The sequence below is a fragment of the Demequina sp. NBRC 110056 genome (assembly GCF_002090155.1).
Lineage (GTDB): Bacteria > Actinomycetota > Actinomycetes > Actinomycetales > Demequinaceae > Demequina.
The window spans coordinates 57672-114004 of the sequence record NZ_BBRM01000003.1 but is presented as its reverse complement, the minus strand read 5'-3'; the positions used below and the strand labels follow the sequence as shown (position 1 = coordinate 114004).

Sequence of the window (56333 nt, the reverse complement as noted above, 5' to 3'; positions counted from 1 at the left end):
TTCGGGTCCGCGTCCTACTCCCCCTGGCCGGTGGCCGCCGCCGCCCTCGTGGCGACCCAGGCCTTGTGCGCAGCCGGGTGGACGGCGACGCGGCGGCTCACGGCCGACGAGGACGCCACGGCGAGTGCGCTGGGTCTCGATGCGCAGCGCCTGGGCCTGTCCGACGCTGTGCGGTACGGGGCGCCGCAGGTCCTCGGCACGGCGCTCGGCGCGCTCGCCGGCGTGATCATCATGGTTCCCGCCGCGACCGCGATGGCGATGGGCTGGTCTCCCATCTACGGCGGCGCCACGCCAGCGTTCCCCAGCCCCCTGTGGGCGCTGGTGAGCAACCTCACGGCGATCACCGCGGTGGCGAACGTCGCGTTCATCGCCGTGTGCGCGGCGGGCGCCGGGTTGACGCGGCGGGCACGGAGCTCCCGAGCTCAGGCGCTCTCGCGACCCTGACGCGGCGCCATCTGACCGCGGACCGGCCTGGTCAGCCGTTCATCTGCGCGAGCTGGATGAGGTTGCCGCACGTGTCGTCCAGGACGGCGGTCGTGACGGGCCCCATCGCGGTGGGCGGCTGCACGAACGTCACGCCCAGCTCGACGAGCCGCGCGTGCTCGGCCTCCACGTCGTCGACGCTGAACGACGTCGCCGGGATGCCGTCAGTCACCAGCGCCTCCTGGTACGGCGCCACGGCGGGGTGACCTGCGGGCTCGAGCAGCAGCTCGACCGCCGGCACGCCCGCGCTCGCCTCCTGCCCGGGGTTGCCCACGGTGAGCCACCGGCCGCCTGGGCCGAGGTCGACGTCGTTGCGGAGCTCGAACCCGAGCACGCGAGTGTAGAAGTCCTTGGCTCGCTCCTGGTCGGTGACGAACACGGAGGCGAGGTGGATGCCGATCATGACTGCTCCTGGGGGTCGGTGAGCCAGCGCCGCGCGATCTCGCGCAGCGGCTCGGGGGTGAGGGTGTGCAGGACGTACCGCCCCTGGCGGCGACGCTCGACGAGACCCGCGTCCTCGAGCACCTGGAGGTGCTGGGAGACCGCCTGCCGGGTGAGAGCCGTCGCCGGGTCGCTGCCCAGGCGGTTGACGAGCTCGAACAGCGTCTGGTCGGCGCGCTCGGCGAGCGCGTCGAGGATGGCGCGGCGCGCCGGGGCGGCGAGGGCGTCGTAGACATCGGGCACGCGACCAGAATAGGCAAGTCGCAGCTTGCATGCAAGTGGGGGCTTGCCTCACGCGGCGGACCCGCATCGACACGCAGGAGGCACGGAGGCGCGGAATCGGGGCGACGTCTACACGAACCCGGTGGTGGGGCGGCACGGGTGACCAGCGCGCCGATGTCTAGACTGCCGGTCATGAGCAACTACGCCGGAGACATCACGCCGCAGGAGGCGTGGGACATCCTCACGTCGAACCCGGACGCCCGCCTCGTGGACGTGCGCACCGAGGCCGAGTGGCGGTTCGTGGGCGTGCCGGACACCTCCTCGACGCCGCACGAGACCCTGTTCATCGAGTGGGTGTCGTACCCCGACGGCGCCCGCAACTTCCAGTTCGTCCAGCAGCTCAACGAGGGCGGCATCGAGGCCGACGGCGAGACGCCGATCATCTTCCTGTGCCGCTCGGGCCAGCGCTCGATCGGCGCGGCGGTCGCCGCCACCGACGCCGGCATCGGCCCGTCGTACAACGTCCTCGAGGGGTTCGAGGGCGCCGTCAACGAGGACGGCCACCGCGGCTGGCAGGGCTGGCGCGCCGCCGGTCTCCCCTGGCGCCAGGGATAGCGCCGACAAACGTCACCTCGCCGTCACCCTGAGTTCAGGGCCCGTTCGCGTGCGCGACCTACCGTCGAGTCGTAGGAGAAGTCCCGTACCGACGAGAGGGTAAGCGCATGTCCGCCGAGTTGAGCTCGATCGCACTCGATGCCGTCGCCGCAGTCGGCGGCGCCTGGGAGGCCACGCTCATCACGTGGAGCACGCTGGGCATCATGGTCGGCGGCGCCGCGCTGTACGTGGCTCGCCGCCGCCTGGGCTGAGCCTCAACGCTCCGCCCCACACCGCTCCGCCCCACACCGCTCCGCCCCACACCGGTTGGCGCGCTGCGGACTCGTCCGCGCCGACCGCCGCCGACGTGGCCGCTCAGGCGCCGCGGCAGGAGTTGGGCGGCCCGCGCGCACGGCCTCCACGGCCGTCCCGCACGCGGGCACCCGCCCCGCTCCGCCCTCCACAGGCGCCTCCGCGACGAGCCGCCATCCAACCGTCACCTGGCATTCAGGGTCCGTTCGGGTTGGCCCCCTAGGTTTCCCTCGTCCCTGCTACTTCGCTCCCAACGAGGGGAAGAACCCATGCGATACCCCCGGAGGTCGGCCGCGCTCGCGGCCGCCACCACGCTCACCGCCGCGCCGTTCGCGGTCACGGCCCCGGCGCTCGCCGTCAACCCGGCGACGCCCGAGGAGTTCCTGGTCGTCAACGAGGTCACCTCGCAGGACACCGGCCACTTCGACGGCGAGGACTGGGTCGAGCTCACGAACATCGGCACCGAGCCGCTGGACCTCTCCGGCGTGATCGTCACGGACGACAAGGACGAGGACGCGTACGCGATCCCCGCGGGCACGATGCTCGGCGCCGGGGCCTACCTGGTGCTCGCTGGCGACAAGGCCACGGGCCCTGAGGGAGTCCTGGCGTTCGGGCTCGGCAAGGGTGACGAGGTGCGCCTGTACTCGGCCGGCACCGCGGTGGTGGACGGCGTCGTCGACGACGCCGCCGAGCCCTTCACCGTCGGCGGATGGCCCGACGACACCCACACCGACGACGACGGCGCCTCGTGGGGCCGCCTTCCCGACGGCACCGGCGACTTCGCCTTCACCGGCGAGGCCACGCCCGGCGCCGCGAACGTCGCCCCCGCCGCCCCCGTGCTCGAGGACCTCGTGGTGATCAACGAGGTCGCCTCGCAGGACACCGGCCACTTCGGCGGCGTCGACTGGATCGAGCTTGCCAACACCGGCGACGTCGCGTTCGACCTGGGCGGCGTGGTCGTCTCGGACGCTGACGCCGACCACCACTACGTCATCCCTGCCGACACCGAGATCGCCGCGGGCGGTCACCTCGTGCTCGACGCGTACGACGACTCGGACAACCCCGGCGGCACGTTCGACTTCGGGCTGGGCAAGGGCGACTCCGTGCGCCTGTTCTCGGCGGGCACCGCGATCGTCGACGGCGACATCGACGCCGCGGCCATGCCGTTCGATGCGACGACCTGGCCCGCGGGACAGCACACGGACCCCTCGTGGGGCCGCTGCGCCGATGCGACCGGCGACTTCCGCATGACCGGCTCGGCGACGCCGGGCGCGGCGAACGACTGCTCAGGCGAGGTCGAGGTCCCGGTCGAGGAGCCCGCCGAGCTCTCGGGCGACCTGGCGATCAACGAGGTGGAGTCCAACGGCGACGACACCGACTGGGTCGAGGTTGCGAACCTCACCGACGCCGACATCGACATCTCCGGCTGGGCCATCAAGGACGACGACGACTCGCGCACGGACGTCGTGCCGGACGGCTCCGTGGTCCCGGCAGGCGGCCTGCTCGTGATCGACCAGGAGTCGGCGACCTACCCCGAGGGCTTCACCTTCGGACTCGGCAACGGCGACATGTTCCGTCTCTACGACGAGGAGGGTGAGCTGGCGGCGAAGTACGCGTGGCCCGAGCACGCGCTCGTGTCGTGGGCGCGCTGCCCCGACGGCACCGGCGACTGGCGCGACGCCACCGCCTCGACCAAGGGTGCGCCCAACGAGTGCTCGACGCCGCTGCGCGTCAACGAGGTCAACTCCTCGGGCACGGACTGGGTCGAGATCATCAACATCGGCGCGACCAGCGTCGACGCCTCCGGCCTCATCGTGAAGGACTCCGACGACGACCACGTCTACACCGTGGCCGCCGACACCACGATCGCGCCCGGAGCGCTGCTCGTGCTGCAGGACCTGGGCTACGGCCTGGGCGGCGAGGACGAGGTGCGCCTGTTCGAGGCGGACGGCGAGACCCTCATCGACTCCTACGCGTGGACGTCGCACGGCGCGCCCAGCTGGGGCCGCTGCCCCGACGGGTCGGGAGAGTTCGTCTCGACCGCATCGGCGACCCCGGGCGAGCTCAACGACTGCGAGGGCTTCGTGCGGGCGACCGCCTGGCCCGGCGGCGCGGACGTCGAGGTGATCGACGACGAGGCGTGGTTCTCGGGAGACATGTCGGGCATCGACTACGACGCCGCGACCGGTGACCTCTGGGCGGTGCAGAACGGCGATGGCCTGCTGTACCGGCTGACGGCCGATGCGCTCGGCACCTGGTCGCTCGCGCCCGGCTACGAGGCGGGTCGAGCCCTCGCCTACCCGGCGGGCGAGTCCGGGGTGGTCGACGCCGAGGGCGTCACGGTGCGCGAGGGCGAGCCCGGCGTGGTCTACGTCTCCACCGAGCGCAACAACGACGCGGGCTCCGTGAGCCGTCCGTCGATCCTGCGCTACGAGATCGGCGGCACCGGCACGCTGCAGGCCACCGACGAGTGGAACCTGTCGCAGCTCGCGCCGCTGTCCTCGCTGCCCGCCAACGGCGGCCTCGAGGGCATCACGTGGATCCCGGCGCTCGATGCGTTCGCCGTGGGCGTCGAGGGCACCGCAGCGGTCTACATCGTGCAGCTCGGCTCGAACGGCGAGGCCACGCTGCTGGACACGCTGTCGACCGAGGCGGCGTCGTTCCCGCTCGTCGCCGACGTGCAGTGGGACGGCGAGCGCGACGTCCTGTGGGTCGTGTGCGACGAGGCCTGCGACGGCCGCATCGCGACCTTCGCCCACGACGCCGGGACGTGGGAGATGACCGCGCTCTACGAGCGCCCGGCCGGGATGCCCAACGTCGCGAACGAGGGCTTCGCCGTGGCGGCGTCCTCCGCCGCGGTCGACGGCGCGGTCGCGACGTTCTACGTCGACGACGCGGACACCGACGGGTTCTCGCTCCGGTCCGGCACCCTGCCCGCCGTCGCGGGTGCGCCGGGCGGCGGCTCGGGAGATGGCGGGTCCGGCTCGGACGGTGGCGCCGGTGACGGCGGGTCCGGCGACGGCACGGATGCTGGTTCCGGTTCCGAGGGGCCTGCAGACCTGGGCTGCGCCCTCGAGGCCCCGGCCTCGGCGGCCGCCGGAGCGACGGTCACGGTCGTGCTGGACCTCGACTGCGCCGGTCCCGTCACGACCGTCGAGGGATTCCTGTACTCGGAGCCCACCTACCTCGGCACCCTCGCGGTCGCCGCGGACGGCTCGGTCGACATCGTGATCCCCGCGTCGATCCCTGCGGGCACGCACACCATCGAGCTGCAGCTCGAGGACGGCACCGTGCTCGGATCGACGTCGATCGAGGTCGCCGCCGACGGCACGGCGACGCTGTCGAGCACCGGCGCCGAGGGCGTCGCGCAGCTCACGTGGTTCGCACTGGGACTCGCGCTCGTCGGCGCGACCCTCGTGGCGCTGCGACGACGCACGGTCTAGCTCTACCCACGCGCTCGGGGCGGGGATCCTTCGGGGTCGCCGCCCCGAGCGCGTCGCGGCACGATCGCGTCGATGATCACGAAACGGTAAACCCGGTTGCTAAGTTGCCGAACGCAACTTATGGTCGTCAACACAGGCGCTTCGAAGCGCTTCGAACAACCGAGACGAAGAGGTCGACGATGGCAACCATCGATGATGTAGCCCGAGCTGCGGGCGTCAGCATCTCGACGGTGTCGTACGCCCTGAGCGGGAAGCGCTCCATCAAGGAGAGCACCCGCAATCGCGTCCTCGACGCGGCGGCGCACCTGGGCTACCTGCCCAACGCCTCGGCCCGCACCCTCGCGGCCAACCGGTCACAGATCTTCGCCGTGACCGCACCCTTGCACCCCGACACTGACCACAGCGCCCACATGGTGTTCGCCATGGAGGTGACCAAGGCGGCGCGCGATCTGGACTACGACACGCTCTTGCTGGTCCACAATGACGCGCTCGACGGCATGAAGCGCTCGGCTGCCACCAGCCTCGCGGACGGCATCATCGTCCTCGACGTCGATGCCCACGACCCTCGGGCTGACCTGGCTCGTCAGCTCGCCTGCCCCGTCGTCTTCATCGGAGTTCCCGAGGACACCACCGGCCTGGTGTGCGTCGACCTCGACTTCGAGGCCGCGGCGGCACTGGCCGTCGACCGCCTCGTCGCGGCGGGGCGCAAGCGCATCGGTCTCATCTCCCACCCTGAGGAGACCCTGAGCCGCGAGTCCAACTTCCCGCTGCGCTTCCTGCACGGCTTCGAGCGCCACGTCGCAGAGCTCGGCATCGAGCACGTCGAGATCACGCCACGCACCCACCGCGGCCTTGAGGCCGTCGAGGACGTCCTCGACGCCATGCCGGACGTCGATGGGCTGGTGCTCAACACCAACGTCGACGTCGCCTCGAGCGTGGGCGCCGCGCTCGCGCTCCACGGCAAGTCGGTCCCGACGGACGTCTCGGTCATTGCCGCCGGCGTCACGTTCTCCACTGCCCGTTTCCCTGTGCCGTTCGACACCATCCCGCTCGACGCGCACGCCTCCTGCTCCGCCGCGGTCGAGATGCTCGCCCGCATCGTGGAGACGAGCGCCTCGCTACCCGAGACCACGCTCATCCCGCCCACCTACATCGACCAGGGCTCGGTCGCACCAGCGTTTGGCCACGCCCCGACACCTGCGCGGTAGACCCCATGTCTCCCACGCACCATCACGCCCATCGTCGAAGCGCTTCGAAAATAGCCCTCGAAGTCGTCGACGTGGCACCCCCAACCCCGGCCCGAGGGCCGCTACAAGGAGGTAGAACACCATGAAGAACCGCACACGAATGATCGGCGCTGCTGCCGCAGCCGGCGCCCTGACCCTGGGCCTGTCCGCGTGCTCGTCGGACGGCGACAGCGGTGGCTCGGAGGCTCCCGCCGACGGCGACTGGAGCGGCGAAACCCTCACCGTCATGCACTATGAGGGCGAAGACTCGGCCATGGGCATCGCGTGGAACCGCGCGATCGAGATCTTCGAGGAGGAGACCGGCGCCGAGGTCAACCTCCAGACGACCGCGTTCGAGGACCTCCGCACCTCGGCCGAGCAGTTGTTCGACTCCTCGGACGCTCCCGATGTCTCCGAGTACAACAAGGGCAACGCGACCGCCGGTCAGCTCGCCGCCATCGGCGTGATCCAGAGCCTCGACGAGGCATACGAGGAGTACGGCTGGGGAGACCAGCTTGCCGACTCGATCGCGACCACAGCGCAGTACAACGAGAACGGCGTGATGGGATCGGGCAGTTACTACGGCGTGCCCAACTACGGCGAGTTCGTCTTCCTCTACTACAACGCGGACATGTTCGCGGAGCAGGGCCTCGAGGCACCTCAGTCGATCGAGGACGTCGAGGCTGCCGCAGCGGCATTCTCTGATGCGGGGGTCACTCCGTTCGCCGAGTCCGCGCAGGAGTACCCGCTCGGACAGCTCTGGTACCAGCTCGCGCTGAGCCAGGCCGATCGCGCCTGGGTCGATGCGTACCAGCTCTACACCGAGCCCGTCGACTGGAGCGGACCTGAGGTGACCTACGCCACCGAGACGCTCGCCGAGTGGATCGACTCGGGCTACATTGCGTCGGCCTCCACCGGCATGACGGCCGAGGATGCGGGCCTGCAGTTCATCAACGGCGAGGTCCCGATGTTCTACTCCGGCTCGTGGTGGTACGGACGCTTCCTGTCCGAGATCTCTGGCTTTGAGCTGGGCGTCACCAATTGGCCTTCCACCGACCTGACCCCTGGGTCGGGCGGCAACATGTGGGTGGTTCCGGTCGAGTCCAAGCAGCCAGAGCTCGCAGAGATCTTCATCGACATCACGATGCGCCCTGAGATCCAGGCGCTGCTCGGCGAGTCCGGCGGCCTGCCGGTGGCTGCCAATACCGAGGACATCACGGACGAGGACGCCCAGGCGCTCATCGGGCTCTTCAACGAGGTCAACGAGCGCGACGGCCTCTCCTTCTACCCCGACTGGCCCACTCCTGACTTCTACGGCGACCTGAACGCCGTGCTGCAGGGCCTCGTGAACGGCGACTACACGCCCGCCGAGGCGCAGGCCCAGCTCGAGGAGTACTACGAGAGCTACGTCGCGGACGTCCGCGAGTAGTCACACCCGTCATCGGGAGCCCGGGCCTCGCGGCCCGGGCTCCCCCGGACAAGGACGCGATATGTCTTCCACCAAGGTTCCGTGGGTGCGGTCGACCCGACCGGCAGAGCCCGCGCGCATCCCGCAGCGCGGTGCCGGCAAGCTCGGATATTGGCTGTACTTCATCCCCGGCATCATCCTGGTCGGGATCATCATCTTCTGGCCGATCGTCCGCAACTTCCGCCTGAGCTTCTACCACTGGCGTGGCGGACGCGCGGAGGAGCAGTGGGCCGGCCTGGAGAACTGGGCCGCGCTGTTCCAGGACGAGGAGTACATCCAGTCCTTCCAGAACATCATCCTGGTCATCATCGCGATGGTGATCATCCCCACCGTGCTCGGTCTCATCATCGCCGCGTTGCTGTTCGACGTGGTCGGCCGCAGGTTCGGCAACAAGCTGTCGAGCTTCCTTCGCGCGACGTACTACCTGCCGCAGATCCTCCCCATCGCCGTCGCTGGCGTGCTCTTCGGATGGCTGCTCAAGCCCGACAGCTCCGGCGTCTTCAACCAGTTCCTCAGCACCATCACGGGTGACGCCGTCGAGGTGAACTGGCTGGGAGGCAGCTACGGAACCGCCATGGCCTCCGTGATGATCCTCATGATCTGGATCCAGATCGGCTACCCCGTCGTCATCTTCATGGCCGCTCTCCAGCGCGTCGACCCGGAGCTGTACGAGGCTGCCGAGCTCGACAACGCCAACTGGTTCCAGCGTTTTCGGGCCATCACCCTGCCGATGATCCGCCCCGAAGTCTTCGTGGTCTCGCTGACCACGACCATCGCCGCGCTCAAGGTGTTCGCACCGGTGTTCATCCTGACGCAGGGCGGCCCCAACAAGTCCACCTACGTGCCGTCGTTCTACGCCTACAACGAGTTCATCAACGGCACAGACAAGGGCTACGCGGCCGCGATCGCGTCCTCGATCACGATCGTGGTCTTCGTCGTCGCCGTCATCTTCATCCGTGTGCAGAACCGCGCCGAGCGAAAGGACGCGTGACATGACCACTGTGCCCGCCGCATCGGCGACAGACCAGACACCGGCAACCGGCGCATCGGCCGGAAGCGCCCCGCCGCGCACACCCGAGAAGTCCAGGCGAAACAAGTCTCGGCCCCGCACCCCCACCGAGTGGATCCTCATGGTGCTCGCGGTGCTGGGCGCGTTGGTGATCTTCTTCCCGATCCTGTTGCTGCTTCTCAACGCGTTCAAGTCGCCGGCCGACTATGCGACCTCGACCCCACTGGAGCTTCCGGAGGCTCTCGACTTCACGGGAATCCAGACATTCTGGGAGCAGAACAACTTCCTCCGGGCGCTGTGGAACTCCGTCTTCATCTCGACCATGGTCGCGGTCATCGCGGTCGTGATCTCCGTGCTGAACTCGTTTGCGATCGGGATCGGCCGCGTCCGTGGCCGCACGTGGATCGTGCTCGTGTTCCTGATGGCAAACCTGGTGCCACAGGAGATGCTCTTCGACCCCCTGTTCCAGCTCTACGACGATCTTGGGCTGCTGTCGAACTCGTGGTCCGTGATCATCACGTTCGTCGTAATCCAGTCCGCGTTCGGCACGTACCTGCTGTCGAGCCTGCTCGGCACCTTCCCCAAGGAGATCCTCGAGGCGGCGGCGGTCGACGGCGCATCGCGCTGGCGTTCGCTGCGCTCGATCATCGTGCCGGTCATCCGGCCCACGTTGTCGGTCCTCATGGTGTTCTTCTTCATCTGGACCTGGAACGAGTTCCTTCTCCCGCTGGCGTTCCTCAACACCGAGGACTCGCTGACCGTGCCGCTCGTTCTCGAGCAGCTCAACGGCGAGCGTCAGACGGACACCACCACGCTGATCGCGGGAACGCTGATCAGCATCATCCCCACGATCATCTTCTTCCTCATCTTCCAGCGCACGCTGACCCGAGGAATCACGGCAGGAGCAGTGAAGTGAAGTTCACCGACGGATTCTGGCAGCGCCGCCCCGGCGTCGACGCCGCCTACGCCCGCGAGGCCTACCGGATCGTGGAGCGCGACGGCGCGCTGGAGGTCACCGCCCCCACCCGCGAGATCACGGCCCGCGGCAACGTCCTCAACCTCACCGCGCTCACCGTGACGGTCGCGCCCGTCGCCGAGGGCGTGATCCGGGTGCGCATCGACAACCACCAGGGCACCCGGCGCTCGCCGGGCTTCCCGTGGAGCGCCGATGCGGGTGCCGGCTCGGTCTCCGTGTCGGAGTCCGAGGGGGTCGTCACGGCCGGGCGCCTGCACGCCGTCGTGCGCCAGGGCGCCCCGTGGGACCTGTCCTTCTACGACGGCGACCGCCGCCTCACCGGCTCCGGCGACAAGGGCCCGGCGCGGGTCGAGCTCGCTGCGGGAGCAGCGGTCGTCGCCGAGCCTGCCGGGCCCGCGGGGGTCAGCGCGGACGCCACGGCACCCGCGTCGACCTACATCCACGAGCAGCTCGACCTCGGCGTCGGCGAGCTCGTCTACGGCCTGGGCGAGCGCTTCGGTCCGCTCGTCAAGAACGGTCAGACCGTCGACATCTGGAACGCGGACGGCGGCACCAGCTCCGAGCAGTCGTACAAGAACGTGCCGTTCTACCTCACGAACCGCGGCTACGGCGTGCTGGTCAACCACCCCGAGCACGTCTCCTTCGAGGTGGGCTCGGAGTCGGTCGAGCGCGTCCAGTTCTCGGTGCCGGGCCAGTCGCTCGAGTACCTCGTGTTCGCCGGGCCGACCCCCAAGGACGTCATCGACCGCTACACGCGGCTGACCGGGCGTCCGGCCTCAGTGCCCGCGTGGTCCTACGGGCTGTGGCTGTCGACCTCCTTCACCACCGACTACGACGAGGCGACCGTCAACCAGTTCGTCGACGGCATGCGCGAGCGGGACATCCCCCTCAGCGTCTTCCACTTCGACTGCTTCTGGATGCCGGAGTTCGAGTGGACGTCGCTCGCGTGGGACGAGCGCACCTTCCCCGACCCCGAGGGGATGCTGGCCCGCCTGCACGCCAAGGACCTCAAGGTCTGCGCCTGGATCAACCCGTACATCGCGCAGCGTTCGCCGCTGTTCGCGGAGGGAGTGGAGCACGGCTACTTCGTGAAGCGCCCCGATGGCTCCGTGTGGCAGTGGGACCTGTGGGTCGCGGGCATGGCGCTCGTGGACTTCACGAACCCCGAGGCGACCGCATGGTTCCAGGGACACCTGCGCACGCTGCTGCGCCAGGGCGTGGACGCGCTCAAGACGGACTTCGGCGAGCGCATCCCCACTGACGTCGTGTGGCACGACGGCGAGGACCCCGGCGTCATGCACAACCTCTACACGCAGCTGTACAACAAGGCGGTGTTCGACGTGCTCACGGAGGAGCGCGGCGAGGGCGACGCCGTGCTGTTCGCCCGCTCGGCCACCGCCGGCGGCCAGCAGTTCCCCGTCCACTGGGGCGGCGACAACACCTCGACCTATCCGTCGATGGCGGAGACCCTGCGCGGCGGCCTGTCGCTCGCGGCCTCGGGCTTCGGGTACTGGAGCCACGACATCGGCGGCTTCGAGGGAACCCCAGATCCGGCGGTGTTCAAGCGGTGGCTCGCGTTCGGGCTGCTGTCCTCTCACTCGCGCCTGCACGGCTCGGACAGCTACCGCGTGCCGTGGGCGTTCGACGAGGAGGCCGTCGCCATCACCCGGCAGTTCGCGGAGCTCAAGAACTCGCTCATGCCGTACCTGTACACGGCCGGCGCCGACGCGGCGGCCACCGGCGTGTCCGTCGCACGGCCGATGCTGTTCGAGTTCCCCGACGACCCGGCCGTGGAGCACCTCGACCGTCAGTACATGCTCGGCTCGGACATCCTCGTCGCCCCGGTCATGTCTGCGGACGGCAGCGTCGACGTGTACCTGCCGGCTGGAACGTGGACGTCGTTGCTCAGCGGAGAGCGCGTCGAGGGCGGCCGATGGGTCCGCGAGACCCACGGCTTCGACTCGCTGCCGGTCTACGTGCGGCCGGGCGCGGTGATCCCGCGTGGCGCGCGCTCCGACCGCCCCGACTACGACTGGATGGACGGGCTGACGCTCGAGGCGTACGGCGACGGCGACTCCACCGTCGACGTCGTCACGCCTATCGGCGAGCGCGTGACCTTCCAGGTGACGGGCGGAGCCTCCACCGCCCGCAGCACCGCCGACCACGCAGCGCAGGTGCGCCTCATCCCCTGACGCCCCTCGCTGCTTCCCCAGCGGCCGGCGCTCCTCGTCGCCACCGCCTGGATCGCGCGGCCCCGCGAGCCTCTGCCATCGGCTCGCGGGGCCGCGCTCTGCGTTGCGGGGTGCGCTCGGAGGGGGTTCCGAAGGTTAAGAAAAGGTGAACGACCGTGGCCGAAACGCTTCGAAGGCAGCATCGTCCCTGGTGACGAACGAACGAGGCCCGGCACGCGCATCGGCGCTCCGACGATTTCTGCGATTCACAGTCAATGGCGCGTGCCATTCCATGACGCGCGGATGCACTTGTCGTGACCATTCTTTGACCATTGCCCGGCATCCCCGTGGGCGCTTCACGCCGCTACCCTGAACCCATGAGCGCCGACCTTCCCGACTCCCTGCGCCCCGACACGCTCGCGGTGCACACCGGCATCCACCGTTCGGAGGCGAACGAGATGTCGGAGGGGATGTTCCTCACCCAGGGCTACGCGTACGACAGCGCCGAGCAGGCGCGCGACGCCTTCGCCGGCGAGATCGACATCTACATGTACTCCCGCTACGCCAACCCGACGGTGACGGCGTTCCAGGAGCGCCTCGCCGCGATCGAGGGGGCCGAGAGCTGCTTCGCCACGTCGACCGGCATGAGCGCGGTCTTCGTGTCGCTCGGGTCGATCCTCGGCCAGGGCGACCGCCTCGTGGCGGCGAAGGCGCTGTTCGGCTCCACGCTGCAGACGTTCGCCAACTTCTTCGAGAAGTGGGGGATCGAGATCGACTACGTCGACGGCAACGATCCCGCAGATTGGGAACGGGCCCTCGCCACCCCGGCGAAGGCCGTGTTCATCGAGTCCCCCACCAACCCCATGCAGGACGTGCTCGACATCCCGCGGATCGCGGAGCTGTCGCACGCCGCCGGCGCGCTGCTCATCGTCGACAACGTGTTCGCGACGGCGATCGGCCAGAAGCCGCTCGAACTGGGCGCCGATGCTGTGGTCTACTCCGCGACCAAGCACATCGACGGCCAGGGCCGAGTGCTGGGTGGCGCGATCCTGGGCTCCGCCGACTACGTCGACGGCCCGGTCAAGCTCATGGTCCGCAACATGGGCGCGACCATCTCGCCGTTCAACGCGTGGGTGCTGCTCAAGGGCCTCGAGACCCTCGCGGTGCGCGTCCGGCACCAGGCCGCGAGCGCGCTCGAGCTCGCCACGTGGCTCGATGATCACCCGAAGGTGCGCATCGCGCGCTACCCGCTCCACCCCTCGCACCCGCAGCACGAGCTCGCCGTGTCCCAGATGAGCCTCGGCGGCACGCTCGTGACGCTCGACCTGGACCTGGGCCCCGGCGTGGACGTGGCCGGCCCCGAGGCGCAGGCCGCGGCGTTCCGCTTCATGAACGCCCTCCGCCTGTTCACGTGCTCGAACAACCTGGGCGACGCGAAGTCGATCTCGACCCACCCGGCGACCACGACGCACAACAAGATGAGCCCCGAGGGTCGCGCGGAGGTGGGCATCTCCGAGACCACCGTGCGCCTGTCGATCGGCCTCGAGGACGTCGAGGACCTGCGAGCCGACCTCGAGCGCGCGCTCGCACAGGTCTGACCGCTCCGCGCCCACGATGTTCGACCTTCGCAACCCCTTCGTGTGGGTCAGCGGCATCCTCACCTTCGTGGGCGCCATCGGTTTGCTGCCAGTGATGCTCGGTGCCCTGCTCGCGTCACCCGTGGGCTTCGCGACCGCGATGGTGCTCTGGTCGCTCTACGGGTGGGCGCTGTTCCTGCTCGTGCGCCGCATCTTCCGTGCGCGCGAGAGGCCCCGCGGCCCCGCGATCGCTGCGGTGGTGTGGGGAGGGATCATCGTCGCCGGCGTCGGCACCTGGGTGACCAACGCCGCTCACGCGCTCGTCAGCGACGTGGTCAGCGACGACGGATGGGCACAAGCCATCGCCGCGGGCCTGTCCGAGGAGCCGCTGAAGCTCATCGCGGTCGCCGTGCTCGCCTCGATCCCCGCGACCCGCATGACCGAGCCCCTCGACTTCGTGTACTACGGGCTGCTCGTCGGGCTGGGCTTCGCGGTGACCGAGTCGATCCTCTACTCGTCGGAGGCCGCCGCGTCCGGCAACCCGATCCTCGTGGTGATCCTCATGCTCGTCCTGCGTGGCGTGATCTCGGGCCTGTGGTCGCACCCGACGTACACCGGGATCTCGTCAGCAGGGCTCGGCTATGCGATGCGCGGCAAGGGCTCCCCCGCCGTGCGTTGGCTGGTGGCGGCCGGAGCGCTCGTTCTGGTGATCGCACTCCACGCCTTCTTCGACTCGCCACTGTTCGACAGCAACGAGGTCCTGGGCTCGATCATCAAGGGACTGCCAGCACTGGCGGTGCTCGTGATCGCCTGGCTGCTCGCCCGTCGTGCATCGACGCGCGCGGTGCAGCCCGCTCCGTCCGACGCGACCTGATCACGGACGAAATGTCCGGTTCTGACGGCGGGGCGCGGGGCCGTCCCGCGCGCCCGCGATCGTGATACCGTCCCGGCCATGAGCGCCGCCGAGCCGTCCCCCCAGGACGCCTCCGCGCCCACCACCGAGACCCTCGCGACGACGCCCCGCATGCCCCTGTCGGTGCGGCTCATCGGCCGCAGCTCGCTGCCCGGCGCGGCGATCGTCGCGGCGATCGCCATGGTCCTCGTGGCCGGCGTCCCGATGCTGGCAAGCTGGCTCGCGGAGCCCGCGGCCGAGGAGGAGGCCGTGTCGGCAGGCACCCTCGAGGTCACGCTCGCGCAGGGGTGGTCCGTCGACGGTCAGGAGTCCGGGGTGACCACGCTCGTGCAGGGCAGCTCGACGCTGACCCTCGAGGTCACCACGAGCGACGCCGACGACCTCGAGGCCTCGGTGGCCGCGCGCGTGGAGGACCTCGCGTCGGACGAGAGCGCCAACTGGGTCTCGACCGATCCCGTCGAGTACACGGCCGACGACGGACACCCGGGGGCCACCGTGAGCGCGACCTCGGAGACCCGTTCCACCCAGGTGTGGATCGCGGTGTACGGGGAGTTCGCCACCGTCGCCACCCTGGTCGCGCCGGTCGAGTCCTGGGCCGCCACCCAGCCCAGCGCCGAGGACATGGTGATGTCGCTGACGCTCACCGACGAGTCGGCCGACGCACCAGCATCAGACGCGCCGGCGGGCGGGCCATGACCGCGAGCGAGCAGCAGCCGTACACGGTCAGCATCGCCGCGCTGCCGCGGCTGATCCCCCGCACCTCGACCTTCGTCGACGTCCGGTCCTGGGTGTTCTGGGTGGGCCTCGCGCTCACCGTGTACGGCCTGGTCCGCTGGAGCCCGCACATCGCCCGCGCCATCCAGACGGCGCCGGACACGGCGCTCCTCGCGGCGTCGCTGTGGCTGCTCTACGGCCTGGCGTTCATCGTCATCCTGTACCGGATGGAGCTGTTCGAGCGACGGTCTCCCATCACGGTGATCGGCGCGCTGCTGTGGGGCGCGCTCGCCGCGCCCGGCATGGGCGCGATCGCGGCACCTGCGATGCACGACGTGGTGGCCTCGGCGCTCGGCGCCGACAACCCGTGGGTGACGTCGTTCGCGGCGCCGCTGTCGGAGGAGCCGCTCAAGCTCCTGGGCGTCCTCGCGCTCGCCCTCATCCCCGGCGCGCGCGTGCGCTCGGCGGCGGATGGCCTGTTCTACGGCGCCGTCGTGGGCCTGGGCTTCCAGATCTCGGAGAGCTTCCTCTATACCGCTACGTTCGCCGCCGAGGGCACCGCGGAGACCGTGTGGCAGATGTTCCTGCTGCGCGGGGTCATCGGCGGTCTCTGGAGCCACGCGACGTTCACGGCGATCGCCGGCGCCGGCCTGGGCTACTTCTTCAACGCCGGCACCTCGTCGCTGCGGAGGTGGGCGGCGCTGCTCGGTGGGCTCGGGCTCGCGATGGCGCTGCACGGATTCTTCGACACGCCATGGTTCTCGGGCACGGCGGTCGTGAGCTCCGTGGTCAAGGGCGTGCCCGTGCTCGCCCTGTTCCTCGTCGTGCTGCGGTGGGCGCACCTCAGGGAGCGGCGCACCTTCGCGGGCCTCGCGCGCCACGTCGTCCCCGACGACCTCGTGAGCCCCGGCGACTTCTCGACGCTCGCGACACGTCGCGCGCGGCGCCGCGCGCGCCACTGGGCCGAGCGCCGCGGCGGACGCCCCACCGCCCGCGCGCTCCGGCGCCTCCAGGGTGCCCAGCTGAGCCTGCTGACCGCGGCCCACGAGGACGGGTGGGGGTCGCCACGCACGGTCGAGCTGTCACGCGACGTCCGGATCCTGTCCGCGACGCTCGACCGCCGTCAGGGTGCCGCCGACGCGCAGCGCCGAATCGACAACCAGCGCCGCATCGACGACCGCAGCGCTCAGGACCGCCGGTAGCCCGCGAAGCCCCTGAGCCGCAGGGAGTTGCCGACCACGAACAGGCTCGAGCCTCCCATGGCCGCCGCCGCGATCATCGGGTTGAGGATGCCGAGCGCCGCGAGCGGGATCGCCGCGGTGTTGTAGGCGAAGGCCCAGAACAGGTTGCCGCGGATCGTGCCGAGCGTCCGTCGCGACAGCGCGATCGCGTCGGCCGCGGCGCGCAGGTCGCCGGACACGATCGTCAGGTCTGACGCGTCCCGGGCGACGTCCGCGCCGGTCCCGATCGCGAGCCCCAGGTCGGCCTGCGCGAGCGCCGGCGCGTCGTTCACGCCGTCGCCGACCATCGCGACGCGCGTGCCGTCGGCCTGCAGGCTGCGCACGACGTCCGCCTTGTCGCCCGGAAGCACCTCGGCGATCACGGTGTCGATGCCCACCTCCGCGGCCACCGCCTGCGCGGCGCGCTCGTTGTCTCCGGTCAGCAGGACCACGTCGAGTCCCAGCTCGCGCAGCGACCGGATCGCCGATGCGCTCGTGGGCTTCACGCGATCGCTCACCACGAGGACGGCCTCGGCTTGTGCGGAGGAGCGCGTCTCCAGGGTGCCCGTGCCGAGCCCGCCCTCGGACGCGGCGACCCGCCCGGCGAACACGGCCGTGCGGCCCTCCGCCTCGGCCTCGGCCGCGAGCGCCTCGAGCCGCTCGGGCACCTCGTCGAAGAGCCGGCGCGAGCCGACGAGCAGCTCGGCGTTCGCCGCTCCCTCGCTGGGAGCCTCGCCGGGGAGCCCGAGGTGCTGGACCGTCGCCGCCACGCCCTGGCCGGCGATCGAGCGGAATCCCTTGATGCGTGGCCGCCCGGCCCGCGCATCGGCGATGGCCTGCGCGATCGGGTGCTCCGAGCGAGCCTCGACCGCGGCGACGGCATCCAGGAGGGTGGCCGCAGCATCGGCGCCGTGGAGGCGCTCCACGTCGGGCGCGACGGCGCTCACGAGCGCCATGCGACCCTCGGTGACGGTGCCGGTCTTGTCGAGCACGATGGTCTGGACGTCACGGGTGTCCTCGAGCGCCTCGGGGCCGCGCACGAGCACACCGAGCTGGGCTCCGCGGCCGGTGCCGACCATGATCGCGAGCGGCGTCGCGAGGCCGAGCGCGCAGGGGCAGCTGATGATGAGGACAGCCACGGCCGCGGTGAAGGCGGCGTCGACGTCTCCGGTGACGAGCAGCCAGACGGCGAGGGTGACGAGCGCGACGCCGATCACGACGGGGACGAAGATGCGCGAGATGCGGTCCGCCAGGCGCTGCACCCTCGCGCGGCCGGTCTGCGCGTCGTCGACCATCCGGGCGATCTGCGCGAGCATCGTCTCGGAGCCCACGCGCGTGGCCTCGACGGTGAGCGAGCCGTCCGTGGCGATGGTGCCGCCGACGACCTCGGAGTCCTTGCCCGCATCGGGCTCCACGCGGACGGGGACGGACTCGCCGGTGACCAGGCTCGCGTCGACCGCCGCTCCTCCCTCGACGACGACGCCGTCGGTGGCGATGGTCTCGCCGGGGCGAACCACGAAGCGCATGCCGACCTCGAGCTCCTCGCGCGGGATGACCGAGCCGTCCTCGAGCCGCGCGGTGGCGCTCTGGCGGCTCGACAGGGCGCGGATCGCGTCGCCGGCGCGTGCCGTCGACCGGACCTCGAGCCACTTGCCCAGCAGGATCAGGCTGACGATCACGGCACCGGTCTCGTAGTACACGTGGCCCGTGCCGGTGATCAGCACGATGGTCGACCAGGTCCACGCCGCGAGCGTGCCCATGGTGACGAGGGTGTCCATGTTGGTGGTGCGGTGCCGGGCGCTGCGCCACGTGCTGACGTGGAACGGCCACGCCGCCCACCAGATCACGGGCGTCGTGAGGATGCCGACCACCCACTCCCACCCCGTGAACTGCCACGCCATCACCATGGAGATCAGCAGCACCGGGACGGTGAGGATCGCCGCGACGATGAAGCGGCGGCGGTAGTCGGCGATGCGGGACGCGTCGGCCTGCATGTGCGCGGCGTGCTCGTCCATGTCGTGCCCCGAGTGGTCGGTCTCGTGGTCACCGCCATCGCCACTCGCGGCGCCTTCGTGCGACGTGTGATCGCCGTGGTCGCCCGAGGGATCGGGCGCGCGGCGGGTGAGCACCTCGTACCCCAGCCCCGCGATCGTGTCCCGCATCGACTCCTCGAGCGCCACCGCATCGGCGCCCTGCGCGGGCCGCACCGTGGCGCGGCGCGTGGCGAAGTTGACGATGGCGTCATCGACGCCGGGAAGCTTGGCGAGGCCGCCCTGGACGGTCGCGGCGCAACTCGAGCAGGTCATGCCGGAGACGGCGAGGTTGATGGCCTGGACCTGAGGAATGTCGGCGGCGCCGGCGTGCGTGCGCTCGGTCATGACGCCACCACCCGGTAGCCGACGGACTCGATGGACTCGTCGAGGGCGAACTCGAGGTCGCCCGTGGGAACGGTGCCGTCGGGCGTGACCCTCACCGCGCCGGTCGCGTGGTCGACTTGTGCGGACGTCACGCCCGCGGTCGCCTCCACGGCGCCGCGGACCTTCGCGGCGCAGCCGCCGCACGTCATCCCGTCGACCGTGATGTCGATGATCTGGCTCATGATGGGCCCCTTCTGTCGGTGCTGAGGCCCACGCTAGACCTTCCACCTGACTGGAAGGTCAACAGCTTGTCCGGAATGGGTGTTCCGCGAACGCAGTCGACCCCCGCACCCTCAGGGGGTACGGGGGTCGACCGCAGGCGATCCTGTCGACTACGCGCGGCGGCGCACCGCCACGATCATGAGCGCACCGGCGAGCAGCAGCGCGGCGGCGCCGGTCGCGAGGGCGGAGCCGGTGAAGCCGGTGGCGGAGAGCTCGCCGCCAGCGGTCGTGCCGCCCGTTCCCGTCGCACCGGTGCCATCGGTCGTGCCGCTGTCCGTGCCGCTGTCGGTGCCGCTGTCCGTGCCGCTGTCCGTGCCGCTGTCCGTGCCACCGTCGGGGTCGACGGGGTCCGTCACGGCCGTGTTGGTCGCCGTGCACGTGACGTCCTCGCCGGCCGCCGGCACGAAGCTCGTGTACACGTACGTGTCCGACGCGCCCGACTCGGTGACGTCGTCCGCGTCGCAGACGATGGTGGTCGTGTAGCCGTCGACGATCTGCTCGCCGACCGAGTACTCCACGCCGGCCTCGAGCTCGATCGCGGTGGTCGACGCCGACGTGTTGCCGGTGCCGGAGAGCGACGGGCGCGTCATCGGCTCGCCGTTGTTCAGCACGAGGAAGTCGAACGTCCATGCGGCGTCGTCCTCCCCGCCCTCGACCGTCTTCGTGAGGACGAAGGTGGGCGGCACCGCGTTGGTCGCCGTGCAGGTGACGTCCTCGCCGGCGACGGGAATGAACGACACCCACTCGTAGGTGCCGTTGTTGCCCTGGCCGGTGACGTTCGACGCCGTGCACGAGATGTCGGTGACGTAGCCGTCGACGATGCGCTCGCCGACGGTGTACTCGGTGCCCACCTCGAGCTCGACAGCCGCGGTCGACGCCGACGTGTTGCCCGTGCCGGAGAGCGTCGGGCGGGCCATCGGCTCGCCGTTGTCGAGCACGAGGAAGTCGAACGACCAGGCCTCGTCGTCGCCGACGCCCTGCACCGTCTTGGTGAGCGTGCCGGTGGGCGCGACGGTGTTCGTCACCGCACAGGTGACGGCCTCGCCCGCGGCGGGAACGAAGGACACCCACTCGTAGGCGCCGCTGTTGCCCTGCCCGGTGACGTCCGCTGCGGAGCAGGAGATGTCGATGACGTACCCATCGACGACCTGCTCGCCGACGAAGTACTCGACACCCGGGTCGAGCTCGAGGGGAGCGGCCAGCGCCTCGGTGGAGTCGCCCGTGCCCGCGATCTCGCGCGAGTACTGGACCTCTTGACCGGCGACCACGCGGAAGTCGAACGCCCAGTCGACGCCGGCACCGACGCCAGCGACGGTCTTCTCGATGTTCAGCGACGCTGCCTTCGTGTTGGTGGCGGTGCAGGTGATCTCGTCGCCGGGCTGCGGGGTGAACGTGGAGTAGGTGAACGTGCCGTTGCTGCCCGGTACGGCGCCATCGACGCCCGTGCAGCTGACGACGGAGGCGAATCCGTCGACGTTGCGCTCGCCGACGTTCCACTCCACACCCGGGGTGAGAGTGATCGGCGCCGTGCTCTGCGGCGTGGCGCCCGTGCCGGCCAGCGTCTCGCGGAACTGCACCTCCGAGCCAGTGACACCCAGGAAGTCGAACGACCAGTCACCGGTCTCGCCGACAGGCTGCTTGGTGATGGTGAGGGTCGGCAGCTTGGTGTTGACGACGTCGCACTCGATGACCTCGTCGTCCTGCGGCGTGAACGTCACATAGGTGTACGCGGCGCTGCTGCCGGACGTGTACCCGCCGCCGATGCCGGTGCAGGTGATCTCCGTCGAGTAGCCCTCGACGTTCGCCTCGCCGATGTTGTAGACGGCGCCGGTGGTGAGGGCGATCGCGTCGGTCGACTCCGGCGTCGCGCCGGTGCCCGAGAGCGTCCGGCGGAACTCGACCTCGCCGTTGCGCGCGCCGACCATGTCGAACGACCAGTCCCCTGGCTCGCCCACGACGGACTTGGTGATGACGAGCGAACCCGGCGCGGCGGCGGCCGGAGTGGGGCTCGCGACGGTGATGACGGATGCCAGGAGCGCCGCGAGGACGATCGCGATGGCGGGCTTCGCTGCGCCGGGGGCTCCGGGCAGGCGGGACAGAACGGACATCGAGTGCCTTACCTTCGTGGTGGGAGTTGCCCCGGCCACGGAGGTACCGGTGCTGCCCATAGTGTGCCCCACTCGCGCGGATTCTCCAAGCGGTGAGAATGCGCCTCCACCAGGGCGTACCGGCAGCGCTACGCCGAGACAGGCTCCGTTGCCGGCATCGCGGCGACGATCGCCTCGACCTGCGTCTTCGCGTCGCCGAACAGCATCGACGTGTTGTCGCGGAAGAACAGGGGGTTCTGGACGCCCGCGTAGCCGGTCGCCATCGAGCGCTTGAAGACCACCACGCGGCCCGCCTGCCATACCTGCAGGACGGGCATCCCGGCGATGGGTGAGTGCGGGTCCTCGAGGGCGGCCGGGTTCACCGTGTCGTTGGCCCCGATGACGAGCACCACGTCGGTCTCCGCGAAGTCGTCGTTGATCTCGTCGAGCTCGAGCACGATGTCGTAGGGCACGCGCGCCTCGGCCAGCAGGACGTTCATGTGGCCGGGCAGGCGACCGGCGACCGGGTGGACCGCGAACCGCACCTTGACGCCGCGTGAGCGCAGCCGCGCCACGAGCTCGGCCACCGGGTACTGCGCCTTCGCGACGGCCATGCCGTAGCCGGGCGCGATCACCACGGAGCGCGCGGACTGCAGCAGCTCGACCGTCTCGGCGACCGACACCTCGGTGTGGGTGCCCTCGACCGCGGCGGCGCCCGACGGCGCAGCGGCGCCCTCGCCCCCGAACCCGCCCAGGATGACCGACAGGAACTGCCGGTTCATCGCCTTGCACATGATGTAGCTGAGGATCGCGCCGGACGAGCCGACGAGCGCGCCCACCACGATGAGCAGGTCGTTGCCGAGCATGAAGCCCGCGGCGGCCGCGGCCCAGCCGGAGTACGAGTTGAGCATCGACACCACGACGGGCATGTCGCCGCCGCCGATCGCCGCGACCAGGTGCACCCCGATCGCGAGCGCGATGACCGTCATGAGCAGCAGGGGCCAGATCGACGGCGAGGCGATGAACCACGCACCGAGCGCGACGGACGCGACGAGCCCAGCGAGGTTCAGCGCGTGGCGGCCGGGCAGCGTGAGCGGCGCGGACTTCATGCGCGCGGACAGCTTGAGGAAGGCGACGATGGATCCGGTGAACGTCACGGCGCCGATGAACACGCCCAGGAACACCTCGACGAGGTGCATCGCGTCGTGGCCCTCGGTGAGGTACGAGTTGAAGCCGATCAGCACCGCCGCGGCACCGACGAACGAGTGCAGGATCGCGATGAGCTCGGGCATCTGCGTCATCTCGACCGACCGCGCGCGCCACGTGCCGACGAGCGCGCCGATGAGCAGCACGCCCACGATGAGGGCGGCGGTCACGCCCACGGGACGCTCGGACTGGTCCAGCGCGAGCGCGACGGTCGCGAGGATCGCGATGGCCATGCCGGCCATGCCCAGCAGGTTGCCGCGCCGGGCGGTGGACTGACGGGCGAGCCCCGCGAGCGACAGGATGAACAGGACGGCGGCGACCAGGTAGGACACCTGCGCGATCGACACGAGCGTCATGGCGTCACGCACCCTTCTGGAACATGCCGAGCATGCGGTAGGTCACGAGGAATCCGCCGAACACGTTGATGGACGCGACCGCGGCGGCCACGAACGCGAGCGCGGTGACGACGGCGCTCGACGAGCCCAGCTGCAGCAGCGCGCCGATGAGGATGATGCCGCTGATCGCGTTGGTCTGGCTCATGAGCGGCGTGTGCAGCGAGTGGCTGACGTTCGAGATGACGTAGTAGCCGATGAACACGGCGAGCACGAACACGGTGAACATCGCGAGGAAGGCCGGGGAGCTGAACGCGAGCGCCACGCCCAAGGCCACCGCGCCGACGGCGGTGAGCACCGTCCGTCGCGTCCGAGAGGCCGATGCGCTCGCCGCCTTCTGCTCCGCGTCCTCCTGGGCGGCGGGCTCGGGGTCGGGCGCGGCCGCGGGGGCCGCCGAGACGGTCACCGGGGGCGGGGGCCACAGCACGTCGCCGGCGTGCGCGACGGTCATGCCACGCACCACGTCGTCCTCGAGGTCGAGCCCGGCCTCGCCGTCCTTGCCGGGCGTCACCAGCTTCAGGAGGTTGACGATGTTGGTGCCGAGCAGCTGGGACGTGTGCTGCGGCATGCGGCTGGGCAGGTCCGTCCAGCCGATGACGGTGACACCGCCCTCGGTGACCACGGTGTCACCGGGGACGGTCGCCTCGCAGTTGCCGCCTCCCGCGGCAGCCAGGTCGACGATCACTGAGCCGGGGCGCATCGCTGCGACCGCATCGGCCGTGATGGTGGTGGGCGCGGAGCCGCGCACGAGGGCGGTGGTGATGACCACGTCCGCCCGCGCGGCCTCCTCGGCGTAGAGCTCGAGCGTGAGTCGCTCCTGCTCCTCGCTCAGCGCGCTCGCGTAGCCGTCGGAGGAGACCTCCTGCTGCGCGGCCGGCAGGTGGACGAACGTGGCGCCCATGGACTCGATCTGCTCCGCGGCCTCGGGGCGCACATCGAACGCGCGGACCTGCGCCCCCAGCGAGACCGCGGCGCCGATCGCCGCGAGCCCGGCGACGCCGCCGCCGATGACGAACACGTTCGCGGGCGCGGTCTTGCCCGCGGCCGTGACCTGGCCGGCGAACATCGCGCCGTACGCCTGCGCCGCCTCGATGACGCCGCGGTACCCGGCGACGTTGGACAGCGTGGAGATGGTGTCGAGCGCCTGCGCGCGGGAGATCCGGGGCACGGCGTCGAGCGCGAGGGCGGTGACGCCGCGCTCGGCGAGGGCGGCGGTGAGCTCCGGACGGGAGTGAGGCGCGAGCGGCGCGATGAGGATCGCTCCCTCGGCGAGGAGCGCGAGGTCCTCGTCGGCGGGCGTCCCGGTGGTGGCGACGAGGTCGCCGCCCCACGCTGCCTCGCGGTCGCCGATGCTCGCGCCCGCGGCGACGTAGGACTCGTCGGGAAGGTTGGCGGCCTCGCCGGCGCCGGCCTCGACGGTGACGTCGTAGCCGAGCCGGATGAGCTGCTCGACGGTGCGCGGCGTCGCGGCGACGAGCGAGTCGCCGGCGCGGGCCTGGCTGGGGACTGAGACGCGCATGCTGGGCGGGGTCCTCCCTGGTCGATGCGTCGGGCCTGGATGTCTCGAGCCTATGCCCGCGGCGAGCCGCGCGAAGGGGCCAAGGTCCCGCCACCCTCTTCACGAAAGTGGCCCACTTTCTTCCTCAGGGTCGGCTCCATGATGAAAGTGGGCCCACTTTCGTGCTGGAGGGGAGGAGAGTCGGAGGGCCGGCGGGCCGATGCGGTCGCTGGGTCAGTCGACCGGGACCACCTGGCAGCGCTGGGGGTCGGTGCAGTCGGCCGGGTCGAGGATGTCGGCGCGGCTGGACAGCGCCACGAGCTCCGCACGCGCGGCCTCGAGGGACGCGATCTGCGCGTCGATGTCCGCGAGGTGGCGGTCGAGCAGGGCACGCGTGTGCTGGCAGGTGCCGTGTCCCTCGGCCTTCATGTCGAGGATGGTGCGGGACTCCTTGAGGGTCAGCCCCGCCGCCTGGGCGTCGCGGATGAACCGCAAGCGCTGCGAGGCGTCCTCGTCGTAGTCGCGGTAGCCGGAGGGCGACCGGCCCGGGTCGGGCAGCAGCCCGATCGACTCGTAGTACCGGACCGTCTTGGCGGTCACCCCCGCCTGCTCTGCGAGCTCACCGATGCGCATCCCTCGACTGTACGTCAAGGTTCCAGTGCGCTGGAAGCCGGCGAGCGCATCGGCGCTGCAGACCGCCCCTGGCGGTGCGTTCTCGCTGATTCACGCCCCTAGAACAGCGAAATGGATCCAACTCGCTGATCTAGGAGACGTGAGCGACGAGAATCGACCACCGGCGCGCGGGTTGTGGTGGACTAGGCGCACCACGGCCCCCGGGGCGCCTCTATCGCTCCGGGGGCCGTGGCTGTCCTACGTGAGGGTCAGCCCTCGGTGAGCGGCCCGAGGGTCGCGTCGTTCGCGTAGACCTCAGCAGCGTTCTCCTGCGTGACGATCTTCGGGTCGAGCAGGTACGCGGGCACGACCTTCACGCCGTTGTCGTACTGCTCGGTGTCGTTGACCGGGATCTCGCCACACGCGGCCAGCTCCTCGATCGAGGCGATGGTCTGCGCCACCAGCTCGCGGGTGTCCTTGTAGATGGTCGAGTACTGCACACCCTCGACGATCGACTTGACCGACTCGACCTCGGAGTCCTGGCCGGTGATGACCGGGACGTCCTTGCCGGCCTGGTCCACCGACGTCAGCGCCGCGCGAGCGAGCGTGTCGTTCGGCGACAGGATGCCGTGAAGCTCGGTGTCACCCGAGTAGGTGCCCGACATGATGGTGTCCATGCGGGTCTGGGCGTTCTGCGCCTGCCATCCAGCGGTCGCCACCTGCTCGAACGTGGTCTGGCCCGAGCCGACGGTCAGGGTGCCGTCGTCGATCTTGGGCTGCAGGATGCTCATCGCGCCCTCGAAGAACGGGGTGGCGTTGGCGTCGTCCGGCGAGCCCGCGATGAGCTCGATGGTGTACGGACCGTCGCCCTTGCGCTCGGCGAGGCCCTGCAGCAGCGCCTCACCCTGGAGCTCGCCCACGCGGAAGTTGTCGAACGCGATGTACGCGTCCACGGCCTCCGTGTTGAGAACGAGACGGTCGTACGCGATGACGCTCGCGCCGGAGTCCTTCGCCGCCTCGAGCTGCGAACCCAGCTGCGAGCCGTCGATGGCACCCACGACGATGACCTGAGCGTCCTGCTCGATCATGGCCGAGATCTGGTTCTGCTGCTCGGTCACGCCCGAGTTGCCGAACTGGACGATGGGCGTGAAGCCCGCCTCGGTGAGGCCGTCGTTGAAGAGCTCCTCGGCGAGAACCCAGTTCTCGGAGGTCTTCTGGGGAAGGGCGACGCCGATCGCAGCGCCCTCCTCGATGCAGACGCCTCCATCGCTGGAGCCGCCCGTGGCACCGGCGGTCGACTCCTCGTCGGACCCGCCGCGGTCGGTGGAGCAACCTGCGAGCACCATGGCGCTCGCAGCCGCGAACACGGCCACTCCCTTGAAAGTCTTGCTCATCTCTCCTCGTTTCCTTCCCGCGCACTCGGCTGTGAGTGCGACGTCTCTGGTGATTCCGGGTGGCCTGCGGCCCCCGGCTCCGCGGTGTGCGTCGCGGTGGTCTGGTCCTGGACCGCGCCGATGGTGCTGGCGGCGGCCGAGCCGCCACCTGCGACGGCGAGGGCCGGCTCCTGCGCGCCGTCCGAGTCCTTGCCCGGCGGGCGCGGCGGACGGCGGAACAGCAGTCCGATGATCGACGGACGGCCCTGCGTCTTGTTGTAGACGTCGAAGGCGACCGCCGCGAGCAGCACCAGGCCCTTGATGATCTGCGTCGCGTCGGAGCCGACGCCCATGAGCTGCAGGCCGTTGTTGAGCGTCGCCATGACGAGGCCACCGATGATGGAGCCGGTCACGGTGCCGATGCCGCCGGTGACGGCGGCGCCGCCGATGAAGACCGCCGCGATCGCGTCGAGCTCCCACAGCGTGCCGTCGAACGGGCCGGAGGCGCGAGCACGGCCGATGAACATCATGCCGGCGAAGGCCGCCAGCACCGACATGTTGGCCATGACGAAGAAGTACGTGCGACGGGTCGACACGCCGGACAGGGCGGCGGCGGCACGGTTGCCACCGACGGCGTAGACGTGGCGGCCGAGCTTCGTGCGCTGGGTGACGATGTGGTAGATCACGATCAGCGCGACGAGGATGACGCCCGCGATCGGGAACGAGGTCCCCTCACGCCCGGTGCCGAACAGGTACGTCACGTAGGCGATGACGGCGACCAGCAGACCCGCGCGGATCACCGCGACGTAGATCGGGTCGGGCTCGAAGCCCACGCGAGCGGCACGACGGCGCTTGGAGACCTCGCTCCAGATGACGTAGGCCGCGGCGAGGATGCCGAGCAGCAGCGTCGGGTTGTTGAACCCTGTCGCTGGCCCAATCTCCGGCAGATATCCGCCGCCCATCGTCTGGAACTCCTCAGGCACGGGCACCGAGTTCGACTTGCCGATGTACTGGTTCAGGCCGCGGAAGATCATCATGCCGGCCAATGTGGTGATGAATCCTGGGATTCCGACATAGGCCACCCACCAGCCCTGCCACATGCCGATCACCGTCCCGACGGCGAGGCCGAGCAGCAGGCCGACCCACCAGGGGATGCCCCAGTCTCTGAGCGCGATCGCGACGATGATGCCCGTCACGGCGGCCACGGATCCGACCGACAGGTCGATGTGCCCGACGACGATCACCATCACCATGCCGATCGCGAGGATCAGGACATAGGAGTTGCCGTTGATGAGGTTCATCATGTTCGACGGCGTGAGGACCTTGCCCCCGGTCGCCACCTGAAAGAACAAGATGAGAGCGACGAGCGCACCCAACATCGAGAACTGGCGGATGTCCCCGCCGAAGATCCCTCTCAATGACTTCATTGTCTCGTGCTTCCTTCTGCGTGTTCTGCGGTCGTGGTCTGACGGTTCGGCGCCTACGCGGCGGACGACGTGGTCGTGGTCATGAGGCGCATCAGCGACTCCTGGTCGGCTTCGGCGGCCGGCACCTCACCCGTGATGCGACCCTCGCACACGGTGTAGATGCGGTCGCACATGCCCAGCAGCTCGGGCAGCTCGGACGAGATCATGAGCACGCCCTTGCCCTCGTCGGCGAGCTTGTTGATGAGCGAGTAGATCTCGTACTTCGCTCCCACGTCGATGCCGCGGGTGGGCTCGTCGAGGATGAGCAGCTCGGGCTCGGTGAACATCCACTTGCCCAGGACGACCTTCTGCTGGTTGCCGCCCGACAGGGTCGCGACGCCGCGGTTGACGTCGGGAGTCTTGATGCGCAGCGACTTCCGGTACTTCTCCGCTGCCTGGAACTCGAGGTTGTCGTCGAGCAGCAGGCGCGGCGTGATCCGGTCGAGGTCCGCGGCGACGATGGTGTCGCGGATCGAGTCGAGCAGGTTGAGGCCCAGCGTCTTGCGGTCCTCGGGCACGTAGGCGAGGCCGTTCTTGATGGCGGACTCGACGGTGGGCATCGTGATCTCCTTGCCGTGCATGCGCACGGTCCCGGAGCGGTAGATCCCGAACGAGCGCCCGAACACGGAGCGCGCGAGCTCCGTGCGTCCGGCGCCCATGACGCCGGCGAAGCCCACGATCTCGCCGCGGCGCACGGTGAAGGACGAGCCACGGGCGAGCATGCGGCCGGGGATGGTCGGGTCCTCGACATTCCAGTCCTCGACCTCGAGCAGCACCTCGCCGGGGTTCGGGTCGCGGTGCGGGTAGCGCGACTCGAGCGCGCGGCCGACCATGCCGCGGATGATGCGGTCCTCGTCGAGCTCGCCGTCCGCCGCCGAGAGGCGCTCGATGGTCTGGCCGTCGCGGATGATCGTCACGGCGTCGGCGACAGCCTCGATCTCGTTGAGCTTGTGGCTGATCATGATCGAGGTCATGCCCTTGCCGCGGAAGCCGCGGAGCAGGTCCAGCAGGTTCTCCGAGTCGTCCTCGTTGAGCGCCGAGGTGGGCTCGTCGAGGATGAGCAGCTTCACGTCCTTCGACAGCGCCTTGGCGATCTCGACGAGCTGCTGCTGGCCGACGCCCAGGTTCTTGATGGGCGTGCGCGGGTCGACGTCGAGGCCGACGCGGGCGAGCAGGTCGAGGGTCTGGAGGCGGGCCTGGTCCCAGTCGATGAGGCCGCGGTGGACGACCTCGTTGCCAAGGTAGATGTTTTCCATCACCGACAGCTCGGGGATGAGCGCGAGCTCCTGGTGGATGATCACCACGCCCGCGCGCTCCGAGGCCTTGAGGTCCTTGAACTCGACGGTCTCGCCCTCGAGGACGATGTCGCCGGTGTAGGTGCCGTGCGGGTAGACGCCCGACAGCACCTTCATGAGCGTCGACTTCCCGGCGCCGTTCTCGCCGCAGATCGCGTGGATCTCGCCGGCGCGCACGGTGAGGTCGACGCGATCGAGCGCCTTGACCCCAGGAAACTCCTTGGTGATCGAGCGCATCTCGAGCTTGATGTGCGACGTCGTCACTGCTACTCCACTTCGTTGTGCAAGAGCCCTTGCTCAGAGCGTTCTCAGCGAGTCATGACGCTAGGACCGCGGCCACCTTGTCGTCAAGTCTCGAACTCAAGCGTTACCAATCCGTGACAGTTCGAGAACTCAACGCAGCGTTCGGGGGCCGTTGAGCGGCCCTGGGGTGCCGCTGGACCGCCAAATCGGACACTTCGAGCCACAAACGGGCGAACGAGGGGCCGAAAGGGCTGAATTCAAGGCCCTCAGCGTCCCGATTTGCGTTCGTTTATCGAACGCAATGCCCCTATGCCGGCACCCACCGCTTCTGTACTATGCCGCCATGGCGACGATGCGAGGGACCTCGGGCTCTCAGTCGTCCCTTCGCGAAGCCAACAGCGAGCGGCTGCTCGACGCCGTCCGCCAGTTCGGATCGATCACGCAGGTCGAGCTCGCGCAGGCCACGGGCCTGTCGCCCGCCACCGTGTCGACCATCGTCAAGCAGCTGCTCGAGACCGGGGTCGTCGAGACGCGCCACACCATCCGCAGCGGACGTCGCGCGCAGCTCGTCACCATCGCGCACCGCGCTGGGCTTCTGGTCGCCGTCCACGTCGGCGAGCGCACCATGCGCCTCGCGATCGCGGACTCCAGCTTCGACTTCCTCGAGCAGCGCTCGCTGCCGCTGCCCGTCGATCATCGCCACGACACGACGCTGGACCGCGCCGCCGTCCTCGTCGCGGAGCTCGTCGACGGGCTGGGGTCCTCGCTGTCGGAGGTGCTCGCCGTCGGCGTCGGCCTGCCGGCGCCCGTCGACCCGGCGACGGGCCGCATCTCCGTGCCCGGCATCCTGCGCGGCTGGGAGGACATCCCCGTCGCCGAGGTGCTGGAGCGACGCATCGGCGCGCCCATCGCCGTCCACAACGATGCGAACCTCGGTGCGCTCGGCGAGCTGCGCTTCGGCGCCGCCCGCGGCGCCTCCGACCTGCTCTACGTGCGCGCCTCGTATGGCGTGGGGGGCGGAGTCATCGTGGCCGGTGCGCTGCACCAAGGCCACCGCGGGCTCGCCGGCGAGCTCGGCCACGCGCTCGTCGATGCGCAGGGACCGATCTGCCGCTGCGGGTCCCGCGGGTGCCTCAACACGGTGTGCGGCGCGCAGGCGCTGGTGGACTCGCTGCGACACTCGCGCGGATCGCTGACGCTCACGGACGTGCTCGACCTCGCCTCCGACGGCGACCCGGGCTGCCAGCAGGTGATCATCGACGCCGGCGCGGCGATCGGCACCGTCGCGGCCAACACGGCCGTGTCGCTGGGCCCGCGCCTCATCATCGTGGGCGGCGAGCTCGCCCAGGCGGGTCCGTTGGTGCTCGAGCCGCTGCGCGATGCGGTCCGCCGGCGCGTGCCGCTCGCCCAGGGAACGGCGCTCGAGGTGCAGGCCGCGCAACTCGGGCTGGACGCGGAGCTCTACGGTGGACTTGCCGTTGCGGCCGACCTCGCGCACGTGACGGCGAGGGCGGTCTGAGATGGTCGAGACTCAGCAGTCGAACAAGGAGGAGCTCATGGCAGCGACGCCACTGCTCCGCGCGCGGGGCATCAGCAAGTACTTCGGGGCCGTCCAGGCGCTGGTCGACGTCGACCTCGAGGTCGACGCCCACGAGGTGGTCGCCCTCGTGGGCGACAACGCCGCCGGCAAGTCCACCCTGGCCCGCGTCATCGCCGGTGTCCACGCCCCTGACGAGGGCACCCTCGAGATCGACGGAGAGCAGGTCCGGACCTTCACCACGCGCGCCGCGCGCGCGAACGGCGTCGCCACCGTCTTCCAGGAGCTCGCGCTCGCCGAGAACCTCGACGTCACCGCGAACATCTTCCTGGGCCAGGAGCTGCCGGACCGCGGCCTGCTCGACGAGGAGGCCATGGAGACCCTCGCCCGCGGCTATCTCAAGGACCTCAACGCCCGTATCCCGTCGCCCCGGACCCCCGTCGCTCACCTGACGGCGGGCCAGCGCCAGTGCGTCGCGATCGCCCGCACGCTCGTGGGCAAGCCGCGCATCATCGTGCTCGACGAGCCCACCTCGTCGCTGTCCGTGGCGCAGACCGCGGAGGTGCTCACCCACATCGAGCAGTTGCGGTCGATGGGCCTCGGCGTCGTCATCATCAGCCACAACCTCACGGACATCCGCGCGGTCGCCGACCGCATCGAGGTCCTCCGGCACGGCCGCAACAACGGCTCGTTCATCGCCGCGGAGACCGCGTACGAGGACATCATCGCCGCCATCACGGGCGCCCCCCGCACGAGCCGCCGGCTCGCCTGACGCGAGACCCCACCACCGGGGTCGGGCTACGGTGAGCAGATGCGCACCACACCCCGCACCCTCGGCCTGCTCGGCGGCATCACCTGGCACTCCTCGCTCGAGTTCGAGCGCCTCCTCAACGAGGGCGTCAACGCGCGGCTGGGCGGCTCGTCCGCGGCGGACCTGCTGGTGCGCTCGTACGACTTCCAGCAGATCGCCGATGCGCAGTCTGGCGGCGACTGGGACGGCCTGGGGGCGACGTTCGGTCGGGACGCGCGCCGGCTTCAGGACGCCGGCGCCGAGGCGATCCTCATCTGCGCCAACACGATGCACAAGGTCGCGCCCGCGGTCGTCGACGCCATCGACGTCCCGCTGATCCACATGCTCGACGCCACCGCGGACGCGATCGCGGCGGCCGGCCTCGACACGGTCGCGCTGCTCGGCACGGGCTACACGATGCGCGACCCGTTCTACCGCGATCACATGGCCGCGCGCGGGATCACCACGATCGTGCCCGACGAGCCGGTGCTCGGCGAGGTCCACGACCTCATCTACGGGTCGCTCGCGCGGGGCATCGTGCCCGACGACGCGCCCGCGTGGGTGCGCGGCGTCTACGAGGACCTCCGTGGCCGCGGTGCTCAGGGGGTCATCTCGGGCTGCACCGAGATCCCCATGGTGCTGACCGCCGAGGACGTCGAGGACCCGTACTTCGACTCCCTCGCGCTCCACGTCGACGCGGCGCTCGAGTTCGCGCTCGCCGACTGAGGGGGCGTCGCCGCGCACTCGCGCGGAGCCCTGCGACGCGGCAAGCGCATCGGCCCGAACCGCCCCATACCTGGACGAACACCCCTCCCGACCGGGAATGCACTTCTTCACACAGGCGTGTCGCGCGGCTAGCCTGGGCGCAAGACTGGGCTCGAAGGCGCGACAGCCCAGGATCGATGAGCTGAGGGGCACATGGGAACGGCGACGCGCGCAGGCTTCCCTGCGCAGACGCCCGCCGGACAGGGGGCGTGCGCGGAGCGTGCCCAGATCGCGGCCGCGCGCATCGTCGCCTACGACTTCCCCGACCGCACCCCGGCCGAGCGCGCGGCCATGCTCGAGCGCATCGGCCTGACCCGCATCGTGTGGGACTGGCGCGAGGACCACATGCTCCGCTTCGAGGAGGAGATGGACGCCCTCGCCGCGCGTCGCATCGACGTGGTGGGTCTGTGGTGCCCCATGCCGCTCGCGGACCAGGGGGCGCCCGACGCGGACGCCGCGCTGGGCGTCATCGACCCCCACATCACGGCGCAGGTGGAGTCGCTGCACGCCCGCGGAATGCGGCCGGACCTGTGGACCTGCGTCGAGTTCGGCCAGGAGGGGACCCCTGCGCGGCTGTCGCCCCGGATCCAACGCGCCCGCGTGCGCCGCTCCGCCGATCACCTCGAGCCGCTCGCGCTGCTCGCCCGCGAGCACGGCATGTGCCTCGCCCTCACCAACCATCTCGGGTGGTTCGGCGAGCCCGAGAACCAGGTCGAGGTCATCGAGGAGCTCGGATCGCGCGGACTGCGCAACGTCGGCATCGCCTACCAGCTCCAGCACGGGCACCACCACGCGCACCGCTTCGCGGAGGTGCTCGCGACCATGCAGGAGCACCTCGTCGCGGTGGCGCTGTCGGGCATGGACGCCGACGGCGTGCAGACCGGCCGCAAGATCCTGCCGTGGGGCGCCGGGCGCCTCGACCGCAAGCTCGCTCACCTCCTCATGGCGTCCGGCTGGGAGGGTCAGATCGCGGTCCAGGGCCACAGCGCCGACGACGCCGAGCCACGCCTGCTGGACAGCCTCGAGGGCATCGAGTGGATGCTCGACCGCTGGCGCGGCATCCGCCACGACCGCCCGGTGCCGCGCATCGCGACGCCCGCGTGGCCCGCCCCCGTGGGCATCGCCGGGCCGTACATGGGCATGTCGCTCATGAGCCGGCGGCTGCGGCGCCGCCTGGTCGAGTCGGGCGAGGCCGCGCCCACGCTCGCGCGCGTGCGGACGTCCCCGCCCGAGCCCGAGCCGATCACCCTGCCGCCGCGCGTGGTGGACGACGTGGCCGACGCCGCAGCGGCACCTGCCGTCGTACCCGCGGTGGCCTCCGCAGCGCCGATGCGCTCGCCCGAGCCCGTGCCGACGTCACCTGAGCGGTCCGTGCCCGACGAGGCCGTCGCGGACGCGCCAGCCGCGGCAGATGGCATGGCACCGCCTGCACCCGCACCCGCCGAGCCGCCCGCCGCGGCGGACGTCGCACCGCTCCCGAGCCGGCGCACGCGACGCCGCGACGGCGCGCCCGGGGCGGCGTCGACGGCGGCGGCGGCAACCAGCGGGGCGGAAGCCCGTGGGGCAGCGACCCGTCGGGAAGCGGCTGGCGGTGCGCCCACCGGGACGACCTCGGCCGGGGCGACTCCACCCGTGCCCGCAGCCGAGCCCGCCTCGCCGGCGAGGTCCGCCGAGAGCTCCGCGAGCGCATCGGCTCCTCGCCCGCGGACCACGGCCGGCGACGGACCACCCGTCCCGCCCCAGCAGTCCGAGCCGCGACGCGCGCGCGGCGGTGCTGCCGGGGCGCTCGCCGCGATCCACGCCGCACGGCAGCAGTTCAGCGACTCCGGGGTGCCGGCTCTCGCGGACCTGCCCGGAAGCCCGACCGCCGGCACCTCCGGGTCCAGCGCGTCGCGGGCCGGCACACCGCGAGCGGACGCGACCGCCGAGCCTGCCGTGAGCGCGCATCCGCTGTCGCCGCTGTCCTCGGCGCCGCGTCGGGGCAGGGCCTACCGGCCAGAGCGGGACGACTCCGCGAGCGAGCTGCCGCTGCGCATCGCGCGCCGCGAGGTGTCGCTCGAGGCGCCCGACCCGTACACCGGCGCCATCCACGCTCTGCTGAGCCACCTGGAGGCCGTCGGCTTCCGTGGGGCGCCGCGCAGCTTCGGCTGGGATGCGCAGGGCCGCCACCTCGTCGAGTGGGTCGACGGCACCCGAGCCGACCACGCGGACGCACCGGCGGGCGCGCTCGACCCCGCGCGCATCGGCGCGTTCATGCGTGAGATGCACGACGCCCTCGCGAGCTTCGTCCCTCCGGCCGACGCCCAGTGGTTCGACGGCCTGCCCGGCCCGGGCGGGGACGTCATCATCCACCAGGACATCGCGCCGTCGAACCTCGTCATCGCGCCGGACGGACGACTGGTCGCGATCGACTGGGACGCCGCCGCTCCCGGCACCCGGCTGTGGGACATCGCCCACGCGATCCACGCGTTCGCGCCGCTGCACGGCCAGGGCTTCGAGCTCGCGAGCCAGGCCGAGCGCATGCGAGCCTTCGCCGACGGCTACGGCCTGGACGACGCCGAGCGCGAGCGGCTGCTGCCGCTGCTGTCGCTGCGGTCCGAGCGGATGCACGACTACCTCGCGCAGATGCGCGCCACCGGGGAGTCGCCCTGGCTCGAGCTGTGGGAGCGGGGCGTCGGCGAGGTGTGGGAGGCGGACGCCCGCTGGATCCGCGCGCACGAGCCCGACTGGCGCGACGCCCTCCTGGGCTGAGGCGCGAGCCCAGCCCGCGCATCGGCGCTCCCCAGCACCAGCGAGATGGATCCAAAACGCTGGCTTAGGTCCTCAGAACAGCGAAATGGATCCAACTCGCGGGGTTCGGAGGGGGTCGGATCGCAGCGCTACCAGCCCGCGGCCTCCAAGACCTCGGCCGCCACGGTGAGGCGATCGCGGTCGCCCGCGTTGTCGACCACCGCGTCGTCGCCGTCGAGCTCGCGCAGGATGGCATCGAGCTCCACCGTGCGCGCGTGGGAGTGGTCGCGCCAGTACCCCTCGGGCTCGCGCGCGGTGAGCCGGTCCAGCCGCACGGCCTCCGGCGCGTCGACCCGCACGATCGCGACCTCGGCGGCGCCGGCGTCCGGGTCCGCGAAGGCGTGCGCGTAGCGGTCGCGGTCCCGGGCGTCCTCGACCACGCGCGGCACCACCATGAAGCCGAAACCCGCGGCGCGGTAGTTCGGGGCGATCGCCGCGAGGTTCGCGAACAGCAGGCGCTGGTTGAAGGGGTCCGAATCCGCGTGGGGCTCCGCCTGGCACAGGAAGTCGGCGTCCACGTACCCCGAGTGCGCGCCGCGTTCGGCGAGCAGGTCGTGGACCGCCGCGGCGATGGTGGTCTTTCCTGCGCCCATCGTGCCGTTGACGACCAGCACGCGCGTGGGCAGATGCCGCTGGTAGCAGCGCGAGTCGGGCTCCTGGTGGTACTCGCCGTAGGGCGCGAGCGGCAGCCAGCCGGAGGACTCGTACAGCGCCATCGCCTCGGGCTGGCCGGTGCCGGTCTCGAGGATCAGCCGCGTCGCCCCCGCGCGCCGAGCCGCCTGCTCCGCCGTGCCCAGCATCACCCGGGCGTGCCCGTGACCACGATGCGCTGGCTCGACCCACAGCCGCTTGATCTCGACGTCGCCCGGCCGCGTCTCCTCGTAGGGCGACCAACGCGCGACGATCGACGCTACCGGCGACCCATCCTCCGCGTACCCCACCCACGACCCCACCAGCGTGGGGAACACCGTCTCGAGCTCGAGGTCGGGCTCGTCGTAGCGCTCGGCGAGGTCGCGCTCCTGCGCCTTCCACAGCGCGTGGGCGTCGGCGTCGTCGGGCTCGACGCGGCGGACGGTCAGCATGACGAGAGTCTAGGAGCGCCGGTGCGGGGCGGAAGGGGTCACAGGCCCTGGCCGGCGTCCCAGAGCCGCTCGGTGGTGCCGGCGACGAGCGCGTCGAGGTGCGTCGCCTGGGCGTCGGTCAGGGCGGCGACGTAGTCGATGACGCCCCGGCCGAGCGAGCGGCGCCGCAGCTCCTCCTCGTCGACATCGGGCAGCGCCTCGGGGCGCTCGCGGCGGACAGCGAGGTAGTCCTCGGTGGCCATGTCGACGAGGTCGAGCAGCCGCCGCGGCGCGCGACGCACGTCATGCGGATCGTCGAGCCAGGCCGCGAACCCGTCGACCAGCCGCTCGAGCACGCTCGCCTGTCCGCGCTGGTAGACGGCCAGGTCCGGGCGGTCGAGGATGAAGCGCTCGTGCAAGAACTTGAGCACCGCGACCTCGTGCCAGGCGGTGCGGTCGAGAGACACGTGACCGGACCGATGGTCGGGCTCACGATGCACCTCGACCGACGACTGAAGGTGACGGATCCACTCGGTGGTGAAGCGCGCGAGCGAGCGATCGGCGGCGAGCGAGCCGTCGAACGGCACCGTCAGCAGCCCCTCGACCACCTCCTCGGTGACCTTCGCGACCGCAGCGTCGAACGCCTCGGCGTCCGCCATCCACGGGTCGCGGTCCTCCAGGCGGCGCCACAGCAGCTCGAGGGAGTGGCCGGGCGAGCGGCTCGTGTCGCGCAGGGTCGCGGTGTCGAGCGCGCGGATGTCGCCGAGCTCGCGGCGCCACTCGCGGAACTCGCCCGCGATCGTGGCTTGGTTGAGCAGGCCCGCGCGATAGAAGTCGTCGAGGTCGTGCAGCGAGTACGCGATGTCGTCGGCGATGTCCATGACCGAGCACTCGAGCGTCTGCTGCCCCTGCGCGATCTGGGGATAGGCGCTGAGGGCGTCGAGCGCATCGGCCGCGTCCACCACGTACATCGAGAACTTCCTGCTGGGGCCGCCGCGGCGCTCCCCGCCCTGGCCGCGCAGCCAGGGGTACTTCAGCACCCCGGCGCGTACGGCGCGCGTGAGGTTGAGGCCCACCCCGGCAGTGTCGTGCTCGTCGAGCCGGGTGAGGATGCGATAGGTCTGGGCGTTGCCCTCGAACCCCTCGCGCAGCCGGAACCTGTCGCGAGCGAGACGGTCGAGCGCACGCTCGCCGAGGTGGCCGAAGGGTGGGTGGCCCACGTCGTGCGCGCTCGCCGCCGCCTGGACCACCACGGGATCGCAGCCGCCGAGCTGCCCGACGAGCGCACCCACCGGCCCGGTGTCGCGGTGCAGATGCATGGCGATCGCGCGGGCGACGGCTGCGACCTTGACCGAGTGCGTGAGGCGGTTGTGCACGGCCAGGCCCGCGCCCGACTGCGAGATGACCTGGGTGACGGCGGACAGCCGCGAGAAGTACGGCGAGAAGCGGATGCGCTCGATGTCGACCCGGTAGTCGGGCCTGCTCTCCGCGAGCTGGAACTCGTCCAGGTCCTCGGGAGCGCGGCGCCCGATCCGCGGGTCGAGGACGGTCGGATCGGCGGAGCTCATGGAGCGAGTCTAAGGAGGCGTGGCTATCCTGGGGCCGACGATGGCGCCGTCGGGGCGTGAGTGCGCCTCGAGTGGGAGGGGGGGGGTCTCCATGGCGACGAGCAGGCATCGCACCGCGCTGCGCTACTTCTGGCGAGCGCCCGCACCTCGCTGGGCGACGCTCGTGTCGATCCCTCTGATCGTCGTCGCGGTGGTCTCGTTCGTCGTGATCATCCTCAACCTCGAGGACCCGCCGGCATGGGCGGTCGCGATCCAGCCCTACGTCGCGATCAGCATCTTCGCGGTGCTCATCGCGGGCTGGACGCACACCTACGTCCGGATCTACCGCACCACCGCGCCGCCTCCCGCGGCCTGAGGCAGGAATGCCGGGAGGCTGCGCGGACGTTCAGCGCCCATGATCAACATCGGTTTCCTGAGCTTCGGCTGGTGGTCCGGGGCGCCCGGGTCGAAGGTGCGCACCGCGAGCGACCTCATGCACGACACGATCGCCCTCGCCGAGGCGGCCGAGGACGCGGGGATGGACGGCGCGTGGCTGCGCGTCCACCACTTCGAGCAGAACACCTCGTCGCCCTTCCCGCTGCTCGCCGCCATGGGCGCGCGCACGAGCCGCGTCGAGCTCGGCACGGGCGTGATCAACATGCGCTACGAGAACCCGTTGTACATGGCGGAGGCGGCGGCGACCGCTGACCTCATCAGCGACGGCCGGCTGCAGCTGGGCGTGAGCCGCGGCTCACCCGAGCCCGCCGCGGACGGCCCGGGCGAGTTCGGCTATCCCCTGCCCGTGGGCAAGCTCCCGGTCGAGGACGCCGCCGAGCGCATCGCGCGCTTCCGAGAGGCGATCTCCGGGGCAGGCATCGCAAGGCCGGGCGCGCGGGCGCACGGCCTCGCAGGCGAGCTGCTGCCCATCCAGCCCCACTCCCCGGGCCTGACCGACCGCATCTGGTACGGCGCGGGCGGCGAGGAGTCGGCCCGCAAGGTCGGCGAGCTCGGCATGAACCTCATGTCGTCGACGCTCGTCGAGGGCGGCTCCGGGGAGCCGCTGGGGGTCATCCAGGCCCGTCAGATCGCGGCGTTCCGCGAGGCCTGGAACGAGGCCGGCCACGGCGGCACGCCTCGCGTGTCGATCTCGCGCTCGATCATGCCCATCATCGACGACGAGACCCGCATGTACTTCGGCACGACCCTCGAGCGCGACCGCCTGGGCGCCAACCGCGACCAGGTGGGCCAGATCGACAACTTCATCGCGACGTTCGGCAAGACCTACGTGGGCGACCTCGACAAGATCGAGGCCGAGCTGCGCGAGGACGAGGCGGTGCAGTCCGCGGACACGGTGCTCGTCACCATCCCCAACCAGCTGGGCGCAGACTTCAACCACCGCACGTTCGGCGCCCTCACCGAGCTGCGCGACCGCCTGAGCGGGGACCACGCGGGCCCCTCCCCGGCATCGGCGCTGCGAGGACTCCCGGGGCGCTGACCGCCCCGGGAGGCGCCGCGTTCCTAGGATGAGCCCATGACGACGGTCGTGGCCTACGCCGACGCGGCGCCACACCTGCGGGACGGGCTGCAAGACGTGTTCACGCGTGCGTCCGAGGGATCGCCCGCAGGCGCCCTGTGGGGCGATGCGCCGTCCGAGGCCGCGGTCTACCTCGACCCGTACATCGACCACGAGCCGGAGTCGCTGCTCCTGGCCGTGACGGACGGCGCGGTCGTCGGGTACCTCGCGGGCTCGCTCGGCACCGCGTCCTTCCCGTCCGAGTCCGAGCTGATCGACGCAGCCATGCGTGAGCACCAGCTGTTCCGGCGCCGCGACACCCGGGCCTTCTTCACGCGCGCGATGCGCGACGCGGCGGGCGCATGGCTGCGACGGCGGCCGACGGCGCGCGAGCTCGACGACCCGCGGTGGCCAGCGCACCTGCACATCGACCTGGTGCCCGAGGCACGCGGCACCGGCGTAGGCGACGCGCTCATGGAGGCGTGGCACGCGCGGCTGGAGGCCGCGGGAGCGCCGGGCTGCTTCCTCCAGACGCAGGTCGAGAACGAGCGGGCGCGGCGCTTCTTCGCGCGCCACGGCTACGTCGACCACGGTCCCGCGGTGCTGATCCCCGGCGTCCGGCACCGCGGTGAGATCACCTACCAGCAGACCATGGTGCGGGACGGAGCCCCCGCCCCGCACCCCGACGGAGGGAGTCACCCATGACGCGCGTGCGCGTGGATCTGAACATCTCGCTCGATGGCTTCATGACGACGACCGACCAGACCCCGGAGAACCCCTTCGGCGAGGACTGGGGCAGGCTCACCGGCGACTACGTCGCCACACGCACGTTCCGCGAGCGCGTGCTGCACATCGCGGACGGCTCGGGCACCACGGGCGTCGACGATGCGTACGCGACGCGCTACTTCGAGGAGCTGGGCGCCGAGATCATGGGCGCCGGCATGTTCGGGCTGCACCAGCACGGCGACGACCCCGACTGGCGGGGCTGGTGGGGCGAGGAGCCGCCGTTCCGCGTGCCCGTCTACGTCCTCACGCACGCGCCGCGGCCAAGCCTCGAGTTTGCGAACGGGACGACCTTCCACTTCCTCGACGCGTCCCCTGAGGACGCGCTCGCCCACGCCCGCGAGGCTGCGGCCGGGGCCGACGTGCGCATCGGCGGCGGCGCCCGCACGGTGCGCAGCTTCCTCGCCGCGGGCCTCGTCGACGACCTGCACGTGGCCGTCGTCCCGCTCCTGCTCGGGCGCGGAGAGAACCTGTGGGAGGGGCTGCGTGGGCTCGAGTCCGGCTTCGCCGTCACGACCGAGGCCGCCGAGAGCGGCGTCACCCACGTCACGTTCAGGCGCGGCGGACGTCAGGGATAGCGCACCCGGAAGCGCTCGCAGATCACCGGCATGTCGGGCTCGAAGCCCCGCGGGCCCTCGGAGTGCTCGCGCCAGTAGCGCTCGTGCGCCGCGCGCCAGTACGCGAGGGTGAGGTCTCCCTCCCCCTCGGAGGCGGCGTGCTCGGCGTCCACCTGGTCGAACGGCACGGTCGCGACGGCCGTCGTCTCGATCAGCGCCTGCGGAGCGCCCGCTCCGTCGAGGATGATGCTCAGGTCACCTGCGGCCGGGACCGGATCGCCCGCGTGCTCGTAGTCCCACAGCGAGCTCGCCGTGCCGGTCTTCGTGCCGGCGAGCACGAGCGCGAGGAGGGCATCGGCGTGTGCGGGCGTGGCACCGAAGGCCCACACCTCCGGCAGCGCCTCGGGCAGCGTCGGGTCAGCGGCGCGACGCGCGGCCCAGAACTCGGAGATCGCTGGTGATGTCACGGGTCGCGAGCCTACGGCAGTGGCGCCGCCGTGAATACAAAGTCAGTCCACTGGCTCGCCATAATGCAGCACCACGGGGAACGGGTCGTAGAACCGGTGGAGGAGGCCCTTCCACTCCAGGTAATCGGCGGAGCCACGGAACCCCCTCTCGTGCGCGTCGACCGACTCCCACTCGACGGTCAGCAGGTACGTCGACGGCTCCTCGATGCCGCGGCGCAGCGTGTGGCCGCCGTAGCCGGGCTGGCGAGCGATCAGCGGAGCCGCCACCGCGAACGCCGCCTCGAACTCCTGCTCGCGCCCCGGGATCACCGGCAGCACGACGGACTCGACGATCACGCGCCCCTCAGCCCCAAGGCCGTCCGGGGCGCATCCTGGTCGCCCGCGCGGGGCAGCAGCCGCGGCCGTGCGGGATCGGTGTTGTCGAGGATGACGAGCGCGCGCTCCCGCGGCCCCACCTCGCTGCGATAGATCAGCTGGCCGTCGAAGTACCGGCGCTGCAGCGGGTCCTCAGGGTCGCGCGGCAGCCCGTCGCGCTCGACCATGCGGTCGAAGCGCACCGAGTACGGCGCCTCGACCCACACCACCGCGTCCCAGCGATCCGCGAGCCCGGGGTGCTGCATGAACAGCCCGTCGGCGAGCAGCGTCACGTCATCCCGCACCGAGAACTCCGGAACTCCGTCGAGCAGCGCGTCCGACGCCAGGTCGTGGTGGCGCAGGCTCACCACCCGGTCTCCGTCGGGGCCGAGCGGGTCGAGCACCTTGGCGATGAACGCCTCGTGATCGAAGCTGTCCTCCCAGAACCCGCGCGCGGACGTGCGCCCCTGGCGGTACCGGTGGTCGGCCTGATGGTGGAAGTCGTCCATGCTCGCCTCGACCACGTCGCGGCCGCGCTTGCGCAGCAGCGCCGCGAGCTCCCGACGCAGCGTGGTCTTTCCCGACGCGTCCGGTCCGTCGATCGCGATCAGGACAGGCCTGCCCTCAGGCTGGGGCAGTGCGTCGGCGACGGTGCCGATGACCTTCTCGCGGCGGCTCATGGCTACGTGGCGGCCACCAGGGTGGAGATGGCCGAGGTGAAGAAGCTCAGGCCGTCGGTGCCGCGGCGACCGTTCAGCACCGAGTCCGGTCCGAAGCCGGCCTCGACGGCGTGCTCGGGGTGCGGCATGAGGCCGACGACGTTGCCGCGCTCGTTGGTGATGCCAGCGATGTCACGGCGTGAGCCGTTGGGGTTGAAGCCCACGTAGCGGAACGCGACCCGGCCCTCGGCCTCGAGGGCGTCGAGGGTCGCCTCGTCGGCCACGTACTGGCCGTCCTGGTTCTTCAGCGGGATGGTGATCTCCTGGCCCGCCTCGTAGTCCGAGCTCCATGCGGTCTCAGCGTTCTCGACACGCAGGACCTGGTCGCGGCAGATGAAGTGCAGGTGCTCGTTCTTGATCATCGAGCCGGGCAGCAGGTGCACCTCGGTGAGCACCTGGAAGCCGTTGCAGATGCCGAGCACCGGCATCCCGCCGTGCGCGGCGTCGACGACCTTCTCCATGATCGGAGCGAAGCGGCTGATCGCGCCGGCGCGCAGGTAGTCGCCGTAGGAGAAGCCGCCGGGCAGCACCACGGCGTCGACGTCCTGGAGCGACTCGTCCGAGTGGAAGAGGTTGACGGACTCGCCGCCGGCGAGGCGCACGGCGCGCGCGGCGTCCCGGTCGTCGAGCGAGCCGGGGAAGGTGACGACGCCGATGCGGGCCATCAGCTGGCGGCCTCCGAGGTCACGACCTCGACGGCGACGACGTCCTCGATCACGGGGTTCGACAGCATGGTCTCGGCGGCCTCACGGGCCTTGCCGAGCAGCTCCTCCGTGACCTCGCCGTCGACGGTGAGCTCGAAGCGCTTGCCCTGACGGACGGCCGCGAAGCCCTCGAAGCCGAGGCGCGGCAGCGCGTTGCCGACGGCCTTGCCCTGCGGGTCGAGGATCTCGGGCTTGGGCATCACGTGAACGACGATCGTGGGCATGGGCCCGAGTCTACCCGGCGCGTGCGCGCCCAGGCGTGCGTCTCAGCACGCCCACTGGTACTCGATGGGCGTGGTCGTGAGCCAGGTCTCGAGCCGGCCGCTGTCCGACGTCCAGTGGGCGAAGCCGTTGTCGTAGACGACCAGGGTGCCGACGTCGTCGCCCGGCCCGGGCTCGGCGACCGTGCGCACGTGGGCAGTGCGCAGCGCCGATGCGCGCGCGAAGCCCAGTGCAGCGTCGCCGGTGCGCTCGGGCAGGGTTGCGGCGGCGGCAGTCGCGCTCGGCTCGACGTCGAGCGGCGGGTGGTTGGAGGGGTCAGGGAAGCCCTCCGTGTCGGCGGGCTTGAACGGGTAGTAGTCGTCCTCGGCCCAGTCGAGCACCTCGTTGCCGCACGCGGGGTAGTACTCGACGCCCCCGCTCGCGATGATGAGCTCGCCCGGCACGCCGAGGTCAAGGTCCCCGTCCCACGTGAGAGGCGGCGTCCCGTCGACTCCGTCGGCGCCGGGCGCCGCGCACCCCGCGAGCACCGCCACACTCAACGCCACCACCCCTCCCAGCACGCGCATCGGCCCTCCCAAGTCTCCACATCCGTACTTCCGAAAGTGCGCCCACTCTCCACGTGAAGGTACCGCTCAGGACGAACGTGGGCCCATGGTCATCGCTGAAGTGATGACGCACCGCGCGCCTCGATCGTTGGGTCACGCCGTTACGCTGGCCGCCATGAGCGCATGGATCCAGGCGGCGGTCGACGCCCCGGAGCTGATCGACTCAGCGCTCGAGACCCTGCGCACCGTCCTGGAGTACATCGGCACCGTGGCGTTCGCGATCTCGGGTGCGGTCGCGGCGGGCCGCAAGCGCATGGACATCGTCGGCGCGGTGGTGCTCGCGTGCATGGTCGCCGTCGGCGGCGGAACGCTGCGGGATGTGCTGCTCGACGTGCCGGTGTTCTGGATGGAGAGCCCCAGCTACTTGCTCGTGGGCGCAGGAGTGGGGCTCGCGGTCGCGCTGCTCGCGCGCTGGCACCCGCCGGACCGCCTCGACCGCTACCGGATCGTGCAGCTGTCCGATGCGCTCGGGCTCGCTGTGTTCGTGGCCGTCGGCGCTGGGATCGCGGTCGACGCCGGGGCATCGATCGTCACCGCCGCGGTGATGGGCGTCATCACCGGCGTGGGCGGCGGCATCATCCGCGACATGCTCGCCAACGACGTGCCCGACGTGCTGCGCAACGGCCAGTTCTACGCGACGGCCGCTCTCGCCGGGGCGACCCTGTACGCCGTGCTCATCGCGCTCGAGGTCCAGCGAACCATCGTCATCTGGGTGCCGATCGTGGTGGTGCTCGCGATCCGCATCGCCTCGCTGCGGTTCGGCTGGGGCGTGCCCACCATCGGGGGCAAGCCGGTCGACCTCGCTGCACACGACGACCCGCGCGAGAACGCCTAGTTCTTCGCGAGCCTGTCGTAGGCCTCGAGGTAGCGCTGACGGGTGCGCTCCACGACGTCGTCGGGCAGCGCGGGTGGCGGCGCGTCGCTCGCCTTGTCCCAGCCGGACTCACCGCTCGTGAGCCAGTCCCTCACGAACTGCTTGTCGAAGCTCGGCTGCGCGCGCCCTGGCGCCCACGTGTCCGCGGGCCAGAACCGGCTCGAGTCGGGGGTGAGCACCTCGTCGGCGAGCACGATGCGGCCCTCGCCGTCGCGCCCGAACTCGAACTTGGTGTCGGCGAGGATGATGCCCTTGTCGGCCGCGATCTCGTGGGCACGCGAGTAGACGGCCAGCGTGAGGTCACGCAGCGCGGTCGCGTCCGCCGCGCCGATGCGCTCGACCACGGCCTCGAACGTCACGTTCTCGTCGTGCTCGCCCACCTCGGCCTTGGTGGCCGGCGTGAAGATCGGCTCGGGAAGGCGGGAGCCGTCGGTCAGGCCGGGGGGCAGCTCGATGCCGCACACGGTGCCGCTCTCGCGGTACTCCGCGAGGCCCGATCCGGTGAGGTAGCCGCGCGCGACGCACTCCACCGGGAACATGTCGAGCCGCTGGCACACCATCGCACGACCGGCGGCCTCGTCGGGCACCGGAGCCTCGACGGTGTGGTTGGGGACGATGTCGCGGAGCTGGTCGAACCACCACAGGCTGAGCGCGGTGAGCACTCCGCCCTTGCCCGGGATCTCGGTGGGCAGGACCCAGTCGTAGGCGCTGATGCGGTCCGACGCGACCACCAGCACCACGTCGCCGCGGGGATGGGGCTCGACGGGCTCGTAGAGGTCGCGGATCTTGCCCGAGTAGACGTGGCGCCAGCCGTCCAGCTGCGGGGCGGTGGGCTCGATGACGTGACCGGGCATCAGTCCGCCACGATCTCGGACGCCTTCAGCGCGATGTCGCTGCGGTGGTGCGAACCCGGCAGCGAGATGTGGCTGAGGGCCTCGTACGCGGTGGCGCGCGCGTCGGCGAGGTGCGCGCCGACGCCCACGGTGCACAGCACGCGCCCACCCGATGCCACGAGGCTGCCGTCTCCGTCGAACGCGGTGCCCGCGTGGAGCACGTGCGCGCCGTCGACGCCGTCTGCCTCGTCGGTCCCGGTGATCGGATCGCCCTTGCGGGCGTCCTCGGGGTAGCCGTGGGCGGCGAGCACCACGGTGACCGCGGCGTCGTCGCTCCACTGGAGGGCGGGGAGCTCGTGCAGCCGTCCCTGCGCCGCGGCGAGGAGCACCTCGCCCAGCGGCGTCTCGAGCCGCGCGAGCACCGACTGAGTCTCGGGGTCGCCGAAGCGGGCGTTGAACTCGACCACGCGGGTGCCCTTGCTCGTGAGCGCGAGGCCGCAGTACAGGACGCCCTGGAAGGGGGTGCCGCGGCGTGCCATCTCGTCGACGGTGGGCTGCGCGACCGTGCGCACGACCTCCTCGACGAGTCCGGGCGGCGCCCACGGCAGCGGGCTGTACGCACCCATGCCGCCGGTGTTCAGACCCTCGTCGCCGTCGAAGGCGCGCTTGAAGTCCTGAGCCGGCTGCAGCGGCACCACGGTCGCGCCGTCGCAGATGCAGAACAGCGACACCTCGGGCCCGTCGAGGTACTCCTCGATCACCACGGTGCCGCCGGCGGCGAGGATCGCGTCGCCGTGCGCCGTCGCCTGCGCGAGGTCGTCGGTCACCACCACGCCCTTGCCCGCGGCGAGCCCGTCGTCCTTCACGACGTACGGGGCGCCGAACTCGGCCAGAGCCGTCGCGAGCTCGCTCGGAGTGGTGCACACGCGCGGCTCCGCGGTCGGCACGTTGGCCGCCGCCATGACCTCCTTGGCGAACGCCTTGGAGCCCTCGAGCATCGCCGCGGCTGCGGTGGGCCCGAAGCACGGGATGCCCACCTCGCGCACGGTGTCAGCGACGCCCGCGACGAGCGGCGCCTCGGGACCGACCACGACGAGGTCCGCGCGCACGTTGACCGCGAGCGCCGCGATCGCGGCGCCATCGTTGGGGTCCTGGGAGTGCAGGGTCGCCAGCGCGCCGATGCCGGGGTTGCCGGGGACCGCGTGCAGCTCGGTCACGCTCGGGTCGAGGTGGAGGGAGCGGGCGAGCGCGTGCTCGCGGGCCCCCGAGCCGACGATCAGTACCTTCACGCGAGCGAGTCTAGCGACGCGTAGCGATCAGCAGGCTTCGCTGATGAAGGTCTCCTCGGTGGTGTACCACGTGGTGTGGCCCGTCGCGGCGTCGAAGCGGGCGATGCCGTCGTCGAAGTGGGTGACGGTGCCGCGCGTGGACGGCTGGCCCGCGATGACCATGCTCGCCTCCGGCTCGGGCACGCCGCCGGCATCGGACTCGTCGGGGTCGTCGTCCGCGGCCGGGAGCGGGTGGGTGCTCGCGAGGTCTCCTACATCGTCGCTCGGGATCCCGTACCTCGTCTCACCCAGCAGCTCGATGGGGTTGGAGAAGCACGGGGGCGGCAGGTTCTCGACGTAGCCGCTCGCGACGACCTGCGGTCCGTCGCCGCCCGGGGCGCTCTCAGCACAGGCGCACAACGTCATCACGCCTGCCACGAGCACCACCCAGCGCCTCATGTCGAGAGCATATTCCCCAGCCGTACCTTGTGTAGGAAGGATCTCTGCGCGGAATGCCGTGGCGCTGCGCGCTGGAGGAAGGATCTCTGTCGTCATCCGCGCGGCCGGATGAGGTCGGTCACCACCGTGAGCCGCGCGGGCGCGCCAGTCGAGACGACGGCGACGATGCAGCGCCCCTCACGATCAGCACCGCCGTGCCAGACGAGCGCGCCGGGCGGCGCGACAGCCGCGATCGATCCGCGGGCGGGGGCGGATCGGCTCATGTCCGTCACGATCCACGTGGAGCCGTCCGAGGTGACGTCCATCGAATGCCCCTCCAGGTCGACGGCGACGTCGCCCGCGTCGAGGGCTCGCTGCGTCGGCTCCGACGCGATCCAGCCGTGCCGGGTGACCTGTCCCGCGAGGTCCGCGAGCGCATCGGCCGCATCGTCGACCTCGTAGAGGTCAGCCACGGTCCCGTACCCACCGGAGCCCACGGACGTCGACATGCCCGGCATGGACCCCTGCAGGTACGTGAGCACTCCCCGCGGTTCGCGGGCCATCACGACTCCGTCGAAGGAGGTGATGACGAGCGGAAGGTCGTGCGCCTTGAAGGAGTCGGCCGCGCGGGGCCGGAAGGGCTTGGGCGCGCGCCGCAGCAGCCCTTTGCGCGCGGGCGCGGCGGTGGTCTCCGGCTCGTAGTCCACGAGGCCCTCGCCAGCACAGACTTCCCAGCGCAGCGTCGAAGCGAGGGTGATGACGGTGCTCGTCAGTCGCGCGCCGCGCAGGTGGTGCGTCGGCTCTCCCGAGGCGGTGTGGAGTGCCTGCACGAGGTAGAAGTTGCGCTCGTCCTTGGTGAGCGGCCTGCCCTCGGCGAGCGCCCACGAGCCGCCCTCAGCGCCCAGTCCGGTCCGTCGACCGTCGTGGCGCGGGTCGACGACGGGCAGCCGCCACGTCTTGTCACGCCGCGCGTCATCGGTCGACATGCCTGCGACGCTAGCGATCACTGGTGAACGCCGGGTGAACGGCTCGGCTCCCCGGAGGGCCTCAGGGTTGTCTTGCGGCTATTTCACGTGGGAGTGAAATAGCCTCACAGCATCTCCACATGAACCCTCGATCCCCCTGTGGACAACGGGGCTCGCACCCCTCGCCACGGCTAGGTTCGGTGGCATGCGCTCATCCATCGACCATGGCGACGAGGACCGCGTGAGCCTCGACACCGTGTTCGATGCCCTCGCTCACCCTGCTCGCCGCTACCTGCTCCAGCTGCTGCGCCATGACGGGGCGCTGGCAATGGACCTGAGCGCTTCCGTGCAGTTCGCGTGGAACATCTCCGCTGCACGCGCGTCACAGCACCTCGGGGTGCTGCGGCGCGCCGAGCTCGTGACGGTGATCCCATGCGAGACCACCCGCCACTACCGCTTCGAGCCCGGCTCGGCTGACGCCGTCGTGCGCTGGATCGACGGGCTCGGCAAGCCCTGAGCTACTCGCCGCGAGCGTGCAGCAGGTCGTGGTTGACGATGATCTCGTCGCGGCCGGGGCCCACGCCGATCGCGGAGATGCGGCAGTTCGAGATCTTCTCGAGCGCCATGACGTAGTCCTGCGCGGTCTGCGGCAGGTCGGAGAACTCGCGAGCCGCGGAGATGTCCTCGGTCCAGCCCGGCAGGTACTCGTACACCGGCGTGGCGGCGGCGAAGGCCGCCTGGTCCTGCGGCAGCTCCTCGTAGCGGACGCCGTCCACCTCGTAGGCGACGCAGACGGGGATCTCCTCGAGTCCCGTGAGCACGTCGAGCTTGGTGAGCACCAGGTCGGTGAGGCCGTTGATGCGGGACGCGTAGCGGGCGATGACGGCGTCGTACCAGCCGCATCGACGCTGGCGCCCCGTGGTGGTGCCGAACTCGTGACCCACCCGTGCCAGGAACTCGCCGTTCTCGTCGAACAGCTCCGTGGGCATCGGCCCCTCGCCCACGCGGGTCGTGTAGGCCTTGACGATGCCGATCACCGAGTCGATGCGGGTGGGACCCACGCCGGAGCCGGTCGAAGCGCCGCCCGCGGTGGCCGAGGACGACGTCACGAAGGGGTACGTGCCGTGGTCGACGTCGAGCATCGTCGCCTGGCCGCCCTCGAACAGCACGGTCTCGCCGCGGTCGAGCGCCTGGTTGAGCACGAGGGACGTGTCCGTCACCATCGGCTCGAGGCGGTCGCGGTACTGCAGCAGCTCGTCGGCGACCTCGTCGACCTCGATCGCGCGGCGGTTGTAGACCTTCACCAGCAGGTGGTTCTTCTGTTCGAGCGCGCCCTCGATCTTGTCGCGCAGCAGCTGCTCGTCGAACAGGTCGCCCATGCGGATGCCGAGGCGGTTGATCTTGTCGGCGTAGGCCGGCCCGATGCCGCGGCCCGTGGTGCCGATCTTGCGCTTGCCGAGGAAGCGCTCGGTGACGTTGTCGAGCGTGCGCGCGTACGGCGCGATGACGTGGGCGGCGTTCGAGATCAGCAGCTTCGACGGGTCGACGCCGCGCTCGATGAGCGCGTCGATCTCGCCGAACAGCACCGAGATGTCGACGACGACGCCGTTGCCGATCACGGGCGTGACATCGGGCGTCAGGATGCCCGACGGCAACAGGTGCAGGGCGAACTTCTGGTCCCCGATCACCACCGTGTGACCGGCGTTGTTGCCGCCATTGAACTTCACCACATAGTCGACGCGGCTTCCCAGCACGTCGGTGGCCTTGCCCTTGCCCTCGTCGCCCCACTGGGCTCCGACGATCACCACTCCGGGCATCTCGCCCACTCCCCTCACCCCGGAACCGTGCCGGGGGCTTGGTCAACGAGGCTGTCGCCTCGCCTGATTATCAGCCGATGCGCGCCTCACCTGGACATGCCATGCCCGGGCGCGTGCGCATCGGCCCTCGCGTAGCGAAGCCCCGGGGTGTCTGCCGACTCCCCGGGGCTTCGCCTGACCGCTGAGGTCAGATCTTCTTCCCGGCGGAGCCCAGCTGCTGGCAGGCCTCGACGACGCGAGCGGCCATGCCCGCCTCGGCGAGCTTGCCCCAGGCGCGCGGGTCGTAGGCCTTCTTGTTGCCCCACTCGCCGTCGACCTTGAGGACGCCGTCGTAGTTCTTCATCATGTGGTCGACGACGGGACGCGTGTACGCGTACTGCGTGTCCGTGTCGATGTTCATCTTGATGACGCCGTGGCTGACCGCGGTCGCGATCTCCTCGGCGGTCGAGCCCGAGCCACCGTGGAACACGAGGTCGAACGGCTTGTCCTTGCCGAACTTCTCGGCCGCGGCGGACTGGATGTCGCCCAGGATCTCGGGGCGGAGCTTCACGGCGCCCGGCTTGTACGCGCCGTGCACGTTGCCGAACGTCATGGCCGTCATGTAGCGGCCCTTCTCGCCCAGGCCCAGGCGCTCGATCGTGGCGATGCCGTCCTCGGGGGTCGAGTAGAGCTTGTCGTTGACCTCAGCCGAGTGGCCGTCCTCCTCGCCGCCCACGACACCGATCTCGATCTCGAGGATGGTGTCCGCGGCCTGCGACAGCTCGAGCAGCTCCTCGGCGATCGACAGGTTCTCCTCCATGGGGACCGACGAGCCGTCCCACATGTGCGAGTTGAAGATGGGGCCGTTGCCGGCGGCGATCGACTCAGCCTCGAGCTTCAGCAGCGGCTTGAGCCACTCCTCGAGGTAGACCTTGTGGCAGTGGTCCGTGTGCAGCGCGATGGTGACGCCGTACTTCTCCGCGACGACGCGGGCGTAGGCCGCGAGCGCGAGGGAGCCGACCACGGCGTCCTTGATGGTCGAGCCGGAGGCGTACTGGCCGCCACCGACGGAGACCTGGATGATGCCGTCGGACTCGGCCTCCGCGAAGCCCTGGATGGCGGCGGTGACCGAAGACGACGAGGTGATGTTGATCGCGGGGAACGCGTAGCTGCCGGCCTTGGCGGCGTCAAGCATCGCGGCGTACGACTCAGTGGTGGCGATGGCCATGTGTCTCTCCTGGTCTTTCAGAGGGGAAGTGAACCGCCGTCCATTCTGTCAGACATTGACCCCGGTCGTCATGGGGCCCTTGGTCCCACAGGATGCGCCGCGAGGGCATACTGCGCAGAGAACGTTCCTCCACGAAGCCTGCCGGGCCGATGCGTGGGCTGGGTTCGTCTGTCAGGCGGGCTCGGTGAGGATGACGCGGGCGGCGAGCGTGCCGACCGTCACCGTGGAGCCGTCGACCGCGAGGTCCACGGTGCCCGCCGCGGGCCGCTGCGCGGCGACGTCCACGACGACGCCGATGTCGACCCCGATCTCGCCGAGGTGGCGCAGCAGCGCGGGGTCGTCGTCGGAGACCCGGGCGATCCTCACCCGCTCCCCCTCCGAGACCTGGTCGAGGGACACCTGCGCCTCGTGCGGCAGCGAGCCGTCGGCGGCCGGGATCGGGTCGCCGTGCGGGTCGTGGGTCGGCTCGCCGAGCTTGACCGCGAGGCGGTCGACGAATTCGTCAGAGACGGCGTGCTCGAGCACCTCGGCCTCGTCGTGCACCTCGTCCCATCCGTAGCCCAGGTACTCGACGAGGAACGTCTCGATGAGGCGATGCTTGCGCACGGTCGCGAGCGCGATCGCCCGGCCCTCGTCGGTGAGCGAGATCGAGCCGTACTTCACGTGGGTGACGAGCCCGCGGTCCGCGAGCTTGCGCACCAGCTCGGACACCGACGACGGCGACAGCCCCAGGCGTGCCGCCAGCACGCTCACCGTGACCGGCGCATCGGACCACTCGCGGGCGTTCCAGATCGCCTTGAGGTAGTCCTGCATCGTGGTGTCAGTGGCCAACGCGTGCTCCCCGCCTCGCCGTCCGCCACCGGCCGAGCAGGCCGTGCCGAGGGCTCAGGAGGTAGACCAGGGCGAACGCCGCGCCCTGCACCACCACCACGAGCCCGCCCGAGGCCGCATCGAGCCAGTAGCTGAGGTAGATCCCCACCACCGAGCATAGTGACGAGATCAGGGGGGCGATCCAGAGCATGCGGGAGAAGCGGTCCGTCAGGAGGTAGGCCGTCGCGCCCGGGATGATCAGCAGCGCGACCACGAGCACGACGCCGACGACCTGGAGCGCGACCACGGAGACGACCGCGAGCAGCCCCAGCAGCAGCGAGCCGAGCACCCGCGGCGACAGCCCGATGGCCCTCGCATGAGTCGGGTCGAACGCGTACAGCGTCAGGTCGCGGCGCTTGAGGATCAACGCCGCGAACGCGACGGCGGCGAGGATGGCGATCTGCCACAGGTCCGTGGACGACACCCCGAGGATGTTGCCGAAGATGATGTGCGACAGGTCCGTCTGGCTGGGGGTGACGGACACGAGAACCAAGCCAAGGGCGAAGAGGGTCGTGAAGACGATGCCGATGGCGGCGTCCTCCTTGACGCGGCTGGTGCCGCGCACGACGCCGATGAGGACCACGGCGAGCACGCCGAACACGAGGGCGCCGATGGCGAACGGCGCGCCCATGATGTAGGCGAGCACGACACCGGGCAGCACCGCATGCGAGACCGCGTCGCCCATGAGCGACCAGCCGACGAGCACGAGCCAGCACGACAGCAGCGCGCACACGACCGCGGCGATCACGGTGACGAGCAGGGCGCGCACCATGAAGTCGTACTGCAGCGGCTCCACGAGGACGTCGATGATGCTCACGCCGCACCGCCTGAGTCATCCTGGCGCGTGTCGCCCAGGTCCATGCCGAAGGCGCGGGTGAGGTTCTCGGGCCTCAGGGCCTCGGTGACGGAGCCGTGGAACAGGGTCCGTCGCAGGAGCAGGATCGCGTCGTCCGCGAGCTGCGGCAGCGCGTGGAGGTCGTGGGTCGAGACCAGCAGCGTGCGCCCCTCGTCGGCGAGCTCGCGCAGGAGCGCGACGATGGTCCGCTCGGAGCGCTTGTCGACGCCGGCGAACGGCTCGTCGAGCAGCAGCAGCGAGGCCCCCTGAGCGAGGCCGCGCGCGACGAAGGCGCGCTTGCGCTGGCCGCCCGAGAGCCGCCCGATCTGGCGGCCGGCGAGGTCGGCCAGCTCGACCCGAGCGAGCGCCGCGTCCACCGCGGCGTGGTCGGCGGCCCGGGGCCGGCGCATCGGCCCCATTGAGCCGTAGCGACCCATCATGACGACGTCGCGCACGGACAGCGGGAAGTCCCAATCGACGTCCTCGCTCTGGGGGACGTAGGCGATCGCCGAGCGCGCGCGGGCTCGCGCCGGGTCCTCGCCGTCGACGCGCACCGTGCCCGATTGCGGTCGCACGGCACTCATGACCGCCTTGAAGAGCGTGGACTTGCCCGAGCCGTTCATGCCGATGAGGCCGTGCACGCGACCGCGGGTGAGGGTGAGCGAGCAATCGTCGAGGGCCGTCACGTCGCCGTAGCGAACCGTGACGGCGTCGACCTCGAGGGCGGGCGCGTCAGCCACTGGCGCCGCCTGCGGTGAGCGCCGCGGCGATGGTCTCGGCGTCGTGGCGAATGAGGTCGAGGTAGGTGGGGACGGGGCCGTCCGCCTCCGACAGCGAGTCGACGTAGAGCGTGCCGCCGAACGTCGCGCCCGTCGCCTCGACGACCTGCTGCATGGGCGCGTCGGACACCGTCGACTCGCAGAACACCGCCGGCACGTCCTGCGCTCGCACCTGCTCGATGGCGGCGGTGATCTGGCCGGGGGTGGCCTGCTGCTCGGCGTTGACGGGCCAGATGTAGACCTCGTCGAGGCCGGCGTCGCGCGCGAGGTAGGAGAAGGCTCCCTCGCAGGTGACGAGCACGCGCTGGTCGTCGGGAACGCCCGCGAGCGCCGCGAGCAGGTCATCCTGCACCGCCTGCAGCTCTGCCTTGTACTCCTCCGCCCGGGCGTCGTAGTCGGCCGCATTCGTCGGGTCGAGCTCGCCGAACGCCTCGGCCATCGCGTCGACGTAGGACTGCGCCAGCACCGGGCTCATCCAGGCGTGGGGATTGGCCTGGCCGGCGTACGCGTCGGAGGCGATGTCGATGGGCTCGACCCCCTCGGACACCACGACGTGCGGGGCGTCGACGGATTCGACGAACCGCTCGAACCACGCCTCGAGGCCAAGTCCGTTGTCGAGGATCAGGTCCGCGTCGGAGGCGCGCGCGATGTCACCCGGCGTGGGCTCGTAGCCGTGGATCTCGGCGCCGACCTTCGTGATGGACTCGACGCGCAGGTCGTCGCCCGCGACGTTGCGCGCCATGTCGGCCAGGACCGTGAAGGTCGTGAGGACGAAGGGCTGGTCCCCTCCTTGGCCAGCAGCCGAGCCGTCCGACGCTATCGTCTCCGTCTCGCTTGCGCAGCCGGCGAGGGCGAGCACCGCGGCAGCGGTGACCACGGCGGCGCGGACGAGACTTTTCGGCATACCGAAAACTCTAACGCCGACAGACCGAAGCCTCGATCAGTTCGAGGTCACGATTCCTTGACTCGGGACCTAGCCCCGGGGCTTCATCTGCGTCACCTTGTACGGCGCGCCGTGCTTGTCGTAGGTGGTCCACTCGCCCACCTGGGCGCCGTGGTCGAAGGTGCCCGACCGCATCATCGTGCCGTCCTTGCGGAAGAACTCCCAGTACCCGTGCTCGGCGCCCTCGTGCATCTGGCCGCGCGCCCACGGCGAGCCGTCGGCATGCAGCTTCTCGTACGGCTCAAGCTCGTCCTCCGGAACCTCGGTCATGCGCCCTCCTGGTGCTCTGCTCGTCCGCGAGCGTACGCCGCCTCGGCCGGGTTCGCCGCGAGCGCGGCGGCCCGCTCCCACTCCCCGACGGCCTCGCCGCCGCGACCCAAACGCTCCAGCAGGTCCGCCCGCGCGGCGTGCCACAGGTGGAACCGATCGAGGCTGTCGATCGCGTCGACCTCACGCAGCCCCGCCTCCGGACCGTCGACCTCGGCCACCGCGACGGCGCGCCCCAGCCGCGCGACCGGCCCCGGGCTGAAGGTCGCGAGCAGGTCGTGGTAGCGGACGATGCGGCTCCAGTCTGGCCGCTCGCGCGTGTGCTCGGCGGCGATCAGCGCCTGCACCTGCCACGGTCCCAAGCGCCGCCGGGCGAGCGCCTGCGCGAGCACGGTGAAGCCGCGCGCCACCTGGACGGTGTCCCACAGCGAACGGTCCTGGTCCGCGAGCCTGACGAGGCGACCTTCGGCGTCGACCCGCGCCGCCTCGCGGGACCGATGGAAGAGCTCAAGGGCGAGCAGCCCGGCGAGCTCGGGCTCGTCGGGGAGGGCATCGGCCGCCGTCGCGGTGAGGCGGATCGCCTGGTCCGCCAGCTCAGCGCGGGTGAGGCCCGCCGCGGACGCGGAGTGCGCGAGGTAGCCCTCGTTGAAGATCAGGCCGAGGACGGTCACCAGCACCTCTGCGCGCTCACCCAGATCCTCCGGGATGACCAGCGGTATGCCTGCCGCACGGATCTTGCGCTTGGCACGCACGATCCGCTGCGCGACGGTCGCCTCGGGCTGCAGGTACGCCGCTGCGATCTCCTCCGTCGTGAGCCCCCCAGCGAGGCGCAGCGTCAGCGCGACCTGCGCGTCGCGCGACAACGCCGGGTGGCAGCACAGCAGGAGCAGGCGGAGCTGCTCGTCCCCCACCTCGGCATACTCCGCCACCAGCAGCGCCGATGCGCTCGCAGGCTCCTCGCCATCCTCACCGGGGCGCTCGACGGCGGTGTCGAGCACGCGGCTGCTCGTCGACAGGCGGCGATGCGCCGCGGCCTCGCGGCGCGACCGGTCGACACCGACGTTGCGGGCGACGACGTAGACCCACGCGGCGGGGTCGCGCGGGACCTCTCCGGAGCGCCATGCTCGCGTGGCGCGAGCGCAGGCCTCCTGCAGGCTGTCCTCGGCGACCTCGAGGCTGCCCAGGCGATCCGCGAGGAGGGCGAGCAGGCGCCCGCCCTCCTCGCGGACCACGCGGGTGAGGA

54 protein-coding genes (1 of these 54 only partly in view) are annotated in these 56333 nt (G+C 70.9%); 23 read left to right on the top strand and 31 right to left on the bottom strand.

The window, feature by feature from the left end:
* On the top strand, positions 1-444 hold the 3' end of the coding sequence (locus B7K25_RS04950; protein WP_084104618.1) for an ABC transporter permease. It extends 1560 nt beyond the left edge of the window; the window shows 444 of its 2004 coding nt (coding positions 1561-2004); its start codon lies off the left edge, out of view; the stop codon is at positions 442-444.
* Between the two features lie 31 nt (positions 445-475).
* Here B7K25_RS04950 and B7K25_RS04945 read toward each other — a convergent pair whose 3' ends face one another.
* Both B7K25_RS04945 and B7K25_RS04940 read right to left on the bottom strand, forming a co-directional pair.
* The gene (locus tag B7K25_RS04945; RefSeq protein WP_304441519.1) at positions 476-886 is read right to left on the bottom strand and encodes a VOC family protein; all 411 of its coding nucleotides are present in this window, start codon (positions 884-886) and stop codon (positions 476-478) included.
* Positions 883-1167 carry a helix-turn-helix transcriptional regulator gene (locus B7K25_RS04940; protein WP_084104617.1) on the bottom strand — a complete coding sequence of 95 codons (285 nt, stop codon included), beginning with the start codon at positions 1165-1167 and terminating at the stop codon, positions 883-885. Before B7K25_RS04940 ends, B7K25_RS04945 begins: the two co-directional genes overlap by 4 nt.
* Positions 1168-1338: 171 nt before the next feature.
* On the opposite strand from B7K25_RS04940, the gene B7K25_RS04935 reads away from it, so the two are divergent.
* The 12 genes from B7K25_RS04935 (at position 1339) to B7K25_RS04885 (ending at position 16751) form a co-directional block, all read left to right on the top strand.
* Positions 1339-1761: a rhodanese-like domain-containing protein gene (locus tag B7K25_RS04935; RefSeq protein ID WP_084104616.1), complete on the top strand. Its 423-nt coding sequence runs from the start codon at positions 1339-1341 to the stop codon at positions 1759-1761.
* A gap of 107 nt (positions 1762-1868) precedes the next feature.
* Entirely contained in the window at positions 1869-2012 is a 144-nt protein-coding gene (locus tag B7K25_RS13685) for a hypothetical protein (protein ID WP_159450117.1), read from the top strand.
* A gap of 309 nt (positions 2013-2321) precedes the next feature.
* Complete coding sequence (locus B7K25_RS04930) at positions 2322-5495, top strand: lamin tail domain-containing protein (protein ID WP_084104615.1); 3174 nt, start codon at positions 2322-2324, stop codon at positions 5493-5495.
* Positions 5496-5674: 179 nt separating this feature from the next.
* A complete protein-coding gene (locus B7K25_RS04925; RefSeq protein WP_084104614.1) occupies positions 5675-6703 on the top strand; it encodes a LacI family DNA-binding transcriptional regulator in 1029 nt (342 codons plus the stop codon).
* Between the two features lie 121 nt (positions 6704-6824).
* The gene (locus B7K25_RS04920; RefSeq protein WP_084104613.1) at positions 6825-8150 is read left to right on the top strand and encodes an extracellular solute-binding protein; all 1326 of its coding nucleotides are present in this window, start codon (positions 6825-6827) and stop codon (positions 8148-8150) included.
* Positions 8151-8211: 61 nt separating this feature from the next.
* Positions 8212-9180: a carbohydrate ABC transporter permease gene (locus tag B7K25_RS04915; RefSeq protein ID WP_084104612.1), complete on the top strand. Its 969-nt coding sequence runs from the start codon at positions 8212-8214 to the stop codon at positions 9178-9180.
* 1 nt (position 9181) lies between these two features.
* Positions 9182-10114, top strand: coding sequence for a carbohydrate ABC transporter permease (locus tag B7K25_RS04910; RefSeq protein ID WP_084104611.1), 933 nt, complete (start codon positions 9182-9184; stop codon positions 10112-10114).
* Positions 10111-12366, top strand: a complete 2256-nt coding sequence (gene yicI / locus B7K25_RS04905; RefSeq protein WP_084104610.1) for an alpha-xylosidase — start codon at positions 10111-10113, stop codon at positions 12364-12366. Before B7K25_RS04910 ends, yicI begins: the two co-directional genes overlap by 4 nt.
* Before the next feature lie 356 nt (positions 12367-12722).
* On the top strand, positions 12723-13943 hold the full coding sequence (metZ, locus tag B7K25_RS04900; protein WP_084104609.1) for an O-succinylhomoserine sulfhydrylase: 1221 nt from the start codon (positions 12723-12725) through the stop codon (positions 13941-13943).
* A 16-nt stretch (positions 13944-13959) separates the two neighbouring features.
* A complete protein-coding gene (locus B7K25_RS04895) occupies positions 13960-14796 on the top strand; it encodes a PrsW family intramembrane metalloprotease (protein WP_084104608.1) in 837 nt (278 codons plus the stop codon).
* 78 nt (positions 14797-14874) lie between these two features.
* Positions 14875-15531 carry a hypothetical protein gene (locus B7K25_RS04890; RefSeq protein ID WP_084104607.1) on the top strand — a complete coding sequence of 219 codons (657 nt, stop codon included), beginning with the start codon at positions 14875-14877 and terminating at the stop codon, positions 15529-15531.
* Positions 15528-16751 (top strand): PrsW family intramembrane metalloprotease, encoded by a 1224-nt coding sequence (locus B7K25_RS04885; RefSeq protein ID WP_084104606.1) that lies wholly within the window; start codon positions 15528-15530, stop codon positions 16749-16751. The genes B7K25_RS04890 and B7K25_RS04885 overlap by 4 nt, the downstream gene beginning before the upstream one ends.
* Here the strand turns inward: B7K25_RS04885 and B7K25_RS04880 are convergent.
* The 9 genes from B7K25_RS04880 to mmsA all read right to left on the bottom strand — a co-directional run bounded on the left by B7K25_RS04880 (position 16736) and on the right by mmsA (position 29574).
* Entirely contained in the window at positions 16736-19147 is a 2412-nt protein-coding gene (locus B7K25_RS04880; RefSeq protein WP_084104605.1) for a cation-translocating P-type ATPase, read from the bottom strand. The genes B7K25_RS04885 and B7K25_RS04880 overlap by 16 nt on opposite strands.
* Positions 19144-19368 (bottom strand): heavy-metal-associated domain-containing protein, encoded by a 225-nt coding sequence (locus tag B7K25_RS04875; RefSeq protein WP_084104604.1) that lies wholly within the window; start codon positions 19366-19368, stop codon positions 19144-19146. The genes B7K25_RS04880 and B7K25_RS04875 overlap by 4 nt, the downstream gene beginning before the upstream one ends.
* Positions 19369-19518: 150 nt before the next feature.
* Positions 19519-21516 (bottom strand): hypothetical protein, encoded by a 1998-nt coding sequence (locus tag B7K25_RS04870; RefSeq protein ID WP_084104603.1) that lies wholly within the window; start codon positions 21514-21516, stop codon positions 19519-19521.
* A gap of 128 nt (positions 21517-21644) precedes the next feature.
* The gene (gene pntB / locus B7K25_RS04865; RefSeq protein WP_084104602.1) at positions 21645-23057 is read right to left on the bottom strand and encodes a Re/Si-specific NAD(P)(+) transhydrogenase subunit beta; all 1413 of its coding nucleotides are present in this window, start codon (positions 23055-23057) and stop codon (positions 21645-21647) included.
* A gap of 4 nt (positions 23058-23061) precedes the next feature.
* On the bottom strand, positions 23062-24612 hold the full coding sequence (locus B7K25_RS04860; protein WP_084104601.1) for a Re/Si-specific NAD(P)(+) transhydrogenase subunit alpha: 1551 nt from the start codon (positions 24610-24612) through the stop codon (positions 23062-23064).
* Between the two features lie 213 nt (positions 24613-24825).
* Positions 24826-25224, bottom strand: coding sequence for a heavy metal-responsive transcriptional regulator (locus tag B7K25_RS04855; protein ID WP_084104600.1), 399 nt, complete (start codon positions 25222-25224; stop codon positions 24826-24828).
* A 248-nt stretch (positions 25225-25472) separates the two neighbouring features.
* Complete coding sequence (locus B7K25_RS04850; protein WP_084104599.1) at positions 25473-26597, bottom strand: sugar-binding protein; 1125 nt, start codon at positions 26595-26597, stop codon at positions 25473-25475.
* On the bottom strand, positions 26594-28003 hold the full coding sequence (gene mmsB, locus B7K25_RS04845; protein ID WP_084104598.1) for a multiple monosaccharide ABC transporter permease: 1410 nt from the start codon (positions 28001-28003) through the stop codon (positions 26594-26596). Before mmsB ends, B7K25_RS04850 begins: the two co-directional genes overlap by 4 nt.
* Before the next feature lie 53 nt (positions 28004-28056).
* Entirely contained in the window at positions 28057-29574 is a 1518-nt protein-coding gene (gene mmsA, locus B7K25_RS04840; protein WP_084104883.1) for a multiple monosaccharide ABC transporter ATP-binding protein, read from the bottom strand.
* 349 nt (positions 29575-29923) lie between these two features.
* Here mmsA and B7K25_RS04835 point away from each other — a divergent pair, with 349 nt between their 5' ends.
* From B7K25_RS04835 to B7K25_RS04820, 4 genes are all read left to right on the top strand, one after another.
* Complete coding sequence (locus B7K25_RS04835; RefSeq protein ID WP_084104597.1) at positions 29924-31099, top strand: ROK family transcriptional regulator; 1176 nt, start codon at positions 29924-29926, stop codon at positions 31097-31099.
* Positions 31100-31136: 37 nt separating this feature from the next.
* Positions 31137-31889 carry an ATP-binding cassette domain-containing protein gene (locus B7K25_RS04830; protein ID WP_084104882.1) on the top strand — a complete coding sequence of 251 codons (753 nt, stop codon included), beginning with the start codon at positions 31137-31139 and terminating at the stop codon, positions 31887-31889.
* Between the two features lie 39 nt (positions 31890-31928).
* Positions 31929-32633, top strand: a complete 705-nt coding sequence (locus B7K25_RS04825; RefSeq protein ID WP_084104596.1) for an aspartate/glutamate racemase family protein — start codon at positions 31929-31931, stop codon at positions 32631-32633.
* Positions 32634-32825: 192 nt separating this feature from the next.
* Complete coding sequence (locus tag B7K25_RS04820) at positions 32826-35423, top strand: hypothetical protein (RefSeq protein WP_084104595.1); 2598 nt, start codon at positions 32826-32828, stop codon at positions 35421-35423.
* A gap of 128 nt (positions 35424-35551) precedes the next feature.
* On the opposite strand, the gene B7K25_RS04815 is transcribed toward B7K25_RS04820, so the two are convergent.
* Both B7K25_RS04815 and B7K25_RS04810 read right to left on the bottom strand, forming a co-directional pair.
* Positions 35552-36544 (bottom strand): GNAT family N-acetyltransferase, encoded by a 993-nt coding sequence (locus tag B7K25_RS04815; protein ID WP_084104594.1) that lies wholly within the window; start codon positions 36542-36544, stop codon positions 35552-35554.
* A 38-nt stretch (positions 36545-36582) separates the two neighbouring features.
* Positions 36583-38091, bottom strand: coding sequence for a deoxyguanosinetriphosphate triphosphohydrolase family protein (locus B7K25_RS04810; protein WP_084104593.1), 1509 nt, complete (start codon positions 38089-38091; stop codon positions 36583-36585).
* Positions 38092-38182: 91 nt separating this feature from the next.
* On the opposite strand from B7K25_RS04810, the gene B7K25_RS04805 reads away from it, so the two are divergent.
* The 4 genes from B7K25_RS04805 to B7K25_RS04790 are packed head-to-tail and all read left to right on the top strand — an operon-like array spanning position 38183 to position 40944.
* Positions 38183-38446: a hypothetical protein gene (locus B7K25_RS04805; RefSeq protein WP_084104592.1), complete on the top strand. Its 264-nt coding sequence runs from the start codon at positions 38183-38185 to the stop codon at positions 38444-38446.
* 39 nt (positions 38447-38485) lie between these two features.
* Entirely contained in the window at positions 38486-39565 is a 1080-nt protein-coding gene (locus B7K25_RS04800) for an LLM class flavin-dependent oxidoreductase (RefSeq protein ID WP_084104591.1), read from the top strand.
* Between the two features lie 36 nt (positions 39566-39601).
* On the top strand, positions 39602-40288 hold the full coding sequence (locus B7K25_RS04795; protein WP_084104590.1) for an N-acetyltransferase: 687 nt from the start codon (positions 39602-39604) through the stop codon (positions 40286-40288).
* Entirely contained in the window at positions 40285-40944 is a 660-nt protein-coding gene (locus tag B7K25_RS04790; RefSeq protein WP_084104589.1) for a dihydrofolate reductase family protein, read from the top strand. Before B7K25_RS04795 ends, B7K25_RS04790 begins: the two co-directional genes overlap by 4 nt.
* Here B7K25_RS04790 and B7K25_RS04785 read toward each other — a convergent pair.
* From B7K25_RS04785 to B7K25_RS04760, 6 genes are read right to left on the bottom strand one after another with little or no spacing between them, the layout of a single operon-like run.
* Positions 40935-41390 (bottom strand): ASCH domain-containing protein, encoded by a 456-nt coding sequence (locus B7K25_RS04785; RefSeq protein ID WP_084104588.1) that lies wholly within the window; start codon positions 41388-41390, stop codon positions 40935-40937. The genes B7K25_RS04790 and B7K25_RS04785 overlap by 10 nt on opposite strands.
* A 42-nt stretch (positions 41391-41432) precedes the next feature.
* Positions 41433-41726: an antibiotic biosynthesis monooxygenase gene (locus B7K25_RS04780; protein WP_084104587.1), complete on the bottom strand. Its 294-nt coding sequence runs from the start codon at positions 41724-41726 to the stop codon at positions 41433-41435.
* Positions 41723-42424 carry a hypothetical protein gene (locus tag B7K25_RS04775; protein ID WP_084104586.1) on the bottom strand — a complete coding sequence of 234 codons (702 nt, stop codon included), beginning with the start codon at positions 42422-42424 and terminating at the stop codon, positions 41723-41725. Before B7K25_RS04775 ends, B7K25_RS04780 begins: the two co-directional genes overlap by 4 nt.
* 2 nt (positions 42425-42426) lie before the next feature.
* On the bottom strand, positions 42427-43128 hold the full coding sequence (gene purQ / locus B7K25_RS04770; protein WP_084104585.1) for a phosphoribosylformylglycinamidine synthase subunit PurQ: 702 nt from the start codon (positions 43126-43128) through the stop codon (positions 42427-42429).
* On the bottom strand, positions 43128-43391 hold the full coding sequence (purS, locus tag B7K25_RS04765; RefSeq protein ID WP_084104584.1) for a phosphoribosylformylglycinamidine synthase subunit PurS: 264 nt from the start codon (positions 43389-43391) through the stop codon (positions 43128-43130). The genes purQ and purS overlap by 1 nt, the downstream gene beginning before the upstream one ends.
* A gap of 42 nt (positions 43392-43433) precedes the next feature.
* Entirely contained in the window at positions 43434-43955 is a 522-nt protein-coding gene (locus B7K25_RS04760; RefSeq protein ID WP_159450116.1) for a hypothetical protein, read from the bottom strand.
* 154 nt (positions 43956-44109) lie between these two features.
* Here B7K25_RS04760 and B7K25_RS04755 point away from each other — a divergent pair, with 154 nt between their 5' ends.
* Positions 44110-44829, top strand: a complete 720-nt coding sequence (locus tag B7K25_RS04755; protein ID WP_159450115.1) for a trimeric intracellular cation channel family protein — start codon at positions 44110-44112, stop codon at positions 44827-44829.
* Here the strand turns inward: B7K25_RS04755 and B7K25_RS04750 are convergent.
* The 4 genes from B7K25_RS04750 to B7K25_RS13680 all read right to left on the bottom strand — a co-directional run bounded on the left by B7K25_RS04750 (position 44826) and on the right by B7K25_RS13680 (position 48393).
* Positions 44826-45722: a phosphoribosylaminoimidazolesuccinocarboxamide synthase gene (locus tag B7K25_RS04750; protein ID WP_084104581.1), complete on the bottom strand. Its 897-nt coding sequence runs from the start codon at positions 45720-45722 to the stop codon at positions 44826-44828. The two genes, B7K25_RS04755 and B7K25_RS04750, sit on opposite strands and share 4 nt — an antisense overlap.
* Positions 45722-46990: a phosphoribosylamine--glycine ligase gene (purD, locus tag B7K25_RS04745; protein ID WP_084104580.1), complete on the bottom strand. Its 1269-nt coding sequence runs from the start codon at positions 46988-46990 to the stop codon at positions 45722-45724. Before purD ends, B7K25_RS04750 begins: the two co-directional genes overlap by 1 nt.
* A 27-nt stretch (positions 46991-47017) precedes the next feature.
* Entirely contained in the window at positions 47018-47428 is a 411-nt protein-coding gene (locus B7K25_RS04740; RefSeq protein WP_144018852.1) for a hypothetical protein, read from the bottom strand.
* A gap of 92 nt (positions 47429-47520) precedes the next feature.
* A complete protein-coding gene (locus B7K25_RS13680; RefSeq protein WP_159450114.1) occupies positions 47521-48393 on the bottom strand; it encodes a hypothetical protein in 873 nt (290 codons plus the stop codon).
* Positions 48394-48577: 184 nt separating this feature from the next.
* On the opposite strand from B7K25_RS13680, the gene B7K25_RS04730 reads away from it, so the two are divergent.
* Positions 48578-48889, top strand: a complete 312-nt coding sequence (locus B7K25_RS04730; protein WP_084104577.1) for a helix-turn-helix transcriptional regulator — start codon at positions 48578-48580, stop codon at positions 48887-48889.
* 1 nt (position 48890) lies between these two features.
* On the opposite strand, the gene B7K25_RS04725 is transcribed toward B7K25_RS04730, so the two are convergent.
* The 8 genes from B7K25_RS04725 to B7K25_RS04695 all read right to left on the bottom strand — a co-directional run bounded on the left by B7K25_RS04725 (position 48891) and on the right by B7K25_RS04695 (position 56322).
* Positions 48891-50189, bottom strand: coding sequence for an adenylosuccinate synthase (locus tag B7K25_RS04725; RefSeq protein ID WP_084104881.1), 1299 nt, complete (start codon positions 50187-50189; stop codon positions 48891-48893).
* 187 nt (positions 50190-50376) lie between these two features.
* Complete coding sequence (fbaA, locus tag B7K25_RS04720) at positions 50377-51396, bottom strand: class II fructose-bisphosphate aldolase (RefSeq protein WP_084104576.1); 1020 nt, start codon at positions 51394-51396, stop codon at positions 50377-50379.
* Between the two features lie 171 nt (positions 51397-51567).
* Positions 51568-52227: a metal-dependent transcriptional regulator gene (locus tag B7K25_RS04715; protein WP_234988083.1), complete on the bottom strand. Its 660-nt coding sequence runs from the start codon at positions 52225-52227 to the stop codon at positions 51568-51570.
* Positions 52217-53083, bottom strand: a complete 867-nt coding sequence (locus B7K25_RS04710; protein WP_084104575.1) for a metal ABC transporter permease — start codon at positions 53081-53083, stop codon at positions 52217-52219. Before B7K25_RS04710 ends, B7K25_RS04715 begins: the two co-directional genes overlap by 11 nt.
* Entirely contained in the window at positions 53080-53841 is a 762-nt protein-coding gene (locus tag B7K25_RS04705; protein WP_144018850.1) for a metal ABC transporter ATP-binding protein, read from the bottom strand. Before B7K25_RS04705 ends, B7K25_RS04710 begins: the two co-directional genes overlap by 4 nt.
* The gene (locus B7K25_RS13515; protein WP_144018849.1) at positions 53834-54784 is read right to left on the bottom strand and encodes a metal ABC transporter substrate-binding protein; all 951 of its coding nucleotides are present in this window, start codon (positions 54782-54784) and stop codon (positions 53834-53836) included. Before B7K25_RS13515 ends, B7K25_RS04705 begins: the two co-directional genes overlap by 8 nt.
* A gap of 69 nt (positions 54785-54853) precedes the next feature.
* Positions 54854-55093, bottom strand: coding sequence for a toxin-antitoxin system YwqK family antitoxin (locus tag B7K25_RS04700; RefSeq protein WP_084104574.1), 240 nt, complete (start codon positions 55091-55093; stop codon positions 54854-54856).
* On the bottom strand, positions 55090-56322 hold the full coding sequence (locus B7K25_RS04695) for an RNA polymerase sigma factor (protein ID WP_234988082.1): 1233 nt from the start codon (positions 56320-56322) through the stop codon (positions 55090-55092). The genes B7K25_RS04700 and B7K25_RS04695 overlap by 4 nt, the downstream gene beginning before the upstream one ends.
* Positions 56323-56333 lie beyond the last annotated feature (11 nt).

What these genes read in the sequence shown, in the direction of transcription:
- B7K25_RS04945 (WP_304441519.1), bottom strand. Translation starts at nt 886, where the DNA reads ATGATCGGCATCCACCTCGCCTCCGTGTTCGTCACCGACCAGGAGCGA.
- B7K25_RS04935 (WP_084104616.1), top strand. Translation starts at nt 1,339, where the DNA reads ATGAGCAACTACGCCGGAGACATCACGCCGCAGGAGGCGTGGGACATC.
- B7K25_RS13685 (WP_159450117.1), top strand. Translation starts at nt 1,869, where the DNA reads ATGTCCGCCGAGTTGAGCTCGATCGCACTCGATGCCGTCGCCGCAGTC.
- B7K25_RS04930 (WP_084104615.1), top strand. Translation starts at nt 2,322, where the DNA reads ATGCGATACCCCCGGAGGTCGGCCGCGCTCGCGGCCGCCACCACGCTC.
- B7K25_RS04925 (WP_084104614.1), top strand. Translation starts at nt 5,675, where the DNA reads ATGGCAACCATCGATGATGTAGCCCGAGCTGCGGGCGTCAGCATCTCG.
- B7K25_RS04920 (WP_084104613.1), top strand. Translation starts at nt 6,825, where the DNA reads ATGAAGAACCGCACACGAATGATCGGCGCTGCTGCCGCAGCCGGCGCC.
- B7K25_RS04915 (WP_084104612.1), top strand. Translation starts at nt 8,212, where the DNA reads ATGTCTTCCACCAAGGTTCCGTGGGTGCGGTCGACCCGACCGGCAGAG.
- B7K25_RS04910 (WP_084104611.1), top strand. Translation starts at nt 9,182, where the DNA reads ATGACCACTGTGCCCGCCGCATCGGCGACAGACCAGACACCGGCAACC.
- metZ (WP_084104609.1), top strand. Translation starts at nt 12,723, where the DNA reads ATGAGCGCCGACCTTCCCGACTCCCTGCGCCCCGACACGCTCGCGGTG.
- B7K25_RS04895 (WP_084104608.1), top strand. Translation starts at nt 13,960, where the DNA reads ATGTTCGACCTTCGCAACCCCTTCGTGTGGGTCAGCGGCATCCTCACC.
- B7K25_RS04890 (WP_084104607.1), top strand. Translation starts at nt 14,875, where the DNA reads ATGAGCGCCGCCGAGCCGTCCCCCCAGGACGCCTCCGCGCCCACCACC.
- B7K25_RS04885 (WP_084104606.1), top strand. Translation starts at nt 15,528, where the DNA reads ATGACCGCGAGCGAGCAGCAGCCGTACACGGTCAGCATCGCCGCGCTG.
- B7K25_RS04880 (WP_084104605.1), bottom strand. Translation starts at nt 19,147, where the DNA reads ATGACCGAGCGCACGCACGCCGGCGCCGCCGACATTCCTCAGGTCCAG.
- B7K25_RS04875 (WP_084104604.1), bottom strand. Translation starts at nt 19,368, where the DNA reads ATGAGCCAGATCATCGACATCACGGTCGACGGGATGACGTGCGGCGGC.
- B7K25_RS04870 (WP_084104603.1), bottom strand. Translation starts at nt 21,516, where the DNA reads ATGTCCGTTCTGTCCCGCCTGCCCGGAGCCCCCGGCGCAGCGAAGCCC.
- pntB (WP_084104602.1), bottom strand. Translation starts at nt 23,057, where the DNA reads ATGACGCTCGTGTCGATCGCGCAGGTGTCCTACCTGGTCGCCGCCGTC.
- B7K25_RS04860 (WP_084104601.1), bottom strand. Translation starts at nt 24,612, where the DNA reads ATGCGCGTCTCAGTCCCCAGCCAGGCCCGCGCCGGCGACTCGCTCGTC.
- B7K25_RS04855 (WP_084104600.1), bottom strand. Translation starts at nt 25,224, where the DNA reads ATGCGCATCGGTGAGCTCGCAGAGCAGGCGGGGGTGACCGCCAAGACG.
- B7K25_RS04850 (WP_084104599.1), bottom strand. Translation starts at nt 26,597, where the DNA reads ATGAGCAAGACTTTCAAGGGAGTGGCCGTGTTCGCGGCTGCGAGCGCC.
- mmsB (WP_084104598.1), bottom strand. Translation starts at nt 28,003, where the DNA reads ATGAAGTCATTGAGAGGGATCTTCGGCGGGGACATCCGCCAGTTCTCG.
- mmsA (WP_084104883.1), bottom strand. Translation starts at nt 29,574, where the DNA reads ATGCGCTCGATCACCAAGGAGTTTCCTGGGGTCAAGGCGCTCGATCGC.
- B7K25_RS04835 (WP_084104597.1), top strand. Translation starts at nt 29,924, where the DNA reads ATGGCGACGATGCGAGGGACCTCGGGCTCTCAGTCGTCCCTTCGCGAA.
- B7K25_RS04830 (WP_084104882.1), top strand. Translation starts at nt 31,137, where the DNA reads ATGGCAGCGACGCCACTGCTCCGCGCGCGGGGCATCAGCAAGTACTTC.
- B7K25_RS04825 (WP_084104596.1), top strand. Translation starts at nt 31,929, where the DNA reads ATGCGCACCACACCCCGCACCCTCGGCCTGCTCGGCGGCATCACCTGG.
- B7K25_RS04820 (WP_084104595.1), top strand. Translation starts at nt 32,826, where the DNA reads ATGGGAACGGCGACGCGCGCAGGCTTCCCTGCGCAGACGCCCGCCGGA.
- B7K25_RS04815 (WP_084104594.1), bottom strand. Translation starts at nt 36,544, where the DNA reads ATGCTGACCGTCCGCCGCGTCGAGCCCGACGACGCCGACGCCCACGCG.
- B7K25_RS04810 (WP_084104593.1), bottom strand. Translation starts at nt 38,091, where the DNA reads ATGAGCTCCGCCGATCCGACCGTCCTCGACCCGCGGATCGGGCGCCGC.
- B7K25_RS04805 (WP_084104592.1), top strand. Translation starts at nt 38,183, where the DNA reads ATGGCGACGAGCAGGCATCGCACCGCGCTGCGCTACTTCTGGCGAGCG.
- B7K25_RS04800 (WP_084104591.1), top strand. Translation starts at nt 38,486, where the DNA reads ATGATCAACATCGGTTTCCTGAGCTTCGGCTGGTGGTCCGGGGCGCCC.
- B7K25_RS04795 (WP_084104590.1), top strand. Translation starts at nt 39,602, where the DNA reads ATGACGACGGTCGTGGCCTACGCCGACGCGGCGCCACACCTGCGGGAC.
- B7K25_RS04790 (WP_084104589.1), top strand. Translation starts at nt 40,285, where the DNA reads ATGACGCGCGTGCGCGTGGATCTGAACATCTCGCTCGATGGCTTCATG.
- B7K25_RS04775 (WP_084104586.1), bottom strand. Translation starts at nt 42,424, where the DNA reads ATGAGCCGCCGCGAGAAGGTCATCGGCACCGTCGCCGACGCACTGCCC.
- purQ (WP_084104585.1), bottom strand. Translation starts at nt 43,128, where the DNA reads ATGGCCCGCATCGGCGTCGTCACCTTCCCCGGCTCGCTCGACGACCGG.
- purS (WP_084104584.1), bottom strand. Translation starts at nt 43,391, where the DNA reads ATGCCCACGATCGTCGTTCACGTGATGCCCAAGCCCGAGATCCTCGAC.
- B7K25_RS04760 (WP_159450116.1), bottom strand. Translation starts at nt 43,955, where the DNA reads ATGCGCGTGCTGGGAGGGGTGGTGGCGTTGAGTGTGGCGGTGCTCGCG.
- B7K25_RS04755 (WP_159450115.1), top strand. Translation starts at nt 44,110, where the DNA reads ATGAGCGCATGGATCCAGGCGGCGGTCGACGCCCCGGAGCTGATCGAC.
- B7K25_RS04750 (WP_084104581.1), bottom strand. Translation starts at nt 45,722, where the DNA reads ATGCCCGGTCACGTCATCGAGCCCACCGCCCCGCAGCTGGACGGCTGG.
- B7K25_RS04740 (WP_144018852.1), bottom strand. Translation starts at nt 47,428, where the DNA reads ATGAGGCGCTGGGTGGTGCTCGTGGCAGGCGTGATGACGTTGTGCGCC.
- B7K25_RS13680 (WP_159450114.1), bottom strand. Translation starts at nt 48,393, where the DNA reads ATGTCGACCGATGACGCGCGGCGTGACAAGACGTGGCGGCTGCCCGTC.
- B7K25_RS04730 (WP_084104577.1), top strand. Translation starts at nt 48,578, where the DNA reads ATGCGCTCATCCATCGACCATGGCGACGAGGACCGCGTGAGCCTCGAC.
- B7K25_RS04725 (WP_084104881.1), bottom strand. Translation starts at nt 50,189, where the DNA reads ATGCCCGGAGTGGTGATCGTCGGAGCCCAGTGGGGCGACGAGGGCAAG.
- fbaA (WP_084104576.1), bottom strand. Translation starts at nt 51,396, where the DNA reads ATGGCCATCGCCACCACTGAGTCGTACGCCGCGATGCTTGACGCCGCC.
- B7K25_RS13515 (WP_144018849.1), bottom strand. Translation starts at nt 54,784, where the DNA reads ATGCCGAAAAGTCTCGTCCGCGCCGCCGTGGTCACCGCTGCCGCGGTG.
- B7K25_RS04700 (WP_084104574.1), bottom strand. Translation starts at nt 55,093, where the DNA reads ATGACCGAGGTTCCGGAGGACGAGCTTGAGCCGTACGAGAAGCTGCAT.